The sequence below is a fragment of the Acinetobacter sp. P1(2023) genome (assembly GCF_028367635.1).
GTDB lineage: Bacteria > Pseudomonadota > Gammaproteobacteria > Pseudomonadales > Moraxellaceae > Acinetobacter > Acinetobacter pittii_E.
Genome location: NZ_JAQNDD010000005.1, coordinates 1 through 57,671, shown reverse-complemented (window position 1 = coordinate 57,671; position 57,671 = coordinate 1). Strand labels below are relative to the sequence as shown.

The following is a 57,671-nucleotide window of genomic DNA, read 5'->3' as shown; positions in this document are numbered from 1 at the left end:
ACGGTATGATCGCGATGGCGATTGCAGTTGTAACGACTTTCTTTGTTGCTAATAATCCAGTGATCTGGATGATCGTTGGTGCAATGGTGCTCGGTGCAATCGTAGGTATTGCACGTGCTCGTACCGTACCAATGACGCAAATGCCAGAAACTGTTGCGCTTATGCACTCATTGGTTGGTTTGGCTGCTGTTCTCATTGCAATTGCTGCAATTTTACATAACAACCAACTTACTGAGCTATTCGCTCAAAATGAAGCGGCTTTAACAGCAGCTGGCGTGCAGCATGCACACATGAGCAAGGTTCACTTGTTTGAATTGTTTGTTGGTTGTTTCGTAGGTGCGATTACCTTTACTGCATCTGTATTTGCATACGGTAAATTAGCTGCTAAAAAATGGGCGAAAACAATTTCTGGTGCGTGGGTTAAACCTGTTCAAGCACTCATCTTTATTGCGATGTTGGCTTGTGGTTTCTACTTCTTCACGACTGGTAGCATGAATGCATTCTGGGCAATGACAGCACTTGCACTTGCATTTGGTTGGGTTTGGATTGCGCCTGTAGGCGGTGGTGATATGCCTGTAGTGGTATCACTTCTTAACTCATTCTCTGGTTGGGCTGCGGCAGGTATTGGCTTTACCCTTGAAAACAACATGTTGATCGTTGCAGGTTCGCTTGTAGGTTCATCTGGTGCGATTCTGTCGTACATCATGTGTAAAGCAATGAACCGTTCAATCATCAATGTATTGTTTGGTGGTGCAATGGGCGGTGCGGCAGTTTCTACGGCTGCTAAAGGTGAGCAAGTTCAACGTAACTACCGTTCTGGTTCTGCTGATGATGCTGGCTTCTTGATGTCAAATGCTGACAGCGTTGTGATTGTACCGGGTTATGGTATGGCACAAGGTCGTGCACAAAATGCTGTAAAAGAGTTGTGTGAACTTTTAAAAGAACAAGGTGTCACAGTTCGCTTTGCAATCCATCCGGTTGCAGGTCGTATGCCTGGTCACATGAACGTATTGCTTGCTGAAGCAGACGTAGCATATGAAGACATCTTGGAAATGGACGAGATCAACTCAGACTTCCCTGCAACTGACGTAGTACTTGTAATTGGTGCAAACGACGTTGTAAACCCTGCTGCGAAAGATGATCCAAGCTCACCAATTTATGGTATGCCGATTCTTGAAGCTCATAAAGCGCGTACAATCATGGTGATTAAGCGTTCTATGGCAACAGGTTATGCTGGTCTAGACAATGATTTGTTCTATAACGAAAAAACAATGATGATCTTTGGTGATGCTAAGAAAGTTGTTGAAGATATGACGAAAGCAATTAACGGTACAGGCCACTAAGTTGCTTTGAAATAAAAAACCACCTTCGGGTGGTTTTTTATTTGGCTCTACTTTTAAAGAAATTTTTCTACCAGATCCATAGACTGTTGATACAGGTCACGTGCCAGTTGCTGATTTTTAGCATGTGAGGATTTCCAGTCTGGCATATGTGCACTGACATATTCGCCGTTGCGGTTTTGCCATGCATCTCCAGTTGCCATTTCTGTAATGAGCTTTGCTGGAACTGAGGTTGGAACCAAGCCTAATTTCATCGCTGCATAAACTGGTTTTGGTAATTCACGATAAATATCAGAAGCAACACCGCCAGGGTGCAATGCATTATTGGTAATTGAACTTCCTGCGAGTTGTTCTGCTAATGCATTGCTAAACAGTAAATTTGCAAGTTTTGATTGCCCATAATAGAACAGGGGGTTGTAAAAACCTTCTGCACGAAATTTATTGGGTTTAATTGAGCCAACCCAATGAGCAATAGATGCAAGATGGATAATGCGTGCTTTAGGGGATTGCTGTAAAACTGGAATTAATTTTTGAGTGAGTAAGAAATGACCTAGATAATTAACCCCAAATTGTTGCTCAAAACCCTCTGTGGTTAGTTGTTTTGTTTTAGAAAATAAACCTGCATTATTAATGAGTACGTCAAGGCTGCCATAGCGATCAGCAATTTCATCGGCAGCTTTTCTTGTTAATTCAAGACTATTTAAGTCGAGAGAAACGACATCGACTTGTCCTTGGTCGAGTGAGCTTAGTTTGTTTTGTGCCTCTTGCGCTTTTTGAGGATTTCGACATGCCAAAATCACATGTTGCCCTTGTTTAACAAGTTGTTCTGCTGTGGCAAAACCAATCCCTGTGTTGGCGCCTGTAATTAATATCTTCACTTTCTGTACTCCGGTTATGCTATTTATTGGTGAGAACTTTAAGAATTTGTATAGTGCGGTAAAACTGACAATTTGTCATGTCAAATTTAGTTGTAAGTGATGATTGGTTTTCTTAAGGGTAAAGGTGGGTTTTTTTTAAGGGTCTAAATTGTTATTAGAGAAACAAAAAAGCGGCTCAAAAGAGCCGCTTTTTTAAAAGCAAAATTTTAAGCAACCGACTCTGGAGCGGTACGCCATAAGCTTTCTAAATCATAGAATTTACGAGCTGTTGGTAGCATTACATGTACTACAACAAAGCCGAGATCAATTAAGATCCATTCTGCATCTCGTTCACCTTCAACGCCAATCGGGCGGAAACCGGCTTTTCGAGCTTCTTCTGCAACATTGTCAGCAAGTGCTTTGACATGGCGAGTAGAAGTACCACTTGCAATTACAATAGCATCAGCGACATTGCTAATTGAGCTAACATCTAACTGGAGAATATCTTTTGCTTTTACATCAACTAAAGCGTCGTGGACGACTTTGAGACAAGCTTGTACGTCTTTATTTGAGGTATTCATTGCGAAATCGTGAGAATTAGACACGCTGGGCGATGGTTCTAAATTCATATAGGGTATATTTTCCTGACAATTACTCACTATCTAATATAGTGGTTTTCGCGCTAAATTTCAAACAGAAGTCGTAACAGTTTATATATTTACATCATCAGAAAAGTATTTTTTCTTCCATGTAAACGACTGATTTGAACCATTTTCAGGTTTATATTCTGCTGCAATATAGTTCTGATATGAGCTTTGCTTTAACCAAGAAAAAATTTGTTCATATGGGATTTGAGCTGTATCGGGCTCATGGCGGCCTGGGCAGTCTGCAAATTGGATATGTCCAATTAAGTTAATATTCTCTTGTAAACCTTCAAGTACGTCTTCACCCATCATCGCCATGTGATAGCAGTCATACTGCATTTTGAGAGTAGGTTGGTTGACCGCTTCGAGCATCTCTTGTGCTTGTGCAATGTTTTGCACTAAAAAGCGTGGCATATCAGTGCCGTTAATCATTTCAAAAACAGGCTCTATACCGTGTTCACCGAGTAAATTGCAGGCAAGTTTTAGGTTAGCTGCTAACGTTTTTAAACAAGGCAGTAAGTCAGCATCGAGCGGTTGTTTACCCGCTAAAATATTAACACGAGGAACATTTAAAGCGGTGGCATAACGAATAGCCAATTCTAATGCTTCATGAAAAGCTGCTTCTTGGCCGGGTATGCCTGCTAAACCATTTCCACCTTGCATAAGGTCACCAGCAGGTACATTAATTAAGCAAAGGCTGAGATTGTAGCGTTCGAGTTGAGTTTGAATATCTTCAATCGTCAATTCATAGGGGAATTGAATTTCTACATATTCAAAGCCCTGTGCATGAGCCAGAGCGAAGCGTTCAATTAAAGGAACTTCGGTAAAAATCATGGATAAATTGACTGCAAGACGACTCATACTCAAACTCCGTTTATTTTTGCTCTACTAATTGAATCATAGTAGCTAAATCTTTCTCGGCAAAGCCATTTTTTTGGTGAGTTTGTAGCTGTAATAGAGCTTTTTGTGCAACGGGGATGTCTAAATTAACATTGTTAGCCAATGTTACTGCGTTGTTAAGATCCTTAGATAATGTTTGAACTTTCCACTGAATAGGCTCAAATGTATGAGTTGCCATGCGTGGCGTCAGAATTTGAAAGGGTTTAGAGTCCGCAAATCCACCCGCTAAGGCTGGAGCGAGTAAAGTTGTATCTACACCCGCTCGGTCTGCAAGCGCGACAGCTTCTGCAATAAGCGCACTGTTGGCTGCAACGATGAGTTGGTTACAAATTTTGGTGGCTTGACCAGTTCCTGTGTCTCCCATGCGTGTTACACGTTGAGATAGAACATTATAAATAGGCGTTAATTCTGTAATTGTTTGAGCATCACCGCCTGCAAAAATGACAAGTGTGCCTTGTTCTGCCCCAGCTGTTCCTCCCGACACAGGAGAATCAATCCAAGTAACGTCATGCTTAGCAGCCTCTTGAGCAAGTGTTTTTGTTACAGCAACAGATAAGCTTGAGAAATCAACAATCACCTGTTTAGCTTTTAAGTGAGGTTGAATTTGCTCAAATACACTTTGTACGGCTTTGTCATCTGCGAGACAAGTTAAAATAACAGGATATTCGCCAATATTTATAAGATCTAAAGGCTGTGCGCCGATATCAATCAGTTCTTCACATGCAGAAGAGGTTCGGTTCCAAACAGCAACTTGAAAACCTGCCTGAATAAGGCGGGTTGCCATGCGGCTTCCCATCAACCCTATGCCTAAAAAAGCAATAGGGGTGTTGCGATCAAAATTCATAATCTAAGCTCTTTATTTATATTGGCGTGGTAAAAAATTAACTTCCGGATGTTTGTCTTTTTTACGAGCAAGTTTGCTATTTTTACCAAGTAATAATTTAAGTTGCCAGATTTTTTCTAAACGTAATGATTTTTCTGGTTGGTGCTCCATCGCATCGAGTACACGTTTTGCCGCAGTGAGCGCATCTGGTGAGCGTTGTAACATTTCAGCTGCAATTTCATTTGCTTTCTCTAGTGGAGAGGCACTTAAATGAGTGACAAGACCAATCTCTTTTGCATAATTTCCATCGAAAACACGAGCGGTTAAGGTGAGTTCTTTTGCAAGGTCAACGCCAATTAAACCTTTCAATGAACGAGTAAGTCCCATATCTGGAACTAAGCCCCAACGACTTTCCATAATCGACATTTTAGTGTCAGGGTGAGAAATTCGAATGTCGGCTGCTAAGGCAAGTTGCATGCCTGCGCCAAAACAATATCCTTCTAATGCTGCAATCACAGGTACAGGTAAATTTTGCCAAATAAGAAATGCTTTTTGGAATAGGCTTTGGCCCGGTTTCACAAGCTCCCAAATGGCAAAAGCAGAATTTTTTGGATTGTTTAGGTCGGATAAATCAATTCCGGCGCTAAAAACTTGTGCTTCACCTGTCAAAATCACACAGCGAATATCACGGTCCTTTTTAATGGCTTTTGCTGTTGAAACAAGTTCCTTTAATAAGGCAAAACTCATGGCATTGCGTTTGTCAGGACGGTTTAAATATACCGTTGCAATGCCATTATTCTTTTCAATACGTAAGAGTGCCATGAGATTTCCGCTTCTTTTTTTATAGATAAGCGGAGCATAACATGGCTGTAATTTGGAAACATGACAGCCCAGTCATGCCTGTTTTGTAGATAGATTAGTCAGGAATCACCAAGATTTGATGAGCTGCACTTTCTACTTCTTTTACAACAAGTCCTAACTCGTCGAAGCGTCTCATCACTTCTTCAATGAAGCCTTCATCTGCTATACGGCGTTCTTTACGTAGTGTTGAAATAAATTGCTCAAAGTCACCTGTCACTTGTTGTAGCTTTGGAGTACCTACATAGCGAGTAGCGCCATAAAGACGATGTAAAACATGCTCAAGTTGAGGGAAGTCTTCAAGCTCAATGAGCTGCTGCATTTCATCTAGCTCAGTTGGGAAGCTGTCAACTAACATTTTAAGTAAGTCTTGAGCTAAGTCTTCTTTATTTGCTGCAAGCTGCAAGCTTTGTTGCCAGTTTAAAATTTGCGGATCTAAAGCTTCTGCAACGACATGATGGTCTTTCTCTAGTGCTTTTGCCGCAAAGTTGTTTTTAGTCCATTGCGTTAAAATCTGGATAATTTGTTCCATTTGAATTGGCTTGGTGACATAGTCATTCATGCCGACTTTGAGAAGTTTTTGCTTTTCATCAGCAAGGGCATGGGCTGTTAATGCAATAATTGGAAGCTGCATTTCACCGTCTAAAGTTGACTCTAGCGAACGAATAGCGCGAGTGGTATCAATACCTGACATAACAGGCATTTGAATATCCATGAACACTAAATCAAATGGTTTGAGCTTTTGATCGATTCGCTCTTGGATGAGGTTTAAGGCTTCTTGGCCGCTGAGTGCTTTAGTTGTTCTAACGTTGAGTTCACCTAGCAGAGCTTCTAAGACGATTAAGTTGGGTAAGTGATCGTCGACCGCCAGAATGTGTAAACCCTGCCCATTAAAGTCTTGTTGTTCCTCTTCAAAAATAGGTTGATCATTTAATAATTGAATGAGTCCGCTTCGGCTTAATGGTTGATAGAGAGGGCGAGCACGATATTCATTGAGCATATTTGGCTCAAGCGTCATTTGATAACCATAAACTGCCAAATTACCTTGATAGCGGCTGCGAATTTCTTTTAATAAGGCTTCAGTGTCACCACTGTGGTCAACAATAAGCCATGTATTATCTTTTTGATCAAGATGTTTTAAACGACTAAATAAGTCCAGAATTGATTGTGTCTCGATGTGAGGAACATGATAGTTTTCAAGGTAGTAACGTAAAACACTTGCGGTAGCAGGGTGTGCAAGATAAGACACTACTTGTAAATGTTCAAAGTGTGGATGTTCAATCTCGTAATCTTCATCTACCACAAATTGTGCGGTAAACCAGAACGTAGAGCCTTTTTCTGTTGGAGCACGTTCTTGGTTATCTTCAAAGCCAATTTGTCCATGCATAAGATGAACAAGCTGTTTCGAAATAGCTAGACCTAAACCTGTACCGCCAAATTGACGTGTAACGGATGCATCACCTTGCGAGAATGATTCAAATAGTTTTTTACGGTCTGTACCGCTTAAACCAATACCACTGTCTTGCACACTAAAATGAAGTAAGCATTGTCCAATATCATCATGTTCCATACGAACACGAACAATAATTTCGCCATCTGGAGTGAACTTAATCGCATTCGAAATCAAGTTAGTCAGAATTTGTTTGAAGCGTAAAGCATCACCAATCACTTGTTGTGGAATGTTGTCGGCATAGTAAAAAGCCATAGCAATATGCTTTTGGGCAGCCAGTGGAGACAACATATCCATGACATCAAAGACAGCTTCTTCTAAATCAAACGGTGCAGTTTCTAGCTCTAATTTACCTGCATCAATTTTTGAAAAATCTAATACATCATTAATTAATGCCAATAAATGGGCTGATGACTTGCGAATAGTTTGTAGATAAAGATTTTGTTCGTTATTTAGGTTTTGTTGACGAAGTAATAAATGAATAAAGCCATCAATACTATTTAGAGGGGTTCGAAGCTCATGACTAATATTGGCAAGGAAAACTGATTTAGCTTGGTTCGATGAAATCGCTTGGTCACGTGCTTGACGATAGGTAATATTTTGAACTTCTAAAGTATCTAAAGTTCTACGTAAATCTTCTTCGGTTTGTTCAGTATGTTCTTTTAACTCTAAAAAGCTAAAGTGTAATCGTTTAACGACATTTGCGATATCTCGCTGTAACAAGCGTAATTCACCAGTACTATTAATCACCATGTGCTGGTCTAGTGTGTCAGCATTTAAACGTTGCAACTGCATGCGAATTTCATACATCGGCGCAATCCAGCGACGTGAATAAAAATTCAAACAAAGTAAAAGTAAGAGTAAGGTCATTAACCCAGTAATGACGAGGGCGATCAGAATACGGTAACGAGCCAGTTCTAGTGGCTGATTATCCATTTCAATAACAAGCCAAACAGGGGCTTTTCCAGGCGCGTCGCTAATCCGTTGTCCATAAATATTATTGTGGTTATAAGAGATTGGCCCAAAAAAATTATTGTTTTGTTTGAAGTTCGGCCAGTAGCGATTGTCGCGATAACCGATACTTAAATAGGTCTGACCATTACTGTCAATTAAAGCAGCACGTTTTAGATTTTTCTCACTAAACATGCTTTGCATGATGTGCTGGGCGTGATCATATTCATCGGGCTCTAGTTCAACTAGCTTATATAAATCGATCGCGATCTGATTGTAGCGAGCTAAGATTGCAGAGGCATGATGTAGCTGTTGTTGTTTTACTGAATGTGAGGTTTCAGTTAAAACCAGAAAAGCACCAACGCACGTTAAAATCATAATAGGCACAAAAATCAGAGCAATTAATTGCCCATATGCATGATTCAGACGTAAGCGTTTCGATAAGGTTTTATTGAAATTAGACATGGCTACATCAGATTTATCTCTCTGTACGGCATCTTATCACGCTTTATTTTAAAACAGACGGCATTTTATAAATGACCGAGCTTTAATCGCTTTTATGAAAAAGCATATTGAAATGGGTGCAGTACCAAGCATTTTTTCATACAATAGGCCCACCTCGATATAGGTGTTGATCATGAGTAATACACAACCTGATTTTTTAGCCGACGAATTTTTGTTAGATCACTATGTGGGTAACACACCTCTAGTCCGTTTGCAGCGTTTGGCGTGTCACACGCAGGCAACGGTTTTAGCAAAATTGGAAGGTAATAATCCGGCAGGTTCTGTAAAAGACCGTCCAGCATATAACATGATTATGCAGGCAGAAAAACGTGGTCAAATTAAGCCAGGAGATACCTTAATTGAGGCAACCAGTGGAAACACGGGTATTGCTTTGGCAATGGTTGCTGCAATGCGTGGCTATAAAATGAAATTAATCATGCCAGGGAATTCAAGTCAGGAGCGTAAGGATGCAATGCGTGCTTATGGCGCAGAATTGATTGAAGCACCGAATATGGAAGCTGCACGAGATATGGCTTTGCAAATGCAAGCTGAAAGTCTAGGCCTAGTCCTTAATCAATTTGGCAATCCAGATAATGTCGAAGCTCATTACCTTACCACTGGCCCTGAAATTTGGAAGCAAACAGGTGGGAAGATTACTCATTTTGTGAGTTCAATGGGTACAACCGGTACCATCATGGGAATTTCAAAATATTTAAAAGAACAAAACCCAGATATTCAAATTATTGGTTTACAGCCTTCTGAAGGTTCAAATATTGCTGGTATTCGCCGTTGGCCACAAGAATATTTACCTACGATTTTCGATCCAAAGCGTGTTGATAAAATTATGGATATTCCGCAAATTGAAGCGGAAAAAACGGCTCGCCGTTTAGCACGTCAGGAAGGAATTAGTGCAGGTACATCTTCTGGTGGGGCAGTGTGGGCTTCAGTAAAAATTGCAGAAGAAAATCCGGATGCTGTTATTGTTTGCATTATCTGTGATCGTGGTGACCGCTACTTATCTACAGGACTGTTTTCAGTACAGGACGATAACTCATAATTGAGAGAAATCATGCGTTTCCCTACCTTAGTTTTTGATATTGAAACTTTAACTGATTTAAAAGCGGGAGCGCATTTATATCATCTTGATTTGCCTGAGGCCGATGTAGATCAAGCACTCACAAAAATCCGTCGCCAAGAATCTGGCATGGATTTTCAGCGTTTGCCTTTACATGAAATCGTTTGTATCTCTGGTTTATGGATAGATGAGTCTGGTTTTAGATTATTTTCTTTTAGTCGAGAACAATATTCTGAAGCCGAAATTTTGCAGAAATTTTTATCTATTTTTGATAAGCGCCATCCGACTTTAGTGAGTTGGAATGGCTCACAATTTGATTTACCTGTCATTCTATTTCGCGCGATGTATCATGGGCTTTCTGCACCGGGTCTATTTGATCAAGGTGAAATTGATAGCCAAAAGCGTTTTAATAATTACCAAAACCGTTATCACCATCGCCATATAGATCTAATGGATGTGATGGCAATGTTTAATGGCCGTAATTTTCAAAAGCTTGATGATATTGCCTGTATTTTAGGTTTGCCAGGTAAGCGTGGTGAGTCGGGTTATCATGTGCCTGAATATGTCCGTAATCAACAGTGGTTAAAATTGACTAGCTACTGTGAAGGGGACGTGCTCAATACGTGGTTTATTTATTTACGTTGGTTAGTGCTAAAAGGCCAATTGAATGTAGATGAACATAACCACTGGATCAGTTCGAGTATTGAATATTTACAGACTATCCCTCAGCAGGCCGATTTTCTTGAAGTATGGGAACGTACTTCAAAACATACTGAATTTACTTCTCACTATTTTAATTCTTCAGATTTTTAGGTTCATCCTTTGAAACAACAAGCCAAATCTCGCAACCTCCAACAGCCCGAATATATTTTTCAGGTTGAAACACTTTCTCATGAGGGGCGGGGAATTGCGCATTATGGTTCTCATCCTGATCATCCAGCAGATAAGCATGGCAAAAAAGTTTTTATTCGTTATGCATTGCCCGGAGAAACTGTAAAGGCTCGGATTACCCATCAAGCGAAGCGCCTTGAAGAGGCTGAGATGTTGCAGTTGTTAGGAGAGCCTTCAGCACATCGTATTGAGGCAATTTGTCCTCATTATGGTGTTTGTGGTGGCTGTAGCATGCAGCATATCCATCCTGATGAACAAATTCGTTTAAAGCAAAATGTACTCCAGTCACATTTACGGCATTTTGCAGGTATTCAACCTGAACAATGGCTAGAACCGATTCGATCTTTACAAAGTGATTATCGTCGTCGTGCTCGAATAGGCGTGCGCTATCTGCCAAAACCAGATCGCTTAATCATGGGATTTCGCGAACATCATAGTAATCGTTTAACTTCGATCCATAGCTGTAGTGTTTTGGATAAAAATTTATCAAATAGTCTGCCTGAGTTACGTACTTTACTCCAAAGTCTAAAAGGCAAAGCGCATATAGGTCATGTAGAATTAGCAAAAGGTGATAATGAAGTTTCTTTATTGGTTCGTCATGTAGAAAAATTAAACAATTCTGATGTCAACCAATTAAAGCAATTTGCGTTACACAAAGGCTGGCAGTTGTATTTGCAACCTAAAGGTCCAGAAAGCATTCATCGTGTTGATGATGAGCAAGGTGCTTTACGTTTACATTATGCCTTAGAAAGATTTAATGTAAATTTTGCTTTTTCGCCATTGGATTTTACTCAGGTCAATGCCACAGTAAATGAACAGATGGTTCAATTGGCATGTGAATTGCTTCAATTGCAACCAGGTGAAAAGGTACTTGATCTATTTTGCGGTTTAGGCAATTTCTCACTCCCGTTAGCACGATGTGTTGGTGAGAGTGGTCAGGTTGTCGGTGTGGAAGGGAGTGAAGAAATGGTAGAGCGGGCAACAGCTAATGCAAAATGCAATAGTTTGGTGCAAGCAACCTTCTTTTCACAAGATTTAACAAAAGATTTTTCGCATCATTCTTGGGCAAATCAAGGATTTGATGCATTATTGATTGATCCTCCTCGTGCTGGTGCATATGAAATTATGCAGTATGTATCAAATTTTGGAGCAAAAAGAATCGTTTATGTATCATGTAATCCAGCTACACTGGCAAGGGATGCGGGTGTTTTGGTCCAATATGGTTACCAGTTAAAAAAAGCAGCTGTGATGGACATGTTTACGCACACAGAACATGTTGAATCCATTGCACTATTTGAAAAAATTCAAGAGATAAACGATTAAAAACATGAGTTACATATTGAGGAGAATGGTATGGTCACAGTACGTGAACAGTTACCTGAACAACTAACTGAGTTGTCCGAGGAAACGACTGTAGAGCATGCCGCCGAAACGCAAATCGGTTTAGCCTCATGGTTGGATCGGGTGCGTGAAATATTAGACGGGGCGAAGCTTGAACAGCTTGAGCAGGTTGCTCATTTAACCCTGCAAAAAGAGTTAGATTCAACGGTTAATCATCGTTCAAATACTTTCGCTACAGGCGTTGGAATGGCTGACATTCTGGCGCATCTCCATGTAGATGAAGATACTCTATCGGCAGCAATGCTCTATCGTAGTGTGCGTGAAGACATTACCGATATAGAAGAAGTAAAACAGAAATTCGGAGAGCAAGTTTATAACCTTGTCAAAGGTACTTTGGCGATGGGTAAACTCTCAGAACTCATTGAGAAAAATAAACGGTTAGAAGATCATTTTAATAATAATCAGCGAGAACATTTAAGCGGCATTTATAAAATGCTGATTTCAGTGACCGAAGATGTTCGTGTTGTTTTAATTAAACTTGCTGAACGTACCTATTCTCTACGAGAGTTGGCAAATTCCTCTCGCGAACGCCAAGAACGTGTAGCACGTGAAATTCTTACTATTTATTCACCTTTGGCACATCGACTCGGTATTGCTCAGCTTAAATGGGAACTTGAAGATCTAGCATTTCGTTATTTGGCTCCAGACCGCTATAAAGAAATTGCTTCATTACTCAATGAAAAGCGTTTAGAGCGTGAGCATTATATTCAGTTCGTCATTGATCGTTTGAAAAATGAGTTAGCGTCTTACGGCATCGAAGCTGAAATTACAGGTCGTGCAAAACACATTTATTCGATTTATCGAAAAATGAAGAGCAAAAACCTGAGCTTCGACCAACTTTATGACATTCGTGCTTTGCGTGTATTGGTCAATAGTGTACCAGAGTGTTATCACTCTTTAGGTATCGTACATCAAATCTGGCGCCATATTCCGCATCAGTTTGATGACTATATTACCAACCCGAAAGCAAATGGTTATCGCTCATTACATACTGCTGTAATTGCTGAAAATAAATCTCTTGAAGTACAAATTCGTACTCATGAAATGCATGATGAAGCAGAGTTAGGTGTTTGTTCGCACTTTAACTATAAAGAAGGTTCAAAGAATACTGACCATTCTTTTAACCATCGTTTGCATTCGTTGCGTGCTGTTTTAGAGCACTATCAAGAACGTAATGATACGACAGTACATCAAAACGAAGATGAAACAGAAGGCTTTGAACAGTTACAAGACTTTGAAGGCTTTGAGAAGATTTATGTTTTTAGTCGTGATGGCGATATTAAAGAATTGCCGCGCGGTTCAACAGTTTTAGATTTTGCCTATCACGTGCATACAGAAGTAGGGAACAAGTGTTATGCGGCGCGTGTCAATCAGCGTTACGTACCACTTACCTATACTTTAAAAACGGGTGAACAGGTTGAAATTTTAACTAAAAAAGATCGTGAACCAAACCGTGACTGGTTGGTGAACTCTCTAGGTTATATTAAAACCTCACGTGCACGTGACAAGTTGCGTCATTGGTTTAGACAGCAAGACCGTAGTAAAAACCTTGAAGTAGGCCGAGAACTCCTTAATAAAGAGTTAGCTCGTCTAGCGATTCATCCAAAAAGTATCGACTTAAACGATTATTCGTCACACTTTAATGTGAAAACGGGCGATGACATTTTGGTGAGTCTGGTTAGTGGTGATATTAGCTTACATGCCTTGATTAATCAGGTGAATCGCCAAATGCATCTAGATCAGGATGAGCCTGAGCTAGTACTTAAACCAACATTAAATCCGCGTGCTAGCCATACGCTATCAGCACATGGAATTTTAATTGATGGTTTAGATAATGTAGAGCTTCACATTGCTCAATGTTGTCAACCAGTGCATGGTGAATCAATCGCTGGATATATTACTTTGAATCGTGGTGTTAGCATCCACAAAGTCATTTGTTCAGACTATCAGCGTATGATTAAGCAAGAGCCAGAGCGTGCTGTTGAAGCTGATTGGGAAATGCAGCCAACACGTGGTCAAAGCGTTCAGATTGTGGTGGAGGCTTATGATCGTCGTGGCCTGCTTAAAGACCTAACTCAAGTGATTTTCTCTGACCAGATCAATATTCGTCAGGTTAATACAATTTCAGAGGCAGATGGTATTGCTAATATGAAGTTGCTCATTGAGGTTAAAGGTTTAGCACAGCTTTCTCGCTTATTGGCTCGCTTAGAGCAGCAACCGGGAATTATTAGTGCGCGACGTATGATTCAAGGCGTTTAATAAATTGAGTAAAAAAGGCTATTATTTGATAGCCTTTTTTATTGCAAATTACTTTCTCGATAAATAAATATTGGTAAGTCGGTTTAAAAACTGAGGGCTTAATGTTGAGAGCTGATAAAGCAGTTTGGTTTTTATGCCAACCGGAGTGTGAGTAGGTGTCCAAAAGTGAGCCTTTTTCTCTACAAGCGTAAGCACCTGCTGAGCAATATCTTTTGGGGTTAAATCTATTCCCATATTTTGAATGGTGCCTGCATCCATATTGTTAACCATTGCGGTTTGTACAAATAGCGGCATTACATCTAAAACACGAATACCATATTTTTTCCATTCCACATCCAAACCTTCGGTAATTCCGCGAACTGCAAATTTACTCGCTGAATAAGAGATTAAATCAGCTTGCCCATAAATTGCAGAGGCTGAAGAGAGGTTAATGACGCGTGCAAAAGACGCTTGTTTTAAATAGGGTAGAGCAGCATGACAGCCATTGATGACACCATTTACATTAATATTTATTGTTCTTTGATGAGCTTTAATATCAGTTGTTTCAAATGCTCCAGAATATAAAATACCGGCATTATTGACCAAAATATTAAGTTCGCCAGCCCATTCGGTAAATTCTTTTAATATGTGTTGCCACTGGCTGTAATCACTTACATCTAGGTAGCCGGCACGAGCATTTGGCCCTAAGGTATTTGATAGTTCTTGAGCAAGCGATTCATTAATATCATAAATGCCCACTTTATATCCTTGTTTGTAGAATACCCGTGCAATTTCAGCCCCAATACCTTGAGCAGCGCCACTAATCAGAATACTGTATCCCATATTTTTTCTCTTTCTCAGTACAATAGTGCGACTGATTTAATCGCTTTGATTTTGATCATAGCAAATTAAAATCTTAGTTTTACTGACCGACTTTTTAAACTTGAGGGTTACCATGGATAAATTGCTTAAAATTATGCAAGAGTTACGTGAAAAATGTCCGTGGGATCAACAACAAACCCCAATGTCACTGACTAAATATGCGATTGAAGAGGCATATGAAGTTGAGGCGGCGATTCGTCAAGGCGATATGAATGAAATCCGAAATGAGCTGGGAGATTTGTTATTACAAGTTGTATTTCAATCACAGATGTTTAGTGAGCAAGGTGCTTTTAACTTTCAAGATGTTGTTGAGGCAATCAGTGAAAAGCTAATTCGTCGTCATCCTCATGTTTTTCAGGCAGATCAATTTAATAACTTAACCCCAGAACAAGTCAGTGAGCTTTGGAAACAAATTAAACAGCAAGAAAAACAAGGGAAGCCACAATCAAGGTTGGACGAAATTAAACATGGACCAGCTCTATTACAGGCACAAGAAATACAAGCAAATGTTGCTAAGGTTGGCTTTGATTTTGAAACAGTAGAAGATGCTTATGAAAAACTAGAAGAAGAATTGGATGAGTTTAAGCAGGCATTAAAAAATAAAAATATTGATGAAATTCAAGATGAATTTGGCGATTGCCTGTTTTCATTGGTCAATGTTGGACGTAAACTTGCGATTTCAAGTGAAACATCACTTTTATCAACAATACATAAGTTTAGAAGTCGTTTTGCTTTTATTGAAGACCAAGCGCAAAAACAGCAAAGAACACTAGAAGACATGACTTTGTCTGAAATGGATGAATTGTGGAATCAGGCAAAGCGGCAATTAAAGTTAGGGGAAAAAACACATGCAGCTCAGCATGAATCTTTGGAAGAATAAACACTATATTTTCATTGCTTTATTTTGGAGCCTGATTTCATCAAATTTTGTTCACGCTCAATCTTTTGATCAAAATTTTAAGGAGTGGAAGGTGAAGCAACAAATGTATGATCAGAGGTTGAGCATGCAACACGCCTCTCATTCTAATGCTTCAAAAAGCTCATCTATGACTGATTCGTCAGGACAAATTCGCTTGAATCAAGCCAATATTGATGAGCTTCAAAAGCTAAAAGGTATTGGTGAAAAAAAGGCTCAAGCGATTGTAGAGTACCGTCAAAAGAATGGTGGCTTTAAAAATATTGATGAATTTAAAAATGTAAAAGGTATTGGTCCAGCCATTTTTGAAAAGAATAAAGCGCGTTTGACTTTATAAATTATCTGTCTGTCAATTGTCATTTCATGCGCAAACTACAGAGAATCAAATTGCCCTTTGTGTGCGTTAGAGCTATGATTAGCGACAACTTGTTATTTACGTCCTGACGTAGGAGACAGCGTCTTTTGCAAACCTTGCGAGCGTCAAAATGTGGTTTGTCCACAGCCCAACTTCCTTCTTCGATTTTAGATGTGATCGATAGCCTGACCAAAGCAGGCTATGAGGCTTATATTGTTGGGGGTGGTGTCCGTGATTTAATGCTAGGGCTCAATCCTAAAGATTTCGATGCAGTCACTAATGCAACACCTTCCCAAATTAAAGAAGTTTTTGGTCGACGTTGTCGAATCATTGGCCGTCGATTTGAATTAGCACATGTTTATTCAGGGCGTGAGCTCATTGAAGTTGCAACTTTCCGTGCTCCTCCTAAAAAAGCTGTCACCAGTGCCTCGGGCATGATTTTACGTGACAATAACTGGGGAACCATCGAACAAGACTTTGCTCGCCGTGACTTTTCTATCAATACGCTATATTACCAACCGCGTAAGAGTATTGTGCTCGATTTCTGCAAAGCGATTGATGATGTAAAAAATAAAACTCTACGTTTATTAGGTGATCCAGCACAGCGTTTTGAAGAAGACCCAGTGCGTATGCTGCGAACTTTACGTTTTGCAGCCAAATTAAATTTCAAAATTGATTCAAATATTCTCGATATATTTGATGTAGAGATGACGCAGTTACTGCGTGATGTTTCTCCGCATCGTTTATATGATGAATCGCAGAAGCTTTTTACAATGGGGCATCTGGCACGTGTTTTGCCAATGTTGATTGAGTTTGGAGTCTGGAAACAACTCTTTGCAGATATTCAGCCGAACCTTACACCATTTATTTTAAGAGCAGCAAAGAATACAGATCAACGTATTCAAGTTGGTAAAACAATTAATCCGGCATTTTTCTATGCGGTCTTATTGTGGCAACCATTTTTAGAACGTTGTGAATTTTATTTATCTAAAGGTGTTGTACCCGCTGAAGCACGTGCACAGGCAGGTTTAGATGTATTAAAGCGTCAGGCAACACGCACAGTGATTCCTCGTTTTGCAGAAACTTTTATTCGTGAAGTTTGGGAAATGCAGACTCGTTTGCTTAATCCAAAACCACAGCAAATAGAAGCATTGGCAGGACATGCACGTTTCCGTGCTGGTTTTGACTTCTTGTTACTTCGTGAAAAGTCGGGTGATGACACGACACAAGGAATGGGAAGCTGGTGGGAAGCCTACCAAGAAATGTCGAATGACGAAAAAGAAGCTGCGATTAGCCAGTACAATCGTCAGAAAGCAAAAAGTCGTCGTAAAGCTGCTGCCGAATCTGTTGAAAACAATAAAGTTGAAACGGAAATTGAGCCTTTGGTTGATGTTCCGGAACCACGTAGTCGTCGTGGGAAAAAAGAACGTACTCGACAAGACCAATCGATGGGGCGTTTTATTGAAAAAGCCACTGCTTCAGACGCAGGCGGGACGATGAATGATCATCCGATTTTGAAGCGTAAGCGAGTACAACGCGATTTAAGCCAAGTGATTTTTGGGCCAACGCAATGACAACGAAGACTTATATTGGTTTAGGTAGTAATTTGGGCGATTCGCGTCAAATTTTATCGGAAGCCATTGCTAAGCTTAAAACTTTAGGTGCGGTGAAAGTTTCTAGACTTTATCAAAGCCCACCTATGGGGCCTCAAGATCAACCAAATTATTTAAATGCTGTAGCCGAGTTAAATACAGATCTCACACCTTTAGATTTATTAGATCAGTTGCAGCGATTTGAGCAAGAGGCTGGTCGTGTGCGTCTTCGTCGTTGGGGCGAGCGTACTTTAGATCTGGATTTGCTGATATATGGCAATGAAAAAATTCAAAATGAGCGTTTAACAGTGCCGCACATTGGGATTCTAGAACGAGATTTCGTTGTAATTCCTTTATTAGATTTAGATGCTGATTTACATATTGATGATCAGCCACTTAAAAATTTAGAACTCTTACAGCAGCCAACGCTGACTGTACTTGCTGATGAGTCTTGGGCTTAAAGTCTGACTTATTACGTTCTGCAAACTCCTGTAGAGGATACCATCATGATTAGTCTAAGTGACTTAAGAAAATTTAAAGCCGAAGGACGTAAGTTCTCTTGCCTAACTTGTTACGATGCGAGTATGGCAAAAGCAATGGAACTTGCTGAAATTGATACTATCTTAATTGGTGATTCTCTTGGAATGGCAATTCAAGGTCGTGACTCAACTTTACCTGTAACTGTTGAAGACATGGCTTATCATACGGCAGCAGTTCGTCGTGGTAACCAACATGCCTTGATTATGACTGACTTGCCATTTATGAGTTATGCAACTTTAAATGATGCTTTGCAAAACGCAAGAACAGTCATGCAAGCTGGCGCTCAAATGATCAAAATTGAAGGCGGTGCATGGTTAAGTGAAACTGTACAGGTTTTAACCCGTAATGGCGTACCTGTTTGCGTACATTTAGGCTTAACCCCTCAATCTGTACATGTATTTGGTGGCTATAAATTACAAGCTAAAACACGTGAAGCAGCAGATCAGCTTATTGCCGACTGTACAGCTGTGGTTGAGGCTGGCGCAGCAGTTCTATTGCTTGAATGTGTACCTGCTCAGTTAGGACAAGAAATTGCTGAACTATTCCCGAATACGCCTGTGATTGGTATTGGTGCGGGTAATGAGACTGATGGTCAGGTACTTGTAGTACAAGACATGCTAGGTTTAACTTTTGGTCGAGTTGCGCGTTTTGTTCGTAACTTTATGAAAGAACAATCTGGTGAAACTGCCATTTTAGATGCATTTAAAGCTTTTCACGCTGCTGTGCAGGATCAATCATTCCCTGCCAAAGAACATACTTTCCACGTTGAGCTGTAATTCATGAAAACAGAAACCACCATACAAGGTCTTGCAGCATCTTTAAATCCTGCTAGAGCTGCGCGTAAAATTATTGGTTTTGTCCCAACTATGGGAAATCTACATGAAGGACATCTCACACTTGTTCGTGAAGCGAAAAAGTTATGTGATGTTGTCGTTGTTAGCATCTTTGTAAATCCAACTCAATTTGGGCCGGGTGAAGATTTTGATAACTATCCTCGTACTTTAGAGCAAGATAGTCGTCTATTGGCCGATGTCGGCTGTGACATTATTTTTGCGCCATCGGTTGATCAAATGTACGGTACTCAGCCTCGCTTAACCAACATAAGTGTCAGCCAAATTACGGATGCTTTATGTGGTAGCTCGCGTCCAGGTCATTTTGATGGCGTAGCGTTGGTGGTCACTAAGCTTTTTAATATTGTGCAGCCTAATTATGCTTTCTTTGGTCAAAAAGATTATCAACAGTTAGCAGTGATTCGTCAGTTTGTACAAGACTTAAATATCCCTTTAGAAGTCATTGGCGTGCCAATTGTTCGTGCAGCAGATGGCTTAGCCCTTAGCTCAAGAAATGGTTATTTAAGCCCTGAACAACGTCAAGTCGCTCCGGTTATTTATCAAAGTTTAAAGCAAGCTGAACAGCAGTTACATCAAGGTAAAGATCTACAACAAGTTTTAGAAGATATTAAAACTCAGTTGACAGATAATGGCTTTGTTGTGGATTATGTCGAAGCTCGTCAGTCAAATCTGTTACCTGCTACTCAGTTTGATCGCGATATTGTGTTGTTTGTCGCGGCAAAATTGGGTGCAACTCGTTTGATTGATAATTTAGAAGTTGCCTTTACACCCCAATAACAGATCAAAGGACAGCCATGCCATGAAGCGTATACTTATCGTGACAGGACAGTCTGGTTCAGGAAAATCTTCAGCTCTCCAAGTACTAGAAGATTTGGGCTATTACTGTATTGATAATTTGCCTTTGGCATTGCTGCCTGAAATTGTGGCAAAGCTAGATCATGAAAATAACCTAGAGCAATTGGCATTAGGTGTGGATGTTCGAAGTACTCGTGCAGACATGCAAGAGTTTGATCATGTTTTTGAGCAACTACAAAAACATGGCACGGTTGATGTGATTTATCTCACTACCCAAGATCAGGATTTGATCGCACGTTTTAGTGCATCACGTCGACCACATCCATTGGCCAATCGTTTTAAAAGTCTGTTGCAATGTATCCATGAAGAAAAGCAGTTGCTGCTCCCAATTCAGTTCCGTGCCACGGTTCATATTGATACAACAGATAAAAGTGTTCATGATTTAAAGCATATTTTACTGTCTAAATTAGGGCAGTCAGATAAGCTTATTGTCATATTGCAATCATTTGGATATAAACATGGCATTCCTTTAGATGCTGATTATGTTTTTGATGTACGGCATTTACCAAATCCGCATTGGGATTTAGAATTAAGACGTTTTTCTGGTTTGGATGAGCCAGTAAGGCTATTTTTAGAAGCAAGTCCGCAAGCAAACGAAATGTTTGACGATATTCTTCACTTCTTAAAAAAATGGCTTCCAGCATTTGCTGAAGGACATCGTCACTATATGACGATTTCTATTGGCTGCACTGGGGGGCAACATCGTTCCGTTTATATCGTAGATAGACTAAAACAAGCACTTGAGGCAGAATGGTCTGTTCAGGTCTTACACAGAGAAATGAAGCACTGGTCATGATAGACACAACTGTTGATGTAATTAATAAACTCGGTTTACATGCTCGTGCATCAGGAAAACTGATAGAGGTCACTACAAAATTTCGTTCGTCGATCCAAATTGGAAAAGGCGATCATTTAGTAGATGCAAAAAATATTATGTCTTTGCTGATGTTAGGTGCAGGTAAAGGGACCACTTTGCGATTGGTCATTGATGGTACCGACGAAGAGCAGGCATTAAATGAAGTACAGGCGTTATTCGCCGCAAAATTTTATGAGGCAGATTAATCGTGGCACGTCGTCCCCAACGTTATACTGAAGAAGATTTTGGCTCTTTAGAAGGACGTGCAAGTAAGACAGAACAGAAAAAAGCAGTTCAACGTATGGCTGCTTTAGGCGAGCAGTTAGCACAACTTTCTATTAAACAGATTCAAAAACTCCCAGTAGATGAACGTTTAATTGATGCGTTAATGGAAGTACAGAACATTAGTTCTTTTGAAGCTCGTCGTCGTCAGTTTCAACGTATTGGTAAATTATTGCGCAATGAAGATGAGACCGTTATTTTGTCTTATTTAACTCCGCAGCAAGGCGCAAAAAAGCAGGCTCAATTGATGCGTTGGGTTGATCGTATGATCGAACAAGGCGATCCTGCAATTAATGAATTTAGCAAAATTTATAATGCCTCAGAGCGTCACACATTGCGTCAGCATGTGTTGAGAATCAAGCGTGATAAAAGTCAAGAAGTGAGTGAAGCAGAGCTTGAAGCATCAAAAGGTAAATTTGTTAACTATGTGCAGCAAATTGCCCTATTGTCTGATCAAGGCTAATTGCTCTTCAATAGTAAAAAAGCGACGCCTTGAGCGTCGCTTTTTTATTTATATATTTTCAGCTCGTTCTTTTGCCCATTCGCGCAAAATGAATTTCTGTAATTTACCTGTCGATGTTTTGGGAATTTCAGTAATAACCACATCTTTAGGTACTTTAAAGCGCGCTAACTCTTTTTGGCAATGTGCAATAATTTCTTCAGGTGTTGCCGTAGCACCCATCTTTAACTCAATAAACGCACAGGGTACTTCTTGCCAACGCACATCGGGTTTAGCAACAACTGCAGCGGTTAAAACAGCAGGATGTTTATATAAAACATCTTCTACTTCTAAAGATGAAATATTTTCTCCACCAGAAATAATGATGTCTTTTGAGCGATCAGTAATTTTTGCATAACCATCTGGATGACAAACGGCTAAGTCGCCCGTATGGAACCATCCACCTGCAAATGCTTCTTGAGTTGCTTGAGGATTCTTTAAATAACCTTTCATGACAATATTGCCACGGAACATAATTTCTCCCATGGTTTGTCCATCATTCGGGACAGGCTGCCTTGTTTCGGGATCTAACACACGCATACTATCTTGTAATGGGTAGGGTACGCCTTGGCGCGAATGAAGCTGGGCTTGTTCAGCAATTGATAGCTCATTCCATCCAGATTGCGAAGCACATAAAGCAGAAGGCCCATAAGTTTCTGTTAGACCATATACGTGGTTTACGTTAATCCCCATGTTGCGCATGCCTTCAATAATGGCAACAGGGGGAGCTGCTCCAGCCACCATAACTTCAACATGATGATCAAAGCTAGTTTGTTTTTCTTTAGGTAAATTAAGAATCATTGAAAGAACAATAGGTGCACCACAGAAATAATCAACTTTGTGTTCTGCAATCAATTGCATGGCTAATTCTGGGTCGACTTTGCGTAAACAAATATTAGTTCCACCACTTGCTGCTATGCTCCATGCAAAACACCAGCCATTACAATGAAAGAGCGGCAGTGTCCATAAGTACACAGCACGCGGTTTCATTCCACAAGCGAGAATATTACTTGCAGCATTAAGATAAGCACCACGATGATGATAGACCACACCTTTAGGATTACCTGTAGTTCCTGAGGTGTAATTTAAACTAATCGCATCCCATTCATCTTCTGGTAAATGCCAAGAGAAGTTAATGTCGCCTTGAGCGATCCATTCTTCATATTCAAAAGAACCTAAAAACTGGTTTTCACCTTCGTAGTCCGTATCAGCTACATCAATTACAATAATGTGTTGGTTAGGAATCAGTGAGAGGGCTTCTCTTGCTAAATTTACAAATTCAGGGTCAACCAACAGTACTTTACTTTCTGCATGTTCCAACATGAAAGCGATTGTTTTTGCATCTAAACGTGTATTGAGGGTGTTGAGTACCGCACCAGCCATAGGAACTGCAAAATGCGCTTCAATCATGGCTGGAATATTTGGCAATAAGACAGATACCGTATCATTTTTTTCAATTCCCAATTGCTTGAGCTGAGATGCAAATTGGCAACAACGTTGGTAAGTTTCTTTCCATGAAATTTGACGCTTACCATGAATAATCGAAGCTTGATCTGGATAAATATAAGCTGCACGCTCTAAGTAGCGTAGAGGTGATAACGCAACAAAGTTTGCGGGGGTGCGTGGTAACTCATCATAAGCACTAACCATGTGAAACAACTCCGTGTTCTATTTTTAATTCATTCTTTGAAAATATGATTTAATATTCATCAAAGCATTTATGCTTTAGTCTTAAAGGGCGATACCTTCCAGTCAAAAAAATGAGCAAAAATGCTATTTTCTTCATCTTAAACCACTTGTGCTAAATATATTTAAAAATCGCCCCAATATATTTTTTAAGTCATTTATTGCTGTTTACCTGATAAGCAAAATGTATTTATGATTTTATGGGCTCAAAGGTTTTCACATTGCTTGAACAAGTGTAAAATCTTTCAGGTTTTTTAACTTTGATTTACACCGTTTTTATATTTTGAGGTTCGCCTCGATCATAATCTCGCGGTGAAATGCTCCTTCGTATAGGGCATCACTCCTTAAGGATTTTTTTATGCCAATTATCACATTGCCAAATGGCGATCAAAAGAGTTTTGATCACGCTGTATCTGTTATGGAAGTTGCCCAAAGTATCGGGCCTGGTCTAGCAAAAAATACTGTTGCTGGCCGTGTAAATGATCGCTTAGTTGATGCATGTGACTTAATTACCGAAGATTCGACCTTACAAATTATCACTCCAAAAGATGAGGAAGGTCTTGAAATTATTCGCCATTCTTGTGCACACCTTGTAGGGCATGCTGTTAAACAGCTTTTTCCTGAAGCCAAGATGGTGATTGGTCCAGTCATTGAAGAAGGTTTTTACTACGACATCTGGATGCCACGTCCTTTTACATTAGACGATATGGCAGCTATCGAAGAGCGCATGAAAAAGCTCATCGATCAAGATTATGATGTCGTTAAAAAAATGACACCACGTGATGAAGTTATTGCTGAATTTACTGCGCGTGGCGAAGAATACAAATTACGCTTGATTGCAGACATGCCTGAAGAAACACAAATGGGCTTGTACTACCATCAAGATTATTTGGATATGTGTCGTGGTCCACACGTACCGAATACCAAATTCTTAAAATCATTCAAGCTCACTAAAATCTCTGGTGCATACTGGCGTGGTGATGCGAAGAACGAACAGCTTCAACGTATTTATGGTACAGCTTGGGCAGACAAGAAACAGCTCGCTGCCTATATCAAACGTATCGAAGAAGCTGAAAAGCGTGACCATCGTAAAATTGGTAAAGCTTTAGACTTGTTCCATATGCAAGAAGAAGCACCTGGTATGGTGTTCTGGCATCCAAATGGCTGGACGATTTACCAAGTACTTGAACAATACATGCGTAAAGTTCAGCAAGACAATGGTTACCTTGAGATTAAGACACCACAAATCGTAGACTTTACATTGTGGGAAAAATCAGGTCATGCGGCGAACTACGCAGACAACATGTTTACGACTCATTCTGAAAATCGTAACTATGCGGTTAAGCCAATGAACTGTCCATGTCACGTGCAAGTGTTCAACCAAGGTTTGAAGTCTTACCGTGATTTACCGATTCGTTTGGCTGAGTTCGGTTCTTGTCATCGTAACGAACCATCAGGTTCTTTACACGGTATTATGCGTGTACGTGGCTTTACACAAGATGACGCTCATATCTTCTGTACTAAAGAACAGATCGGTCAGGAAGTTGCAGACTTTATTAAACTGACTTTAGATGTTTATAAAGATTTTGGCTTTGAAGAAGTGCAAATGAAACTTTCTACACGTCCAGAAAAACGTGTGGGTGATGATGCACTTTGGGATATGGCTGAAAAATCTTTAGCAGATGCTTTAGATGCAGCGGGTCTAGAATGGGAATTACAACCAGGCGAAGGTGCGTTCTACGGTCCGAAAATTGAATTCTCATTGAAAGACTGTCTCGGACGTGTATGGCAATGTGGTACTATTCAGTGTGACTTCAACTTACCAGAACGTTTAGATGCGTCTTATGTGACTGAAGACAATGATCGTGATCAGCCTGTAATGTTGCATCGTGCAATTCTTGGCAGTTTTGAGCGTTTTATTGGTATACTAATTGAACACTACGCTGGTTTCATGCCACCTTGGTTGTCGCCGTTACAAGCTTGTGTCATGAATATTACGGATTCTCAAGCTGAAGCTTGTGAGAACGTCGTAGCAAAACTCAAAGAAAATGGCCTTCGTGCTATTTCTGACTTGAGAAATGAAAAAATCGGATTTAAGATTCGTGAGCGTACTCTAGAGCGTATTCCTTACCTGTTAGTTCTTGGTGACCGAGAGGTTGAAGAAGGTACAGTGAATGTGCGTACCCGCTCAGGAAAAAATTTAGGTACTATGTCAGTAGATGCATTCATTGACTTAGTGAAGTCTGCCGTCGCCGAACGTGGCCGGTATATTGTGGAGTAAGAAAGATTAAACAGCCTGACCGTAACCAACAACAAGGTGCAAAAAGCAACCGTCCAGCAATTAACGACGAGATCCGTGCAAAAGAAGTACGCCTCGTTGGTGCTGACGGTGAGCAAAAAGGAATTGTTTCATTAAATGAAGCACTGCGCGCTGCTGAAGAGGCAGATCTTGACCTAGTTGAGATCGTTGCAAACGCCGAGCCGCCTGTTTGTAAAATTATGGATTACAACAAGCACTTGTTTGACCTTAAGCAGAAGCAAAAAGATGCGAAGAAAAAACAGCATCAAGTGCAAGTGAAGGAAATCAAACTGCGCCCTGCAACTGATGTTGGTGATTATCAAGTTAAGCTTCGTGCTATTTTGAAATTCCTTGAAGAAGGAAACAAAGTGAAAATCACTTTACGTTTCCGTGGTCGTGAAATGGCTCACCAACAACTTGGCTTAGCTCAATTACAAAAGATTGAAGCTGATGTTGCTGAGTTTGGGGTTGTGGAACAAGCACCTAAAATGGAAGGCCGTCAAATGGGTATGTTACTTGGACCGAAAAAGAAAAAGTAATACTCAAAAAAAGCACTGCAAAAGCAGTGCTTTTTTATATCCTTATCATAATAAAAAAAGATGATTTAACTTTTATCTATTCAGTTTGATTTAAGACAGTTGCTATATTTTGAAAGAAATTCAATTCTTGAATTTTATGTATTTTTTAGTGTTGGAAATCTCATCGTCCCTCTTAAAACATGCTATAACGCAAGACGCAGTCATGATAACGATGAATAGGAAAATAGAATGATTGATCTATATTATTGGGGAACTCCCAATGGACATAAAATCACAATTGCCTTAGAAGAAATGGGACTGGATTACACTCTTTACCCAATCAATATTTTAGAAAATGATCAATTTCAACCAGATTTTCTGAGAATTTCTCCCAATAATAAAATTCCTGCGATTGTTGACCAAGATGGACCTCGTGGTGAGCCAATTTCAATATTTGAATCAGGCGCTATCTTGCAATATTTAGGTCGGAAAACCGGATTATTTTATCCAACTGATGAGCAAGAGCGAGTTGAAGTTGAACAATGGCTCATGTGGCAAATGGGTGGACTAGGACCTATGCTTGGGCAGAATCATCATTTCAATCGTTTTGCCCCAGAAAAAATCCCATACGCGATCGACCGTTATGTAAATGAGACTAAACGTTTATATGGCGTATTAAACAAACAGCTTATTGGTCAGAAGTTTGTTGCTGGTGAATACTCGATTGCTGACATGGCAATTTTACCTTGGATCTTGCGCTATGAATGGCAGGGTATTCAATTAGAAGATTATCCTTATGTACAAGAATATATTGTACGTTTAACGGCACGTCCTGCGGTACAAAAAGCATTGTCTATTAAAGTAGCCTGATTTTTGTCTGGATTTAATAAATGTTTAAAGCAAAAAATTATTTGGTGTCATGAGTTGTGCTAAGTTATTTTTTGCTTTTCTTGAGTGCTTTTGGCGCGGCGACATTGTTGCCTTTGCAGTCCGAAGCGGTCTTGGCAGCCTTGTTGCTAAAAGATCAACATTCGGCTGTGCTATTAATAAGTGTTGCTACTCTAGGTAATGTGTTAGGTTCTTGCGTAAATTGGTGGCTAGGCCTAAAAATAGAGCAATTTAAACATCGTAAGTGGTTTCCTGTTTCTGAAAAGCGTTTAGAACAAGCTCAACGCTTTTATCATAAGTATGGTTTTTATTCGCTGCTTTTAAGTTGGACACCTGTGATTGGAGACCCAATTACTTTAGTTGCGGGTTTACTCAAAGAAAATTTTTGGCGTTTTTTAATTATCGTTTTGATTGCTAAAGCGGGGCGCTATATCTTTATTTATTGGGTAATTACAGATCTTATTTAAAATAAAAGCATCCGAAGATGCTTAAATTAAAGCGAATTTATTAGTCTTCTGAGCTTTTTGTAATATCGACTTTAAATAAATCATTGGTTTTTAGCCAACAGAAAGTAACGACGACTAAAGTCATACAACCACCAAAAATAGTTGCTGTAATCGTTCCCAAATATTTTGCTGCCAAACCTGACTCAAATGCACCAAGCTCATTACTTGATGAGACAAACATCCCGTTTACAGCAGCAACGCGACCACGCATATTTTCTGGCGGGAAAATTTGCAAAATAGTTTGTCTAACCACAACTGAAATACTGTCACAAGCGCCCGTCATTGCCAGTGCATATAGAGACAACCACATATTTTTCGAAAAGGCGAATAAAATAGTGAATACTCCAAAACCAGCTACGGCAAGTAACATGTTACGCCATGCATGCTGAGTTGGTGGGAAGCGAGTCAAAGCAATCATAGTAACGAGAGCGCCAATAGAGGGTGCAGCACGCAAATATCCAAGTCCTTCTGGACCAACTTTTAAGATATCTTCGGCGAAAATTGGTAGTAATGCGATGACCCCACCAAATAAAACAGAAGCTAAATCAAGAGAAATCGCCCAAAGAACAATTTTAGTTTTCCAGATAAAGCGGAAACCATCCCCTAAACTCTCTAAAACATTTGCAGTTTCAATTTTAGGAAAACTACGCTTATGCAGTAAATTAATTAATATAAAACAAATGCCCAGTAACGTAGCAACACTAAATAGGCTTGTTTCTCGGCCTAAATAGGCCAGCATAAAACCACCAAGCATAGGCCCAATAATTACACCACTTTGCCAACCGATCGTCGTCCATGTTGCTCCGTTTGCATACAGTTCACGGGGAATTAAAAATGGCTTTAAAGACGTTGCAGAAGGATTATAAAAACCACGAATTGTACCCAAACCAAAAATGACTGCATAAATCCCCCAAGAAAGAAAATTTACGCTGATATGTCCTAAGCCATGTAAATGGAAAAGTAACCATAAAATTAAAGGAAGAGGAACCGAGAAAAATAAACAGATTTTCATAATAATCTGTTTATTAAACCTATCTGCAAAATAGCCACCCCAAAGGGAAAGGGCAATAAAAGGAATGGCTTCTGCAAGTCCGATTAAACCTAGAGTCAGTGGGTCTTTGGTGATTTGATATAGTGAATAGGCAACAATAATTTCTTGAATCAGAATTGCTAATGTTAAGCAAAATTGATTAATGGTAACAATTGAGAAATCTCTATAGCGTAAGGCGGCAAATGCATCATGTTTCTGCATTGGGAATATCGTATGTTGATAATTTGATCGTATTATAAATGGAAAAAAGTATAGGTGCTTTATTTATTATTGATATGGCTGCCACAGTTAAAATCGAAAAGTCTTTCTTTGCACCCATAAAAACAGTAACTAATAGTTTTAATTTTAGTCAGCATGCTATAAAATACGCGCTTCCTTACCTGCAGGTCGATTTTGCAATGGTGCAATCGCGCCGAACAGGTGCCTAAAAGAGGTTACTATGGCTAAGTTAAAAACTCGCCGTGGTGCAGCTAAACGCTTCAAAGCGACTGCAAACGGTTTTAAGCGTAAACAAGCGTTCAAGCGCCACATCTTGACCAAAAAATCTGCTAAACGTATCCGTCAATTACGCGGCTGTGTAATGGTTCATGTTTCTGACATGAATTCAGTTCGTCGTATGTGCCCATACATCTAAGGAGATTATAAATGGCTCGTGTAAAACGTGGTGTAGTGGCTCATCGTCGTCACAAAAAAATTCTTGCTCGCGCTAAAGGTTACTATGGTGCTCGTTCACGCGTTTACCGCGTAGCGTTCCAAGCGGTAATCAAAGCTGGTCAATACGCTTACCGTGACCGCCGTCAAAAGAAACGTCAATTCCGTGCTCTATGGATTGCGCGTATCAATGCTGGTGCTCGTCAAAACGGTTTGTCTTACAGCCGTATGATCGATGGCTTGAAAAAAGCTCAAGTGATCATCGACCGTCGCGTATTAGCTGACATCGCTATGCATGATGCAGTAGCATTTGCTGCTTTAGCTGAAAAAGCTAAAGGCGCATTAGCTGCATAAGCTTAGAGATTCAAAGAAAGACCGCTTTTTAGCGGTCTTTTTTATTATCAGGAATATTATATTTTTCAGATAGTGTCGTAGACAGCTCTTGTACTCTAGAATTAGCTTGTGTGCATTGTTGCTTTAAGTCTATATTGATGGCATTTAAAGTGGTATTTGTTAATTCGTTCTGAAAATATTGCATACATATTTGATTACGTTCTAAATAAAGTTTCTTTAAAGATAGGCCTTGTTCTGTTTTAATGTCTAACTGCGCTAGATTTGTATTATCTTCTTTTAATAGACGAATTCTCATTTCATTAAGTTCTTGTTTAAGTTTTTTTGTTTTATCCAATTGCTTTTGTAATAATTCAAAATTTTCTTTTATTAATTGTGTTTTATTATTAAGTGGTGAAAATATAAAATCGTTAATCTTGGAGTTATTTTCAGACCATTGTTGAGCTAAGGCTGAATACTTGGGGTGCTCTTGATTTTCAATGGACTGTAATTGCTTTAATTCTTGTTGAATCTGACTCAGTGTAAATTCTATTATAGGGAAATTAACGGAACTTTTTTCTTGGTTTGAAATACTTTGTTGTGCGTATGTGTTAATGGAACATAATGCAATGAGCGTTAGGAGTAATCTTTTATATATCATTTTCATATATTCCTGTGGTTAAAGCCCAAAATAATAAGCTAAAGCACAAATAATAATGGTTAAAATAATGAGTTTAATAACGCCTGAACCAGTGCCTTTATGGTGGTGAGATTTCAAATGTTGTGGATTTTCATTTGATTGCTCAAATGGAGATGATTTAACTACAGGCACCATCTGTGCAGTCTGATAATGGTTGGCAACTTTTACAATAAGCTTGGCAAATAAATCATCAGTTTTTTGTGTAAAGTTTCTTAAATTGATGAGTTGCTCTTGGTCTAGTTCTTCTCCTAAAGGATCGTTTGCAAGGCGTTTTTTTTGTTCTAAATAATCAGCTAATGCTTGTGTACGGGACAAAAGTTGATGGGCATAATCTGCGGGATAACTCTCAGGAATTAGGGCAAGTTTTGGTTCTAAGTTTGTAATATTTGTACCATCAAAAAGAGCATTTTGAAGTTCTGGTTCCTCAAAGCCTGTCGCATACTTACTACGGAATAATTCACTCTCCATAAAGTCGGCTATTTCTTGCCATGGTGGATTTTTTAGATCAGCCTCAATTTTTTTTGATAATTTCTCATTTAATTCAAAACGCCAGAATGTCTCTAGGCGTAATTCACAGGTTTGTGAAGAAGGAGCTTCGAACTCGTTATCATTGTTATACCATTCGGCAAGTTCATGGCCAAAAATCCATGCAAACTTCTTATCATTTTGATGACTCACAATAAAATGAGTATAGGGTAAGAGTTCGACGTTACTGTTTGGATTTTGCTCTTCATTGAGAAGGCTTGATAAATGTAAGCTAAGCTTGAGGGTGCCTTGTTTTTTTAATGCTTCTAGCCAAACTTGGAAATGTTGAGCCAATAAATGCTGTGAAGTTAAGTCACGAAACTGAAAACTATGATGGTCGAAAATATGATGTTGTCGCCATTGGTTAAAGCTTAAATTCTGACGGAGGTATTCATTACCATATGTCACAAGCGTAAGTTGTTGTTTCCAAATCTGATTAAGCGCCATAATAGTTGATCTCATTGACGATGCTATTATCTTATACGTTTTATCTTTTTGTTGCCTAATACATTTTTCATGATGGATAAACTTCATCAATTCGATGAAAAACTGTTAGAATGCAGTGTTTTATTATATTTTTTAAATTTGTTGCTTTGAGAGTTAATATGTCACTGGAAGCCCTGACCACAGAAGCGCTTGCTGCCATTGCAGCAGCTCAAGACCTTGTTGCACTTGATCAGGTACGTGTGCAATTTACAGGGAAAAAAAGCCAGCTTGCAGAACAATCGAAAGCATTAGGGAAAATGGACCCTGAAGAACGCAAAGTACAAGGTGCTGCGATTCATGCTGTTCGAGAAACAATTAATACTGCATTAACAGAACGTCAAGCGGCATTACAACAGGCAGCACTTGCACAGAAATTAGCAAGTGAAACGATTGATATTACATTGCCGGGCCGTGGTCAACGTATTGGTACAGTCCATCCTGTTACTCAGGTACAAGAGCGAATTTGTCAGTTCTTCACTAAAGCTGGCTTTACTGTTGCGACTGGTCCAGAAGTTGAAGATGACTATCACAATTTTGAAGCATTAAATATCCCTGGTCACCATCCAGCACGTGCGATGCACGATACATTCTACTTTGATGCTACTCATTTACTACGTACGCATACCTCTGGGGTGCAGATTCGTACAATGGAAACAAGTGAGCCACCAATTCGTATCGTATGTCCAGGCCGTGTTTACCGTTGTGATTCAGATCAAACGCATTCGCCAATGTTCCATCAGATTGAAGGTTTATACGTTGCTGAGAACACGAGCTTTGCTGAATTAAAAGGTTTATTGATTAACCTGCTTAATGAATTTTTTGAAAAAGATTTAAAAGTTCGTTTCCGTCCATCTTATTTCCCGTTTACTGAGCCAAGTGCAGAAGTAGATATTATGGATGAACGTGGCCGTTGGTTAGAGGTTTTAGGCTGTGGCATGGTACATCCAAATGTATTACGTGCTGCGGGTATTGATCCTGATAAATACAAAGGCTTTGCTTTTGGTTTAGGGGTAGAGCGTTTTGCAATGTTGCGTTATGGCATTAATGACTTACGTATGTTCTACCAAAATGATGTGCGTTTCTTACGCCAATTTGCCTAACAGTTTTTCAGGATTAAAAAAGGTTTATAAAGATGAAGATTAGCGAAAATTGGCTACGTACGTGGGTTAACCCAGCAATTGATAGCGAGACATTGTCTGATCAGTTGACTATGCTTGGTCTTGAAGTTGATGAACTCGCGCCTGTTGCAAAGCCATTTACTGGTGTCGTGGTTGGTGAAGTTTTAACAGTTGAGCAGCATCCAGATGCAGATCGTTTGCGTGTAACAACAGTGAATATTGGTTCAGGTGAGCCTTTACAAATCGTATGTGGTGCACCGAATGTTCGTGCTGGCATGAAAGCTCCAGTTGCAACGATTGGTGCTGTATTACCCGGCGATTTTAAAATCAAAAAAGGTAAACTTCGCGGAGTTGAGTCACAAGGCATGCTTTGTGGGGCTTCTGAAATTGATCTTGAAGATAAAATTGATGGTTTGCTTGAGTTGCCTGCCGATGCTCCAGTAGGGGTAAACATCCGTGAATATCTAAAACTTGATGATAACGTCATCGATATCAGTATTACACCAAACCGTGGTGATTGCTTCAGTATTCGTGGAATTGCACGTGAAATTGCAGTGATTAACCAACTGCAAATGAATGAGCCTGAAATCAAATCGGTTGATGCGACAATCACTGATGAGAAAAAAGTAGTAATCAGCACAGATGGTGCTCCACGCTACTTAGGACGTGTAGTTAAAAACGTTAATGTAAAAGCTGCAACGCCAGAGTGGATGGAACAGGCTTTAGCACGTTCAGGAATTCGTACTCATAGTATTTTAGTTGATGTAACCAACTACGTCCTCATGGAATTGGGTCAACCAATGCATGCTTTCGATCTAGCTAAAATCGAAGGAACTGTACAAGTTCGTCAAGCTAAGCCGCAGGAAAAACTACAGCTTTTAAATGATCAAGAAGTTGAATTACAAGAAGATATAATGGTTATTGCTGATGACCAGAAAGCTTTGGCAATTGCCGGAATTATGGGTGGTCTAGCATCTAGTGTAACCGATGATACAACTGACATTTTCTTAGAAAGTGCTTTCTTTGCGCCACTTGCTATTGCTGGACGTGCTCGCCGTTTTGGTTTACACACAGATTCTTCGCAGCGTTATGAACGTGGTGTGGATTTTGAATTACCGTTAATTGCAATGAATCGTGCTTCTCAGCTTATTCAAGAATTGGCGGGCGGTGAGTTTGGCCCAATTACTGTAGCTGAAAAAACTGATCTACTTCCTAAACGTGAAGCAATTGACCTTAAACAGGCTCAGGTAGACCAATTATTAGGATATCAAGTCGCGGGTGAGTTCATTGCGGATGCTTTAGCTCGATTAGGCTGTAAAGTAACTGTTAAAGCTGAAGGTGAATGGAGTGTAGTCCCTCCATCACATCGCTATGATATGGCTATTTATCAAGACCTAATTGAAGAAGTAGCGCGTATTGATGGTTATGACAATATCCAAATTAGTTTACCAACTATGGATGTTAAATTAGCTAAATACCAAGACCGCTTTGAAATTGCAGAGTTACGTCAAACTATCGTAAGTTTGGGTTATCAAGAAGCAATTAGCTTTAGCTTTGCCGATGCAAAACTTGAAAAGCAATTAAACCCACAAGTAAATCCATTAATGCTAGCAAATCCAATTTCAAGTGATTTGGCTGCGATGCGTAGTACTTTGCTTTCAAGTTTAATTCCTTGCGTACAATATAATATTAACCGTCAGCAAAGCCGTGTTCGCTTCTTTGAATTAGGGCTACGTTTTGATTATCAAAATGCTAAAAGTATTAAAGATCTAAAGCAGATTCCAACTTTAGCTTTGGTTGCAGTAGGTTCACAACAACCTGAATCTTGGCATGTTAAGCCGCAGCCAATGGATTTCTTCGACTTCAAAGGAGAGATTGAAGAGATTTTAGCTGCTGGTCGTGTCAAAGTTGAATATGTGCGTTCAGAGCGTGCATGGTTGCATCCAGGACAGTCTGCTGAAATTTTAGTTGATGGACAATCAATTGGTTACTTAGGCCGTCTGCATCCATCTTTAGAAAATGAGCTAGATTTGAGCACAACTTGGGTTGCTGAACTTGATCAAACTGCCGTTTTGCAATCTTATGTATCTAATTTTACAGAATTATCACGTTTTCCTTCGATCAGACGTGATATTGCGCTTTTAATCTCTGATAATATAAATGTTAGAGATATTCAGCAGTTAATCGAAAAAACTGGTGGAGAGCTTTTAGACTCTACATGGTTATTCGATGTGTATACGGGGCAGGGTGTCGAAGAAGGTAAACGCTCATTAGCGTTTGCGTTATTATGGCAACATCCTTCACGTACGCTTGAAGATGCTGAAATTAAATCTGGTATGGACAATATAATCCACGTGTTGGAAAACACTTATCAAGCGACATTGAGGGCCTCATGACAGCATTAACTAAAGCAGACATGGCTGATCATTTAAGTGAGTTAACCAGCTTAAATCGCCGTGAAGCAAAACAAATGGTCGAGTTGTTCTTCGACGAAATTAGCCAAGCGCTTATTGCAGGAGAGCAAGTTAAGCTTTCTGGTTTTGGTAATTTCGAATTAAGAGATAAACGCGAACGTCCTGGACGTAATCCTAAAACAGGCGAGGAAATTCCGATTTCTGCGCGCCGTGTAGTTACCTTCAGAGCGGGTCAGAAGTTTAGACAACGCGTTGGAAATGAGCAGATCGATTGATCTGCTTTTTTTATATTTATATTTTAGATAGCTTTATATAATTTTATTTGGCAGCAATATAGGGCCATTTAATATTGGAAAATCAAAAATTAGAAGTAAAAAAAGAGGACAAAATGTCCTCTTTTTTATCTAATCTAGAATATAGATTAGTGTGCAGCAGAAGCTTCAGAAGCAGCAGCAGCAACGTCAGAAGCAGCAGCAGCAACGTCAGAAGCAGCAGCGTCAACAGCTACAGCAGCTTCAGAAGCAGCAGCAGTAGCTTCAGAAGCAGCAGCTACAGCTTCAGAAGCAGCAGCAGGAGCTTCTTCTTTCTTAGAACAACCAACGAAAGCTAAAGTAGCAGCAACAGCAGCAGCAACAGCGAATTTTTTGAATAACATGGCATCACTCTCACAAAAAAGATTTGAGATTAAAAAAACCTAAGTTGGACTGTTTTGCTTTTATTATTCCTAAAACGTAGCTAGGTAACAACGCATGGAGCAGTCTAACTGGTCTGCCGCTATGCTATCACTGCAAATGTCGAAATACTACTGTCGCTTGTCAAAAAAACATATGAAAAAGAGAAAAACAGACTGTTTTTTAACAGAAAAAAACAATTAACAAACTACTATATATTGGAAAAGGTAGAGATAAGTTACTAAAAAGAATCAACTTTTTTATATAAAAATATTTATTATCAAAAGCTTATAAATAATTTTACATAAAAATCAACGAAATGTATTTTTGTGTAAAGCTTGTCAACCAAATAAAAAACCACTCAAAAGAGTGGCTTTTTATTAAGGTTTGATTAATTAAGTTGAAGCTTTACGTTTCATTTGATCAAAGAAATCATCGTTTGTTTTGGTTTCTTTCATACGGTCAAGTAAGAATTCCATTGCTGCCAACTCATCCATAGGGTGGAGGAGCTTACGAAGAATCCATACTTTACGTAATTTATCTTCATCCATTAAACGTTCTTCACGACGGGTGCCTGACTTTTTGATATTCATGGCAGGGAAGACGCGTTTTTCAGCAATACGGCGATCAAGCGTAATCTCTTGGTTACCTGTACCTTTGAATTCTTCATAAATGACGTCATCCATTTTACTGCCTGTTTCAATCAAAGCAGTTGAGATGATCGTGAGTGAACCGCCTTCTTCAATATTACGTGCAGCACCGAAGAAACGCTTAGGACGTTCTAATGCATGAGCATCCACACCACCCGTTAACACTTTACCTGATGACGGGATAACGGTGTTGTAAGCACGTGCAAGACGGGTAATAGAGTCAAGAAGAATCACAACATCTTTTTTATGTTCAACAAGACGTTTAGCTTTTTCAATAACCATTTCTGCAACTTGTACATGGCGAGCTGGAGCTTCATCAAATGTTGAGGCAATAACTTCACCGCGAACAGTACGTTCCATTTCAGTTACTTCTTCTGGACGTTCATCAATGAGTAGAACGATCAGAAATACTTCTGGATTGTTTCTAACAATCGATTGAGCAATATTTTGAAGTAACATTGTTTTACCCGCTTTTGGCGGTGCAACAATAATAGAACGTTGGCCTTTACCAATTGGCGCAACTAAATCAACAACACGAGCAGTTAAATCTTCTGTCGTACCATTACCTAATTCCATAACCAATTGTTCGGTTGGGAAAAGGGGAGTTAAGTTTTCAAATAAAATTTTATTTCGAGAATTTTCTGGCGTGTCGTAGTTAATTTGGTTAACTTTGAGCAACGCAAAATAACGCTCACCTTCTTTTGGAGGGCGAATAGTACCTGTGATGGTATCACCTGTACGCAAGTTAAAGCGTCGGATTTGTGAAGGACTCACATAAATATCATCCGGACCTGCTAAATACGAACCTGCGGCAGAGCGCAAAAAACCAAAACCATCAGAGAGAATTTCAAGAACGCCGTCACCAAAAATTTCTTCGCCATTCATCGCATGGCGTTTCAAAATGGCAAAGATAATATCTTGCTTTCTGTTACGAGCCATACCTTCCAGGCCCATAAATTCAGCAATTTTAATTAGTTCGCCGATTGGTTTTTTCTTGAGTTCAGTTAAATTCATAAGGGTCAGAATTAGGAAAGAGTAGAGTGTGGTTTAAAAAGAAGAAAAATCGCTCGCATACAAAAAAGATTATCGCAATTGTATTTACACAATAACAATTCAGAAGTCTGATTAATTGTTTCGAAGAGAAATGTGAAAAAACAATTTCTGTTGCCGAGTGGCGATCTTTATGTTTGTGTCTTGTAAGAAGCCGGACGAAGATGATTCCCTTCAGTGCCTCTTGAGCATGCAATATAAGCCAGCCTAGCTAATTTGTCAATTTATAGCCGAAAAAAATACGCTATAAAGAAGTATAGCGTATTTTCTTTTTTAGCATTTTGACTTAAACGTTTTCATCAATAAAGCTAACAAGTTTAGAGCGAGGTACAGCACCAATTTGTTGAGCTACAACTTCACCATTTTTGAAAAGTAATAAAGCAGGAATATTGCGGATGTTGTATTTCACCGCAGTATCTTCGCAAGAAGTCACGTCAACTTTAACAATTTTTACTTTACCAGCATATTCGCTTGATAAGTCTTCAAGAACAGGTGCGATCGCTTTACAAGGTGCACACCATCCTGCCCAGAAGTCTACAAGTACAGGTGTTTCAGAATCTAAAACATCCGCTTGGAAGTTATCATCAGTTGTATTTACAATAGTCGCAGACATGGTACGGCTCCAATTTTTAGAAAAAAGTGCTATTACAGGAGAAAATGATCTCTATCAGTATTACATAGCTACTTAGTTCAATGTAAGGGTTTGATGCTATTATTCAAGGCTTATCTAAATTTGTCTAATGGATGCTCACGATATTCATCATCGACTTGTACAATCAACTTATAAATAGAAAAATTTAAATCACAGCTAATTGTTGATGAAAATGGCTTTTCAATTGCATTCTTGTGAATTACTCTAGGCGTGAATTGTTATGGGTTTAGTTCAATAATGTCTGACTTTCTGATTGATGAAGAATTACTTGCCGCCATAGATATGGGGTCGAACAGTTTTCACCTTGCAATTGCACGGGTAGATCATGGTGAAGTTAAAAAAGTTGCTTCGATGTCAGAAAAAGTACAGCTTGCAGCTGGTTTAGATGAGAATAAAAACCTAACGGAAGCCGCTCAGCAACGGGGCCTCGCATGTTTGGCTCGTTTTGTTGGGAGATTAAGTTCTGTTCAACCAAATCGTTTAAGAATTGTGGCGACCAATGCCTTGCGTCAGGCAAAAAATGGTCATGAATTTATTCAAAAAGCGGCAGAAATTTTACCTAAACCTATTGAAATTATTGCGGGACGAGAAGAAGCACGTCTGATTTATCTTGGCGTATCACATACCATGGCAAATGGTGGTCGACGTTTAGTTGTAGATATTGGTGGGGGCTCTACCGAATTTATTATTGGTGAAGAGTTTGAACCTATTTACACTGAGTCATTGCAAATGGGATGCGTGGCTTATACAAAAGCCTACTTTGCTGATGGTGAAATCACACAAAAAGCCTTTGATAAAGCAGTAGTAGCTGCCCGTAAAGAACTTTCAGCTATCGCAACAACTTATAAAATGGAAGGTTGGGATACTGTTGTTGGTTCTAGTGGAACTATTAAAGCTTGCCGCCAAATTATGGTGAATATGGGCTTAAGCGATGAACAAGAAAACGTTACTCGAGAAGGGTTGTATAAACTCAAAGATAAATTACTTAAGTTTAAAAATATTTCTGAAATTGATTTTGAAGGACTTCGAGAAGACCGACGAGCAGTTTTGCCAGCCGGATTGGCAATTTTGTACGCAGTTTTTGAAGTTTTAGAAATTGATCGTTTGGCATATTCTGATGGTGCATTACGTGAAGGCGTCATGTATGACCTATTAGGTCGTTTTAAACATGAAGATATCCGCGATCGCAGTGTACAAGCTTTAATGGGACGTTATAACGCTGATCCAAAACAAGCAGAAAGAGTTGTAAATACAGCACAACAATTATTTGATGGTGTTGCAGAATCACTTAATTTAACGAGTGAAGACAGTGACTTACTGCGTCGAGCTGCCTATTTGCACGAAATTGGTTTAGCGATTAGTCATGGTGGGTATCACCGCCATGGTGCTTATTTATTGCAGCATTCTGATATTCCTGGTTTCTCACAAATTGATCAAAATCATCTTTCACATTTAGTTGCGCACCACCGTCGTAAATTGCGAAATGATGTAAAAAATGAAATTTTGAAGGCTGGTGGCCATAAATTACTTTATCTATGTTTATTGCTTCGCCTAGCAGTTTTACTCAACCATAGTCGAAGTGATCAGATGCTTCCTGCCATTGAACTGACCATCATAAATGATCAACAATGGCAGCTTAGTGTTTCTGGTGATGCCAAACAATGGCCATTGTTAGTTGCCGACTTGCATGATGAGCAAGAGCAGTTTAAGCATTGGGACATTGAATTGAATATTCAGTCGGAAAAATTTATCGATTAAAGGGATAATATTCGACCTATGAAAAAAGCTACTCAGTCCAAAGCGTGGACAACGGTTCAAATTGCACGTCATCCTGATCGTCCGCAATTTCTAGATTATGTCGGTGAAATCTTTACAGAGTTTGATGCCTTGCATGGTGATCGTTTGTTTGGTGACGATGGTGCGATGGTAGGTGGTCTTGCTCGTTTTGATGGTCAGCCTGTGATGGTCATTGGACAACACCGTGGTCGTAGTACCCGTGAAAAATTAAAGCACAACTTCGGTATGGCTAACCCAGAAGGTTACCGTAAATCTCAACGCCTATTAGATATGGCTGAGCGTTTTAATCTTCCGGTTTTCACCTTTATTGATACGATGGGTGCTTACCCAGGTGTAGGTGCTGAAGAGCGTGGACAAGCTGAAGCAATCGCAACGAGTCTTGCTCAACTTTCAAGTTTGAAAGTTCCTGTTGTTGCAACAGTACTTGGTGAAGGCGGTTCTGGTGGTGCTTTAGGTATTGGTGTTGCTGACCGAGTAATTATGTTGTCGCATAGTATTTATTCTGTGATTTCACCAGAAGGCTGTGCATCTATTTTGTGGAAAACTGCTGAAAAAGCGGCTCAAGCAAGTGAAGCTTTAGGTTTGACAGCAGATAAACTACAATCTCTAGGTATTGTTGAATATGTAGTAGATGAAGGTGAAGGGGCTCATTTAGACCCTGAGCAAGTCATGCAAAACCTAAAAGTAGTTTTGAAGCAAGCTTTGGAAGAGTTGCTACCAATGGATGCAAATGAACGATGCGAAGCACGTTATCAACGTTTAATGAAGTTTGGCAGCGAAAATTTAGGCATCACGTCTTAAAACAGGCTCAAGAGTCTTTAGAAAATAATACTTTTCTTATCGGATGTAGTGGTGGCATGGATTCAATGCTGCTGCTACATTTGATGTCTCAAATTTTCCCTCAAAAGATCCGAGTAATTTACATAGATCATCAACTGCAATCAAAAAGTGCAGAGTGGGGAAAACTCGTTGCTAAACAGGCTACGAGTTTAAATATTCCTTATATCATTCAAAAAGTTCAAGTTACTGACGGTAATTTGGAAGCTCAAGCACGTCAGGCACGCTATCAAGCTTATCAGCAACATTTGCAGGCCAATGAAGTTTTAGTGCTTGCTCATCATCAGCAAGACCAAGCTGAAACAGTGATGTTAAGGTTATTATCGGGTGCAGGTGTTGATGGGCTAGCTGCTATGCAGTCTATCGATCATCGCGTGGATATGACAATTTGGCGACCTTTTTTAGATTTAACTCGTGAGCAAATTGTTGAGTGGACTACTCAACTTGAGATTGAACATGTAATTGATCCTACAAATTATGATATCCATTATGATCGGGCATGGTCGCGTGAGGAGCTTTGGCCATTCTTACAAAACCGATTTCCAAAAATGCAGCAAGCCCTTAGTCGTACCAGCTATTTGATGCAAGACGCTTCTGAAATTTTAGAAGAGGTTTTAAAAGTTGATCTGCAAAATTGTGGTACGGACGAATGTTTGGATTTAACTCAGCTATTAAAATTATCCTCTGCCCGTCAGCGCCAATTACTTTCGGTTTGGATGAAAGGTGAGGGGCAATACCGGCCTGCATTTGTAATGGTTGAGCGTTTAAAAAATGAAGTAATTGATTCAAAGTCTGATGCACAGGCGGCATTACACTGGAACCAGTTTTATTATGTTCGTTATCAACATCATCTTTATAGGTTGAGTAAGGAAGTTTTTCTTGCTGAAAAATTAAATCCAGTTGAAACCGAGACGGAGCATTATTTCCAAATGGGGGAAATAGTGCATTGTGCTTCAGGATATTTTCAAATTACCCAAACAAATATGGGTTTATCTTCATCTTTATTAAAGAAAAATTTAAAAATAATTCGACGCCAAGGTGGTGAAAAAGTCCATTTATATGGTCGCGTTGGGCAATGGCCATTAAAAAAAGCAATTCAAGAAGCACATATTTTGCCTTGGCTTCGTCATACAATTCAAATATTAGTCATAGATAATGTTATGCTTGGGGTTTTTACACCGAAAGGATTTTGGTTGGCTCAGTCTCCGTATTGTGAGCAAGGAGGATGGCAACCAGATTTAATTTCTTATTCTTGTAATCTGGTAAATGGCGAATATGGTTATGACAAGTGCAGTAAATAGTAATATCTGTTTTATTGGTGGTGGTAATATGGCCCAAGCTTTGATTGGCGGGCTTATTTCAAGAGGTTTACCGCCAACACGTATTACCGTTTCAGATCCTGTTGAGCAAATCCGCCAATTATTGCAAGAAAAAGAAGTCCATGTGACACAAGATAATGTGGCTGCAATTCAAAATGCTGATGTTGTTGTACTGGCGGTAAAACCACAAGTTTTGGCGACTGTTTTACGTCCTTTAAAAGGTTTGTTATCAGATAAATTGGTCATTTCAATTATTGCTGGTGCTGAAATTCAAACGATATCAAACTTAATTGATAGCAATCGAATTGTTCGAGTAATGCCAAATACGCCGGCTCTAGTTCAAACTGGTGCGCATGGTATCTATGCAAATGAGGTAGTTGGTACTTCTGATCGTGAATTAACAAGTCAGATTTTAGCAGCCACAGGTTTAACAATTTGGGTAAACTCCGAAGCTCAAATTGATGCGGTAACAGCGGTTTCTGGCTCAGGTCCTGCATATTTCTTTTATCTCATGGAAAGTATGATTCGTGCGGGTAAAAACTTAGGACTTGACGAGAAAGTTGCAACTGCGTTGACTCTTCAAACGGCATTAGGTGCAGCTCAAATGGCAATTACCAGTTCAAATACTCCTTCTGAACTACGTAAGAACGTGACGTCACCAAATGGTACAACTCAAGCTGCACTTGAAGTTTTTGACCGTGCACAAATCTCCCAAAATATTCAATCTGCATTGGCTGCTGCACAGAAGCGTAGTCAAGAATTGGCTCAAGAATTGAGTGACAGTGCGAAATAGCTTAAATAGGATAAGACAACTATGGGTGCAAATTCTGCGCTAATTTTTGGAATTTTAATTAATGTCGCGATTTTATTGGTCTTTTTCCGTTTTTTAATGCAATTGGCGGCAGTAAGTCCTTATAATCCTGTGGTTTTATCGACCGTAAAGGCGACTAAAATTGTTGATATTTTTGGCCGAATTTTTCCAACGGTCGCAAAAGGCCGATTTAATTTGGCTGCGTTGGTTCTTTTAATTATTTTATATTTACTGAAAATTTTCGGTGTGATGTATCTTTCTGGTTCTATGCCAAATAGTCCGGTTCATTTAGTGATACTGACTTTTGTGACAATGATTCAGGACTTAATTCGTTTCTGCCGTTATTTAATTTTTGCAACAATCATTTTGAGTTGGGTGGTTATGTTCACTCAATCACGTTCACCTTATATTGAAGTAATTCAAGATTTGGCTGAACCATTACTCGCGCCATTCCGTCGTATATTGCCTAATATGGGAATGATTGACTTATCTCCAATTTTAGCGTTTTTAGCGCTTTATATTGCCGAGATCCTCATGAATGAAGTGGCTAAAGTTCTTTTAACTGGACTTTAAGTTAACGCAAGAAAAAGGGCTGTATTTCACGGCCCTTTTTTATTTTTGCTAATTAATGAGCATCATCCCAATTTAGCCCTTGTCCAACTTCAACAAGCAAAGGCACTGAAATTTCTACAACAGATTCCATGACACTTGCGATTTGCTTGGAGAGTTCTTCGGCAATGTTTTGATCTGCTTCAAATACTAATTCATCGTGCACTTGAAGAAGTAACTTCGCTTGATCTTTTGGCAAGATTTTATCAACTGCAATCATTGCAAGTTTAATAATATCAGCCGCACTACCTTGTAAAGGGGCATTGATCGCAGCACGTTCAGCAGCTTTACGCACCATCACATTTCGTGCATCAATATCAGGCGTATAAAGACGACGACCCAATATAGTTTCAACAAAGCCTTGCTCTGATGCAACTTGACGTGTGCGTTGCATATATTCATAGATGCCAGGATAGCGTTGGAAATATTGCTTAATATAGTTTTGCGATTCTTGACGTGTAAAGCCTAATTGACGAATCAAACCAAACTCAGACATACCATAAAGTAGGCCAAAGTTAACTGCTTTCGCTTGACGGCGTTGGTCATTGGTCACATCTTCGATATCAATACCCAATACTTCGGCAGCAGTACGGCGGTGAACATCTTGCCCATGTTGGAATGCATGCACTAACGCTTCATCTTGAGAAAAATGAGCCATTAAACGTAATTCAATTTGCGAGTAATCGGCAGCCAATAGCACTCGGCCTTCCGGTGCAATGAATGCTTTACGAATTTGACGACCAATTTGTCTACGAATTGGAATGTTTTGTAAGTTAGGATCAGAAGAGGAAAGACGGCCTGTCGCTGTCAGTGCTTGGTGATAGCTCGTATGTACGCGATGCGTATCGTTATGAGATTGCTCAACTAGACGATCGGTATAGGTACTTTTTAGTTTTGCTAAACCACGATGCTCTAAAATAATTTCCGCTAGAGGATGTTCAATTTTTTCTAAAACACTTTCACTAGTGCTGTATTGTCCAGTTGCAGTTTTTTTACCGCCTTTGATTCCTAATTTATCAAATAGTATTTCGCCTACTTGTTTAGGTGAAGCAATATTAAAAGTTTCATCTGCGATTTCCATAGCCTGATTTTCAAGGCCCTCCATGGTTTTTGCAAATTCAACGCTTAATTTATCTAAGAATGCATGGTCTAGACGAATACCATCTTCTTCCATACCCGATAAAATACGGGCAACTGGCATTTCGATGTTACATAAAATATTTTCTAGCTCTGGAAATGGCTTAAGTTTGTTTGAAAGCACTTCATACAAACGATAAGTCACATGTGCATCTTCTGCTGCATAATGAGCAGCAACTTCAATCTCAATTTGATTGAAAGTCTTTTGTTTCGCGCCCTTACCAGCAATTTGTTCAAAGGTGGTGGTTAAGTGACTCAAGTAGACACGAGCTACATCATCCATGCCGTGACGAGTCGCTGCTGCATTTAATACATAAGATGCCAGCATGCTATCGAAATACCAGCCTTTAAGTTCTATGCCATGATTGGCAAAGATATGAGCATCATATTTAAGATGATGACCAATTTTTTTAACTGCTTCATTTTCTAGCACAGGCTTAATTTGAGCCAGAACTTGATCACGATCTAGTTGCTGCGGTGCATTTTCATAATTATGCGCTAAAGGAACATAGTAGGCATCTTGTGCATCAAATGCGATTGAAAAACCAACCATCTCGGCAATACGGTAGTCCAGACTTGTGGTTTCTGTATCAATAGCAAAATGATCGGCATTTTGCATACGTTGCCAAAGTTGATCCCATGCTTCTTGTGTTAGAACCGTATGGTAATTTGCAGTCCCAAGTTGGTCATCTTGACTGGTTAAGCTTGCTTGATCTTCAGTTTCTATAGATTCAGCTGGTTTAACTTCATTTTGAACAATGGTTTGTGACGCTTGTTGTTTATAGCTTGAGCTATTTGGGTTGTTTGGATGATCAAGTGACTGTAACTGATTTCTAAATTCAAGCTCAGTATACAAATTACGTAGAGCCTCTACGTTTGGATCAGTAAGCTTTAACTCATGCCAGTCGAGTTCTAAAGGAAGATCACAAACAATGCTGGCTAACTGGTGATCAAGCTTAATATTGTCTAAATTATCTTTAATATTTTGGCTAATCTTGCCTTTAAGTTGATCTGCATTGGCAATGATATTGTCTAAAGTGCCATATTCAGTCAGTAACTTCGCTGCTGTTTTTGCACCTACGCCAGGCACGCCCATGATGCCGTCAGATGCATCGCCCATGAGGGTTAAGTAATCGATAATTTGATTTGGCCAAACCCCAAATTTTTCAAATACACCGTCCGTGTCGAGTACGCGATCTTTAAAGCTATCTTCAAGTTTTACATGATCATTGACGAGCTGAGCCATGTCTTTATCTCCAGTTGAGATAAGTACATGATGGCCTTCGAGTACAGCACGTTTTGCAAGTGTACCGATAATGTCATCTGCCTCTGCACCCGGAAGACTATATAAAGGGATCCCTTGCGCTTTAATCAATGCATGCAAATATGGAATCTGCTGTGACAATTCTTCCGGCATGGTTGGACGATCACCTTTATAAATAGGTGAAAGTTTATGACGGAAAGTAGGCTCAGGTGTATCAAAAATGACAGCCATATGTGTTGGCTGCATGCGGCGCATTAGTTTTTGAATGGCAGAAATTGCTCCACGTATTGCATTGGTATGTAACCCTGTAGAGGTCGTCAATGGTGGTAATGCATGATATGCACGAAATAAAAAATAGGACCCATCAACCAAGACAAATGGTGGCATTGAACAATTCCTTAATCTGAATTATGGGTATTTTACGTGAAAACGGCTATGAATGCAGGTTTATGATTTTTGCAGTATTTTGTATGTATAAATATACGCTTGTATTGCCTTGAAGTAAGATGACCTGTAATGAAGGTGTCATATTGCTAAGCCCATGTATAAAAAAGACAAACAGGGAATGATCATCGTTTTGATCGCTTTGACTTTGTTTTTAGCCATTTCAATTGGTTTTAAATTTCAGAGTGCCGTTGTTGCTTTATCTATTGCACTTACTGTCATACTAGTTCAATTACTGTCAAATTTGCATCAGCGTTTAACTCATTTAGAACAGCAGTTTTCTCAGCAGAAAACGCCACTTTATTCTATTCATATGCAAAGAACAGTGATTTATGCAGCTGCCTTGGTTGCATTAGTGGCTTATATAAATCATTGGATGTGGATTGCTGGTGGGGCTTTACTGGTTTTATTATTATGTTTAATTCAAACCATCAGCGCATTTCATACTCGACTGTTGTACCTTGAATCAGCAAAACAAACTGTTCATGCAAATGAGACCATACAATCTGAAGTTATAAATCCAGCGCTAGAGCAGGTTGGTCTCAACAATACTGACATGCTATTCCCTGCCGAAACGGTAACTTTCAATCAAACAGAACAACCGATTCCTGTAAAAACCGCATGGTGGCAACCAGCCGTAGATTGGATGATTCATGGCAATCCAATTTTAAGGGTTGCTGTTGCTGTGCTTATGGTTGGGGTAGTGTTGTTATTACGTTTTGCAAGTGAGCACTGGCAATTGAGTTTGGGTGTCAAACTTGGTTTTATTGCCATTGCCGGAAGTGTATTAACAGCATTTGGATATACTTTGCAAAAGAAAAACCAGCTTTTTGCTGTGGCCTTGCAGGGTGTAGGACTTGCTGTGGTATTCCTAACACTTGTGTTCTCACATCATTTTGGTGTAATCACTAGCCTAACTACAGCGAGTATTCTATTTACGATTTTATTAGCAATTACAGTATTCCTGAGTTTAAAACAACAAGCTATCTATTTGGCAATACTCGCACTGGGTATGGCTTATGCGGCTCCTTTAGTTATTCCGCAATATCGTCCTGATGTAGTTTTTTTATTTAGTTACTATCTTGTTATTAATCTTGCAGTCGCTGCGGTTAACTTTATTCAGCCTTGGAAAGTTTTAAACCAAATCGCTTTCTTTGCTACGATGTTTATTGGTGGTAGTGCGATAGGTTTTTATGCAGAACCAACAAAATTTGACACACTAGACTGGATCTTATGGCTCCATATCACACTGTTTATCTGGCTCAGTGTCCGTTATAGCCAAAACATATCTCGAGTTTCAGCATATGAAAAACAAGAGGGCATTCGTTTACCTCCAATGTTAGATGTGGGCCTGATTTTTAGTGTGCCTGTACTGGGCTTTACACTTCATGCCTATTTAGTACATGAGTCTACTCAAGCATTGACGATTGGTGCTGCTGTTTTGGCTGGTACATATGCGCTATTAACTTTTTGGATTAAAAAGACTCATGCTCAGCTTTCTGTGCTTGCAAAAAGCTTTTTCATTCTCGCGGTTGCGTTTTTTGCTTTAATTTTTCCACTTGCGAAAGGAGTGCACTGGACAGCAATTGGTTGGGTAGCTCAAGGTACAGCTTTAATTGTGTGGGGAGTAACTGAACGCTACCGTTTAAGCCGATATATTGGTGTAGTTTTAGTTTTACTCAGTTCTCTTGCACTGTTTTATCAGGTTTGGGCAAATGAAGAGTTCCCAACGCTAAGCACGAGCATCTATGCAATAGCTCAATTTATTTCTGCTTTCTATTTATTGCAATACAACAGTAAAGAGCAACGCTATTTTAGTGCCAGCATGATTAGTGGCATTTTCTTATGTTTAGGTATGTATGCGGGCGCCGTAGCAGGTATAGAAATAATGACATGGCATCATCATGGTTTGAGTCCATATTTGATGTTTGCTGTAGTTCTAATCGCAATATTTAGTCTGGTCGTACACTATAAACTTCATGTGCAATGGCAAAGTTTACAGCTCATTTTAATTAGCCTTTTACTGTTGTTGATTTTGGGGGAAGCCTTTACGAGTCAAGTATTCAGTGTATTTAAATGGCCGAGTATATTGCAACAGGGTACTTTCCTTGTGAGTACCATTCTTCTTAGTGCCTTGTTTATTATGGCTCAACCGCAGTCAGATGAGTCAGGATACTTGAAAATCTGGGGTGGTTTAAGTTGGTTAGCATTAGCGATAGTGGGGTTGGCAATCTTCCCACAAATGCCAATTGTTGCTTTGGCTTGTGTACCCATGGTTTACTCAATCTGGGTGTATAAATCCCATAAGACTATATTATTACATCAAATTCCAGTTTGGTGTTTAAGCCTACTTTGGTTATTGGTCGTGAGTATTGATCGCCATTCTGCCGAATATCTTTATTTTGTTCCGTTATTTAATTTAACTGATTTTCTTTCAATTTCAGTATTTGCTGGCCTACTCTTTATTATTTATCAACATGCTTTTGATCAAGATAAATCACTGGAGTGGACTTTTAAAATCACAACCATTCTAGTGGGGCTATTGGTGTTTAGTAGTGTGGTGGTTAGAGGCCTGCACTATTACTGGGCAACCCCATTGTGGAATGCTTCAATTTGGACAAATGGTGTGGTGCAGTTAAGCTTGACATTACTTTGGGTCATTTTGGCATTTGTATTAACTACATTCTCAAGTCGAAAAATGATTCGTCAACTCTGGTTTGTTGGTGCTGCACTTTTAGGAATTGTTGTATTAAAGCTGATTTTGCTTGATCTATCACAAAGTGCGACATTAACTCGGGTCATCTCATTTATTGGAGCGGGTGGGGTAATGTTGATTATTGCTTATCTTGCGCCATTACCACCGTCTTCTGTACAGAAGAATCAAGAGCCTAAGCTTTAGGCTCTCGTTTTAACTCTTTTTGATTACTGTATTGATCAATATCATCTTCACCGAAAACAGTAGATGGTCGATCGATTAAGCCCATTTTCGGTACAGGAATTTCAATTTGATTATCCAAAAAGCCATTTCGGATACGTTCTTGCATTTCATCTCGAACTTTTAAGGAATTTTCTTGTCGGCACCACATCGTAAATAAAAGTTCGATCGATGATTCCCTGAATGCGGTAACCGTAACCGCAGGTTTTGGGTCATCTAACACGAGTGGATAGTGAGCTGCGACATTAAGTAGAACTTCGCGAACTTTTATAATGTCTTCATGGAAGTTAATTGCGAGTGTAATTGGTATACGCCGTATTGGATATTTAGACAAGTTGTGTACAGGGGCGCGAATAAGCTGTTCGTTTGGTAAACGAATATAGACATTGTCGAGTGTAAGTAATTTGACTGAAAGCAAATCAATTGAGATCACTTCACCTTCAATTGTATTCCCACGAATGAGGGTGATCTGGATGGTATCACCGACTTCAAAAGAACCTTCCCCAATCAAGAATAAACCACTAATTAAGTTACTGGCAGAGGTTTGCGATGCGAAACCGAGTGCTACGGTTAGAATCCCTGCTGCGCCAAGGAATACACTAAGTTTGAACCCAGCTTCTTTTAAACTCGTCATAATGAAGAGTAAGAAAATAAAATAAAAAATACCACGGCGCCATACCAAGCGTTGATGAGCATTAAAACGTGAACCAATGGTTCTAATAAAGGTATTTGAAATAATACGAGCAAGAACAAAACCAATGAAACAAAGCACAACGCCGACTAAAATTTCACTAATACGTTCGGTATTGATATTGGTAAATATGCTTGTGAGGCTATCAGCGATATCCTTAGGAATACTTGTATCAGCCATATAAACCTCTTAAAAGAATGAATCAAACATATTAAATAATGCTCCACCAGGTGAACGTGGTGGATGGACATAAGTTACTTCACCAGCAAGAGGAGGCGTACGGTTTTCAATACGAATGCGTGCGGGGCGGTCAGAGCCTTCATAGTAAACTTTGATTTGAGAAGTCCACAAACGTCTTGTGCTTTCACTATAAAAAAGAGGGAGGGCTGTAACTGGTACATTCATACGATCAAAACGTAATTGATGATTACTGGTGTTGTGAAAGTCGATTGGTGTAACTGCACGAAACGCGCGTGGTGTTAATAGATTCAAATCGGTACGCCCATCTACCGATGTGGCATAACAGATTTCACCTTGTTGGGCATTTGGACCGAACCACGTATCCTTAGGTTGAATGACAGGAATCTCAAATAAAGGCTCATGCTGACTTTCAACTAAACCTGCAATCCATAATGGCGTACTTATATATAAAGTCCCACGTTGACCTGCTGGAATATAGATAGGATCAACGGGTTTAATGACCACAGAACGATCTGCCAGACGTGGCATAAGTAAAAATTCTGGATTGGTCTTTCGAAACATATAACGTTCTACTTGAACATTATGCGGGAAAGCAAAATGTGGATCGGCAAGTGGGTGCCAATCTTGCTCATTATCGTCTTGCAGAGCAGGTCGATAATATTCGATACGCCATTCTTTTATGCCACGTGTTAAACGAAAAAGCATTGAACCGAATTGCCATGCTTTGGACTGATTAATTTCAAAGTTCTGTTCTCCCCACCATTTTAAAGAATTCTGGGGGCGAGGCTGATATTCATTATTTTCAAACAAGACGTAAAATTCCTCTACCGAGTTGTTAAACAGACTTCACGCTGTAATCTGCTTAGAGTACACTCAAAATCATCTTACTCATCATTATAAATTGTGATGCAAATATTGAAACAAATACAAGTTCCATATAGTTTTGCCAAGCGTCATGGTGTTTTATTTCGTTATGACGGTGATCAGGTATTTATTATTAGACGTCAAAATACTGAAAAAATTGCATTGCAGGAAGCAAGACGCATCTTGGGTAAGCCAGCTCATTATCAATTATGTAATGAACAAGAATTTAATGCGCTCTTGAGTACGAGCTATGCAGGTGATACAGGAGAATCACAACAAGTTGCAGCAGGTTTAGAAGATCATCCAGATTTATTAAGTTTGGCCGATCAGGTTCCTGAAACAGAAGACTTAATGGATCAGGAAGATGATGCTCCTATTGTCCGTCTTATTAATGCATTACTTTCAGAGGCAATTCGGGTAGGGGCTTCAGATATTCATATTGAAGCTTTTGAAAAGAAACTATCTGTACGATTACGTGTAGATGGTCAACTACGTGAGATTGTACAACCACGCCGTGAGCTGGCGCCTTTATTGGTCTCGCGTATTAAAGTCATGGCGAAGCTTGATATTGCTGAAAAACGTGTGCCACAAGATGGGCGTATTTCTTTACGCCTTGCTGGCCGTGAAGTAGATGTCCGTGTTTCAACGTTGCCATCGTCACATGGTGAAAGGGTGGTTATGCGTTTGCTTGATAAACAGGCAGGCCGCTTAAACATGACACATTTGGGCTTAATGGCTAATGACTATGAGCGTTTAACTCAATTGGTGCATCGTCCTCATGGCATTATTTTGGTCACTGGGCCTACGGGTTCGGGGAAAACAACGACCTTATACGCAGCTTTATCTGATTTAAATGACAATACTCGAAATATCTTAACTGCTGAAGATCCAATCGAATATCAACTTGAAGGTATTGGTCAAACACAAGTGAACACCAAAGTGGATATGACATTTGCCCGAGCTTTAAAGGCCATGTTACGTCAAGATCCTGATGTGGTGATGGTAGGGGAGATCCGTGATCTGGAAACGGCTGAAATTGCAGTTCAAGCCTCTTTAACAGGTCATTTGGTTTTATCAACGCTCCATACTAATACCGCTATTGGTGCAGTTACCCGACTTAAAGATATGGGGATTGAACCATTCTTATTATCAAGCTCTTTAATTGGGGTGATTGCTCAACGTTTGGTTCGTACTTTATGTCCACATTGTATGACTTGGCGTGAAGCCGATACTTTTGAGAAACAGGTTTTCCAGCATATTCATAATGAACCGTTGTTGCAGTTACCTGAGGCTAAAGGATGTGATCATTGCTCTCATCTAGGTTTCAATGGGCGTACAGCCATTTATGAAATCGTACCTGTTGATGAACCTATGCGCCGTCTGATTCATGGTAACGCAGCTGAATATGAATTAGAAAATCATGCTCGTGTATATTCAGGCTCTATTCGTGATGATGGTTTACGTAAAGTACTTGCAGGTAAAACTACTCTCGAAGAAGTGCTTCGTGTAACTAATGAAGCAAGTGAAGCATAATATGTAAGATGAAAAAATGCCCGATTTGATTCGGGCATTTTTTAATATCAAAACTTATTCAGTCACAATATTAAAGTTCACATCAATATTGTTGCGAGTTGCATTTGAGTATGGGCAAACAATATGAGCAGCTGCAACTAACTTTTCAGCTTCTTCACGGTCCATACCAACTAAGAAAACATTTAAAGTCGCTTCGATGCTAAAACCTGTAGGAATTGGTCCAATACCTACTTCACCTTCTACATAAGCATCTTTACTAATATTAAATTTATCGCGGTTTGCAACAAATTTTAGAGCACCTAAAAAGCATGCTGAATAACCAGCTGCAAATAATTGCTCTGGATTTGTTACAGCACCACCAGCGCCACCCATCTCTTTAGGTACACCAAGCTGTACATCTAATACGCCGTCTGATGAAGTCGCACGGCCATCACGACCACCGGTTGCTTTAGCTTTTGCACGATAAACAACTTTTTCTAATGACATCGTTTTTATTCCTAAAATAAATTGAATACAAATATATCGTACACGACTTAAATATTTTGACAAGTATATTTTTTAAAAAATTGCTGTTTATTTGACTAGATTTGTACGGAGTTTAGTAAGTTGGTCTTTGAGGCCCAATAACGTTGTCATATCACATGAACTTGCTTCTAGTACACCTGACGGGATATCCATTGCTTGATCTTTTAATTTTTTCCCTTCATCACTCAGCGTAATAATAACTTGTCTTTCATCTTGAGATGAACGGGTACGATGAAGTAAATTTTGGGCTTCTAACTTTTTCAAGATAGGGGTGAGGGTAGATGATTCTAAAAAAAGTTTTGCTCCAATTTCCGAAACAGTGACTTCATCTTGCTCCCATAACACCAACATCACTAAATATTGAGGATAGGTAATACCCAAAGGTGCTAGAAGTTTTCTATAGAGCTGATTAAGCGCTAAATTTGTTGAATAAATGAGGAAACATAATTGATTCTCAAGCTTTAAGTTTTGACAGTCTTGGTCCATATATTCCTCAAAGAAAATGATACTACTTTTGTAGTATATCGCTTTCTATTCAGTTTCTTAAATGTTCATCCGAATAGTTTATGAATAAAACAAATGAGGCTACATAAAAAATGGAATAATTAGATCAATTATTCCATAAGAAGAAATATTTTAGATCACTGTATTTACCACAAATCTGCAATCTTTTTCATTAATCGAGCACGATATTTAGCGGTAGGATTATTTGCGTTACGTTGTTGCTCTTGTTCATAAAAGTCTTGCCATGCAGTAATCATTTCGAGAGTGGTTCCTTGTTTTTTAATCATGGAAACATCTGCAGGCTGAATATTTTCTAAACGTTGTCTTGCGCCTTCTGCGCCTGTACCCCATCCAATTATTCTTTGGCCGAATGCAGGTAAAGGAATATTTTTAGGTGTTGCTGGAAGAATATCTGAACTGAGTTGTGCCGTAGGTGAAACGAAATGGTTCGTTGTTCCAAACTCTGCATAACAATGAATATTTGCCCCCAAGCAAAAAAAGCTAAATAAGTATTTCCACATGAATAATTAAACTTTTAATAGTGAATCAATTTACGGTGTGTCATTAGAGGCATTGAAGAGCGGACGAGTTCTTGTGCTGTTAGGTCAAAAGGTACAGTGATTAAACCATTCCCTTCATATCCAACCATACTTAAAATTTGACCACGACTATCTGTTGCCCCAGAGTGTCCCCAAGTTTGTCGTTTTTCACCATGCCAGCCCTGTTGTGCTGCACCTAAAACATAACATTGGCTATCCATTGCCCGAGCCTGTAGCAAAAGCTGCCAGTGCATTTGTCCAGTTGTATAGGTAAACGCAGCAGGAGCAGTAAGAATATGAGCGCCTTGTTGTCTCAGGGTAAGAGCAAGCTCTGGAAAACGTAAGTCATAACATACCATTAAGCCAATATTGCCAAAAGGAGTAGATGTGACTACTACGTCTGTCCCGGGTTCAAAGAAACGAGATTCCTGATAACCACCGACAGCATCACCCACTTGTACATCAAATAAATGGATCTTGTCATAACGTGCTTCTGTACGCTCAGGGCTAATACAAAGACTAACAGTTCGGACTCGACCATCTTGAATGGTGGAACCATCTGGACGAAATGGGCATGGTAAAGTACCGGCTATAATCCAGATTTGATATTGATGTGCTAGTTTCTCAAGCCTTTGCTGAATAGACTCAAATTGCTCAGCTGTTTCACGCTGTTTGCCAGCAGCAAAACATACAAAGTTTTCAGGGAAAACAATTAAGCTGGCATTTTGCGCCTTACTTTGTTGAATCAAAGACTCAATGACTTGAAAATTATTTTCAATATCATCTTGAGAGTTCATTTGAGCAACAGAAACAAGGGTCATATTCTAGTCCGGCTTAATAGAGGAAATCAGGCATTTTGCTTGTCAGATACCTGTTCAAGCGTATCTTGTTCTTTCTGCAACTGCTTCACAAGTGGTTCAAACATGTTCTGATTGTTTGCATTGAGTTTCATCAATGTCTTATGTGCATCCAGAACCGTTCTTAGCATTGCATTATGAGTGATTTGTTCATCAGTTAACGTTAATGTGCAAACGTTAGGATCGCCACAATAATTCAAAATGACAAAAACCTGCCCCAACCCCATACTGTTGGCTAAGGTTGTGATATCTGGATTGGTAGATAGCATCACAGCTTGAATATGATGAGTTTGTTTAAGCTTTAAACCTAGCTTAGCCAGGATGCCTAATACTGTACTATCAATAAATGTTGTTTGGGTTAAATCAACGATTGCACCAACAACATTCTCTTGCTGTTCAATTCTGTTTAAAAGTTTGTCTAGACTTATACAAGAATGGGCTCGCACTTCACCAATAAGTTTGAAAATATGCGTTCCATTTAAACTTGCATATTCAACATGACCTGTTGACATATAAATGCCATTTTCAGAGAAGGATAGAAAAATTATCACATAGTGCCATCTCAGACTCAAGAGTCCTTAAGTCGTATATTATGTAATTAATTGATTCGTAAATTAATTCATTCGACAAAGACTAAAGATGGCAATATCATCAGCCACATGATCAGGTGCTTGAAATGATTGATTTTGCAAATGATGAACCAATTGTTGGAACTGATCATTTAAACCACCGTCAAAAGGTTCAAGTGCTCCATCTGAGCAAACAATGAAGCGGGATTGATGGTTTAATGTACAAACATGCTCTTCAACTTCAAGTTCGTCGGTTAAGCCTAATGGAAAACTACTTGTTGTTAGAATTTTTGGAGCTTGATTCGGTTCAAAAATGATAGGAGGAGGGTAGTGACCTGCACTTGACCAGCGAAGCGTATGTGTTTCTAGGTTTAAAATACCGACCACAATGGTAATGTGCTTTTCAATATTCTCTTGAACCAACATTCCATTTAATTTTTTTATTAATTGTCTTGGGGTTTTCGAGCGACCATGAAAAGCGGCCATCCATGATGTTAATAAACTACTGGTTACACCATGTCCTGAAACATCGGCAAGATAAAATAAAACTTCTTTATCATTTAATTTCCAGTAGTCATACCAATCACCGGAAAGATAAGCTGAAGGCTGAAAGAAAGTTTCGACTTCATAATTTAATAAATCAATTGGATTAGGCAGTAATCGTTTTTGCAGTTCAGCAGCCGAAGGTAAATCACGACTATCTTGGTTACGCTTATATTGAGCATCAATTCTTGATAGGGCTTTATTTAAATCACTAGGTAACTGATTCCACACCCAGCCTGCAAGAGCACCTGCTTCCCATGCTTGAGCTAAAGCGCTCCCTTCATGTTCAAAAGCAATGACAATGGTGGGTAAATTCCATTTATAAGACAGAAAATCTTGTACATCTGCTATTGCAATGATGGTTGGATCATATAAATCTAAATCATCTATGTTAATGACTTGTAAGCCTGGCAGTTTATCCAAAGCTTGCTCTAAATAAGGGATAGAGCGTGTCGGTTTAATAAAATACATAGAAGAGATGGTAGTCCTTTTATATGATCACTTTATTCATCATAGAGTATGTATGATCAAAATCAAGGTATTGCCGAACTCTTAATCCGAGCAATACCTTGATTTCATCTTTTAAGGGTTTTGATCCTCATCTGGTGTATCGTCTGAATCATCATCTATGAAAGATACATCAGCTGAGTCGCCTTTCTTCTCTGCAATTTGGAATGCTTTACGTTGGAGATATAAGTCTCGAATCATGGCATATTGATCACCCTGTAGGGTTTGATCTAAATCTAGATATTGAGCGCGAGTATCAACAGCTTGTAACATATTACTCGACCAATAAAGACCATCTTGATCTTCCATAATGTATTTCTGTGGGCGAGCTTGAGCATCTACTGCTAAACCGAAACCATCACGCAAGGTACTCGGACCGAAAAAAGGTAACATAAGGAATGGGCCAGAAGGGACGCCATAGTAACCGAGGGTTACACCAAAATTCTCTTCTTCAGTCGGTAAACCTAAACGGCTGGCAGGGTCAGCTAAACCAAGAGTCGTTAAAGTATTAATAGTAAATCGGCCTAAAGTTTTCGCTGCACGACCAGGACGACCTTGAATAAGCTGGTTAACCGCATTCCAAGGTTCTCCAAGATTTTTGCGGAACTGACGATAAGAGCCACGAACATCTTCTGGAGTTTTCTCTCTATATTGAACCGCAACTGGACGTAAAAAATTTCGATCCAACATATCGTTAAATGAATAAATTGGACGATTTAGTGATTGTAATGGGTCTTTTACAGGATCTGGTTGTGCTGCGTTCGCATTAATTTTTAAATCTTTAACTTTAATATTTTTTAAATCTTTAATAATTTGTGAGCGCGGATGAGCAGGTGCTGTTTCTTCTAGTGAGCTAGCATCAGAAGATTCACTTATAGTATTTTCTTGAGCATATATAGAGGTACAAACACCTACAGATAATACGCTGAGTAAAATTAAATTAGAATAATTCATATAATTCCTTAACCGCCAGCCAGGCTAATACTTAAATGTGCAGTTGGGTGGAGATATGCTTTAATACAAAACTGATAATCTATTATCAATGTAAAATTGATCAAATAATATAGATAAAATGCTAAAAAGCCTAAAAATTAGCCAAGTGATAATATTAAATTAAAAAAGGGGTTGCAAAGGGGGTGAGATGGTCTATAATGCACATCCATCGGCGGTGATGCGGATAGAAACTTGTTGAAAAACAGTTACTTGTGATTAAGTTGGTTGCTTTGAGTGATGAATTTGATGAGAAGTTGGTTTTGAAGATAAGTTTTAAAAATATCGAAATTACCTGTTGACTTTTAAGAGATTAAGAGTAATATAGCCGACCTAGCTTGCTGGTGACGAACCAGGAAGAAGATCATTAAGAGAATTGAAGAACAACTTGTGTGGATTTTTACTGATTGATTAATCGAAATAATTTTCATTGATTGATT

General features: G+C 39.3%; 56 protein-coding genes (1 of these 56 running past the window's edge). 32 read left to right on the top strand and 24 right to left on the bottom strand.

What is annotated here, in order from left to right; genetic code table 11:
* Positions 1-1,343: the 3' portion of an NAD(P)(+) transhydrogenase (Re/Si-specific) subunit beta gene (locus POD11_RS09275; RefSeq protein WP_262457026.1), read on the top strand. It extends 112 nt beyond the left edge of the window; 1,343 of the gene's 1,455 nt are visible here — the last part of the coding sequence; the start codon falls outside the window, past its left edge; it ends in the stop codon at positions 1,341-1,343.
* Positions 1,344-1,396: 53 nt separating this feature from the next.
* Here POD11_RS09275 and POD11_RS09270 read toward each other — a convergent pair whose 3' ends face one another.
* The 6 genes from POD11_RS09270 to POD11_RS09245 form a co-directional block, all read right to left on the bottom strand.
* Positions 1,397-2,218 carry an SDR family NAD(P)-dependent oxidoreductase gene (locus POD11_RS09270; protein ID WP_151748483.1) on the bottom strand — a complete coding sequence of 274 codons (822 nt, stop codon included), beginning with the start codon at positions 2,216-2,218 and terminating at the stop codon, positions 1,397-1,399.
* A 206-nt stretch (positions 2,219-2,424) separates the two neighbouring features.
* Positions 2,425-2,826 carry a ribosome silencing factor gene (gene rsfS, locus POD11_RS09265; RefSeq protein WP_001047580.1) on the bottom strand — a complete coding sequence of 134 codons (402 nt, stop codon included), beginning with the start codon at positions 2,824-2,826 and terminating at the stop codon, positions 2,425-2,427.
* A gap of 81 nt (positions 2,827-2,907) precedes the next feature.
* The gene (locus POD11_RS09260; RefSeq protein ID WP_262457025.1) at positions 2,908-3,702 is read right to left on the bottom strand and encodes a hydroxypyruvate isomerase family protein; all 795 of its coding nucleotides are present in this window, start codon (positions 3,700-3,702) and stop codon (positions 2,908-2,910) included.
* A 13-nt stretch (positions 3,703-3,715) separates the two neighbouring features.
* Entirely contained in the window at positions 3,716-4,585 is an 870-nt protein-coding gene (locus POD11_RS09255; RefSeq protein WP_224992270.1) for an NAD(P)-dependent oxidoreductase, read from the bottom strand.
* 12 nt (positions 4,586-4,597) lie between these two features.
* Positions 4,598-5,386: a crotonase/enoyl-CoA hydratase family protein gene (locus POD11_RS09250; protein ID WP_262457024.1), complete on the bottom strand. Its 789-nt coding sequence runs from the start codon at positions 5,384-5,386 to the stop codon at positions 4,598-4,600.
* A gap of 94 nt (positions 5,387-5,480) precedes the next feature.
* Positions 5,481-8,288, bottom strand: a complete 2,808-nt coding sequence (locus POD11_RS09245; protein WP_262457023.1) for a GacS-like sensor histidine kinase — start codon at positions 8,286-8,288, stop codon at positions 5,481-5,483.
* Between the two features lie 172 nt (positions 8,289-8,460).
* Here POD11_RS09245 and cysM point away from each other — a divergent pair, with 172 nt between their 5' ends.
* From cysM to POD11_RS09225, 4 genes are read left to right on the top strand one after another with little or no spacing between them, the layout of a single operon-like run.
* A complete protein-coding gene (cysM, locus tag POD11_RS09240; RefSeq protein WP_262457022.1) occupies positions 8,461-9,384 on the top strand; it encodes a cysteine synthase CysM in 924 nt (307 codons plus the stop codon).
* A gap of 12 nt (positions 9,385-9,396) precedes the next feature.
* Complete coding sequence (locus POD11_RS09235; protein WP_262457021.1) at positions 9,397-10,215, top strand: 3'-5' exonuclease; 819 nt, start codon at positions 9,397-9,399, stop codon at positions 10,213-10,215.
* 9 nt (positions 10,216-10,224) lie between these two features.
* Positions 10,225-11,616, top strand: a complete 1,392-nt coding sequence (gene rlmD, locus POD11_RS09230; protein WP_262457020.1) for a 23S rRNA (uracil(1939)-C(5))-methyltransferase RlmD — start codon at positions 10,225-10,227, stop codon at positions 11,614-11,616.
* A gap of 30 nt (positions 11,617-11,646) precedes the next feature.
* A complete protein-coding gene (locus POD11_RS09225) occupies positions 11,647-13,953 on the top strand; it encodes a RelA/SpoT family protein (RefSeq protein WP_016142186.1) in 2,307 nt (768 codons plus the stop codon).
* Positions 13,954-14,001: 48 nt separating this feature from the next.
* Here the strand turns inward: POD11_RS09225 and POD11_RS09220 are convergent, their stop codons facing one another.
* A complete protein-coding gene (locus POD11_RS09220) occupies positions 14,002-14,775 on the bottom strand; it encodes an SDR family oxidoreductase (protein WP_262457019.1) in 774 nt (257 codons plus the stop codon).
* Positions 14,776-14,887: 112 nt separating this feature from the next.
* Between POD11_RS09220 and mazG the strand changes: the two genes are divergently transcribed.
* From mazG to yjgA, 9 genes are all read left to right on the top strand, one after another.
* Positions 14,888-15,694 carry a nucleoside triphosphate pyrophosphohydrolase gene (mazG, locus tag POD11_RS09215; RefSeq protein WP_262457018.1) on the top strand — a complete coding sequence of 269 codons (807 nt, stop codon included), beginning with the start codon at positions 14,888-14,890 and terminating at the stop codon, positions 15,692-15,694.
* A complete protein-coding gene (locus tag POD11_RS09210) occupies positions 15,663-16,067 on the top strand; it encodes a ComEA family DNA-binding protein (RefSeq protein ID WP_262457017.1) in 405 nt (134 codons plus the stop codon). Before mazG ends, POD11_RS09210 begins: the two co-directional genes overlap by 32 nt.
* A 125-nt stretch (positions 16,068-16,192) precedes the next feature.
* Positions 16,193-17,659, top strand: a complete 1,467-nt coding sequence (gene pcnB / locus POD11_RS09205; protein WP_239968407.1) for a polynucleotide adenylyltransferase PcnB — start codon at positions 16,193-16,195, stop codon at positions 17,657-17,659.
* On the top strand, positions 17,656-18,138 hold the full coding sequence (folK, locus tag POD11_RS09200; RefSeq protein ID WP_016142181.1) for a 2-amino-4-hydroxy-6-hydroxymethyldihydropteridine diphosphokinase: 483 nt from the start codon (positions 17,656-17,658) through the stop codon (positions 18,136-18,138). Before pcnB ends, folK begins: the two co-directional genes overlap by 4 nt.
* A gap of 45 nt (positions 18,139-18,183) precedes the next feature.
* The gene (gene panB / locus POD11_RS09195; RefSeq protein WP_239968406.1) at positions 18,184-18,993 is read left to right on the top strand and encodes a 3-methyl-2-oxobutanoate hydroxymethyltransferase; all 810 of its coding nucleotides are present in this window, start codon (positions 18,184-18,186) and stop codon (positions 18,991-18,993) included.
* Positions 18,994-18,996: 3 nt separating this feature from the next.
* Complete coding sequence (gene panC, locus POD11_RS09190; RefSeq protein WP_239974793.1) at positions 18,997-19,845, top strand: pantoate--beta-alanine ligase; 849 nt, start codon at positions 18,997-18,999, stop codon at positions 19,843-19,845.
* Between the two features lie 22 nt (positions 19,846-19,867).
* Positions 19,868-20,719 (top strand): RNase adapter RapZ, encoded by an 852-nt coding sequence (rapZ, locus tag POD11_RS09185; protein WP_002117179.1) that lies wholly within the window; start codon positions 19,868-19,870, stop codon positions 20,717-20,719.
* Positions 20,716-20,985 carry an HPr family phosphocarrier protein gene (locus POD11_RS09180; protein ID WP_000567533.1) on the top strand — a complete coding sequence of 90 codons (270 nt, stop codon included), beginning with the start codon at positions 20,716-20,718 and terminating at the stop codon, positions 20,983-20,985. The genes rapZ and POD11_RS09180 overlap by 4 nt, the downstream gene beginning before the upstream one ends.
* A 2-nt stretch (positions 20,986-20,987) precedes the next feature.
* Positions 20,988-21,524 carry a ribosome biogenesis factor YjgA gene (yjgA, locus tag POD11_RS09175; protein ID WP_016142178.1) on the top strand — a complete coding sequence of 179 codons (537 nt, stop codon included), beginning with the start codon at positions 20,988-20,990 and terminating at the stop codon, positions 21,522-21,524.
* Between the two features lie 48 nt (positions 21,525-21,572).
* Here yjgA and POD11_RS09170 read toward each other — a convergent pair whose 3' ends face one another.
* Positions 21,573-23,210, bottom strand: coding sequence for an acyl-CoA synthetase (locus POD11_RS09170; RefSeq protein WP_262457016.1), 1,638 nt, complete (start codon positions 23,208-23,210; stop codon positions 21,573-21,575).
* Positions 23,211-23,604: 394 nt separating this feature from the next.
* Here POD11_RS09170 and thrS point away from each other — a divergent pair, with 394 nt between their 5' ends.
* From thrS to POD11_RS09150, 4 genes are all read left to right on the top strand, one after another.
* Positions 23,605-25,527: a threonine--tRNA ligase gene (thrS, locus tag POD11_RS09165; protein WP_016144362.1), complete on the top strand. Its 1,923-nt coding sequence runs from the start codon at positions 23,605-23,607 to the stop codon at positions 25,525-25,527.
* 5 nt (positions 25,528-25,532) lie between these two features.
* The gene (gene infC, locus POD11_RS09160; RefSeq protein WP_075383312.1) at positions 25,533-26,084 is read left to right on the top strand and encodes a translation initiation factor IF-3; all 552 of its coding nucleotides are present in this window, start codon (positions 25,533-25,535) and stop codon (positions 26,082-26,084) included.
* A 228-nt stretch (positions 26,085-26,312) separates the two neighbouring features.
* Entirely contained in the window at positions 26,313-26,933 is a 621-nt protein-coding gene (locus tag POD11_RS09155; RefSeq protein WP_262457015.1) for a glutathione S-transferase N-terminal domain-containing protein, read from the top strand.
* Positions 26,934-26,989: 56 nt separating this feature from the next.
* A complete protein-coding gene (locus POD11_RS09150; RefSeq protein WP_262457014.1) occupies positions 26,990-27,418 on the top strand; it encodes a YqaA family protein in 429 nt (142 codons plus the stop codon).
* 40 nt (positions 27,419-27,458) lie between these two features.
* Here the strand turns inward: POD11_RS09150 and nreB are convergent, their stop codons facing one another.
* Complete coding sequence (gene nreB / locus POD11_RS09145; RefSeq protein ID WP_262457013.1) at positions 27,459-28,709, bottom strand: nickel resistance MFS transporter NreB; 1,251 nt, start codon at positions 28,707-28,709, stop codon at positions 27,459-27,461.
* A gap of 38 nt (positions 28,710-28,747) precedes the next feature.
* Here nreB and POD11_RS09140 point away from each other — a divergent pair, with 38 nt between their 5' ends.
* Genes POD11_RS09140 through rplT form a run of 3 tightly spaced genes read left to right on the top strand, consistent with a single transcriptional unit; the run spans position 28,748 to position 29,513 of the window.
* Complete coding sequence (locus POD11_RS09140; RefSeq protein ID WP_262457012.1) at positions 28,748-28,936, top strand: hypothetical protein; 189 nt, start codon at positions 28,748-28,750, stop codon at positions 28,934-28,936.
* A gap of 11 nt (positions 28,937-28,947) precedes the next feature.
* Positions 28,948-29,142, top strand: coding sequence for a 50S ribosomal protein L35 (rpmI, locus tag POD11_RS09135; protein WP_002054552.1), 195 nt, complete (start codon positions 28,948-28,950; stop codon positions 29,140-29,142).
* A gap of 11 nt (positions 29,143-29,153) precedes the next feature.
* Complete coding sequence (gene rplT, locus POD11_RS09130; RefSeq protein WP_000124858.1) at positions 29,154-29,513, top strand: 50S ribosomal protein L20; 360 nt, start codon at positions 29,154-29,156, stop codon at positions 29,511-29,513.
* A gap of 28 nt (positions 29,514-29,541) precedes the next feature.
* On the opposite strand, the gene POD11_RS09125 is transcribed toward rplT, so the two are convergent.
* Both POD11_RS09125 and POD11_RS09120 read right to left on the bottom strand, forming a co-directional pair.
* On the bottom strand, positions 29,542-30,156 hold the full coding sequence (locus tag POD11_RS09125) for a hypothetical protein (RefSeq protein WP_262457011.1): 615 nt from the start codon (positions 30,154-30,156) through the stop codon (positions 29,542-29,544).
* Between the two features lie 12 nt (positions 30,157-30,168).
* Positions 30,169-31,161, bottom strand: a complete 993-nt coding sequence (locus POD11_RS09120) for a hypothetical protein (RefSeq protein WP_262457126.1) — start codon at positions 31,159-31,161, stop codon at positions 30,169-30,171.
* A gap of 158 nt (positions 31,162-31,319) precedes the next feature.
* Here POD11_RS09120 and pheS point away from each other — a divergent pair, with 158 nt between their 5' ends.
* From pheS to POD11_RS09105, 3 genes are read left to right on the top strand one after another with little or no spacing between them, the layout of a single operon-like run.
* Positions 31,320-32,300 carry a phenylalanine--tRNA ligase subunit alpha gene (gene pheS, locus POD11_RS09115; RefSeq protein WP_002117277.1) on the top strand — a complete coding sequence of 327 codons (981 nt, stop codon included), beginning with the start codon at positions 31,320-31,322 and terminating at the stop codon, positions 32,298-32,300.
* Between the two features lie 32 nt (positions 32,301-32,332).
* Positions 32,333-34,714 carry a phenylalanine--tRNA ligase subunit beta gene (pheT, locus tag POD11_RS09110; protein WP_262457010.1) on the top strand — a complete coding sequence of 794 codons (2,382 nt, stop codon included), beginning with the start codon at positions 32,333-32,335 and terminating at the stop codon, positions 34,712-34,714.
* Entirely contained in the window at positions 34,711-35,007 is a 297-nt protein-coding gene (locus tag POD11_RS09105) for an integration host factor subunit alpha (RefSeq protein ID WP_000126166.1), read from the top strand. Before pheT ends, POD11_RS09105 begins: the two co-directional genes overlap by 4 nt.
* Before the next feature lie 146 nt (positions 35,008-35,153).
* Here POD11_RS09105 and POD11_RS09100 read toward each other — a convergent pair whose 3' ends face one another.
* Entirely contained in the window at positions 35,154-35,387 is a 234-nt protein-coding gene (locus POD11_RS09100; RefSeq protein ID WP_262457009.1) for a hypothetical protein, read from the bottom strand.
* Between the two features lie 94 nt (positions 35,388-35,481).
* Between POD11_RS09100 and POD11_RS09095 the strand changes: the two genes are divergently transcribed.
* The gene (locus POD11_RS09095) at positions 35,482-35,607 is read left to right on the top strand and encodes a hypothetical protein (RefSeq protein WP_262457008.1); all 126 of its coding nucleotides are present in this window, start codon (positions 35,482-35,484) and stop codon (positions 35,605-35,607) included.
* A gap of 191 nt (positions 35,608-35,798) precedes the next feature.
* On the opposite strand, the gene rho is transcribed toward POD11_RS09095, so the two are convergent.
* Together rho and trxA are read right to left on the bottom strand one after the other, a co-directional pair.
* Entirely contained in the window at positions 35,799-37,067 is a 1,269-nt protein-coding gene (rho, locus tag POD11_RS09090) for a transcription termination factor Rho (RefSeq protein ID WP_002117304.1), read from the bottom strand.
* Between the two features lie 322 nt (positions 37,068-37,389).
* Positions 37,390-37,716 (bottom strand): thioredoxin, encoded by a 327-nt coding sequence (trxA, locus tag POD11_RS09085; RefSeq protein ID WP_016142169.1) that lies wholly within the window; start codon positions 37,714-37,716, stop codon positions 37,390-37,392.
* A gap of 276 nt (positions 37,717-37,992) precedes the next feature.
* Here trxA and ppx point away from each other — a divergent pair, with 276 nt between their 5' ends.
* From ppx to POD11_RS09060, 5 genes are read left to right on the top strand one after another with little or no spacing between them, the layout of a single operon-like run.
* Positions 37,993-39,513 carry an exopolyphosphatase gene (ppx, locus tag POD11_RS09080; RefSeq protein WP_033849270.1) on the top strand — a complete coding sequence of 507 codons (1,521 nt, stop codon included), beginning with the start codon at positions 37,993-37,995 and terminating at the stop codon, positions 39,511-39,513.
* 18 nt (positions 39,514-39,531) lie between these two features.
* Positions 39,532-40,353 carry an acetyl-CoA carboxylase carboxyltransferase subunit alpha gene (locus tag POD11_RS09075; protein ID WP_016142167.1) on the top strand — a complete coding sequence of 274 codons (822 nt, stop codon included), beginning with the start codon at positions 39,532-39,534 and terminating at the stop codon, positions 40,351-40,353.
* The gene (tilS, locus tag POD11_RS09070) at positions 40,290-41,690 is read left to right on the top strand and encodes a tRNA lysidine(34) synthetase TilS (RefSeq protein ID WP_262457007.1); all 1,401 of its coding nucleotides are present in this window, start codon (positions 40,290-40,292) and stop codon (positions 41,688-41,690) included. Before POD11_RS09075 ends, tilS begins: the two co-directional genes overlap by 64 nt.
* Entirely contained in the window at positions 41,665-42,501 is an 837-nt protein-coding gene (gene proC, locus POD11_RS09065) for a pyrroline-5-carboxylate reductase (RefSeq protein ID WP_080649506.1), read from the top strand. Before tilS ends, proC begins: the two co-directional genes overlap by 26 nt.
* A 21-nt stretch (positions 42,502-42,522) precedes the next feature.
* The gene (locus tag POD11_RS09060; protein WP_016142164.1) at positions 42,523-43,092 is read left to right on the top strand and encodes a YggT family protein; all 570 of its coding nucleotides are present in this window, start codon (positions 42,523-42,525) and stop codon (positions 43,090-43,092) included.
* Positions 43,093-43,144: 52 nt separating this feature from the next.
* Here POD11_RS09060 and polA read toward each other — a convergent pair whose 3' ends face one another.
* Complete coding sequence (polA, locus tag POD11_RS09055) at positions 43,145-45,916, bottom strand: DNA polymerase I (protein ID WP_262457006.1); 2,772 nt, start codon at positions 45,914-45,916, stop codon at positions 43,145-43,147.
* Positions 45,917-46,070: 154 nt separating this feature from the next.
* Between polA and POD11_RS09050 the strand changes: the two genes are divergently transcribed.
* Complete coding sequence (locus tag POD11_RS09050) at positions 46,071-48,872, top strand: DUF2339 domain-containing protein (RefSeq protein WP_262457005.1); 2,802 nt, start codon at positions 46,071-46,073, stop codon at positions 48,870-48,872.
* Here the strand turns inward: POD11_RS09050 and POD11_RS09045 are convergent.
* Entirely contained in the window at positions 48,862-49,779 is a 918-nt protein-coding gene (locus POD11_RS09045; RefSeq protein ID WP_016142161.1) for a mechanosensitive ion channel family protein, read from the bottom strand. The genes POD11_RS09050 and POD11_RS09045 overlap by 11 nt on opposite strands.
* A 9-nt stretch (positions 49,780-49,788) precedes the next feature.
* The gene (locus POD11_RS09040; protein WP_016142160.1) at positions 49,789-50,610 is read right to left on the bottom strand and encodes a hypothetical protein; all 822 of its coding nucleotides are present in this window, start codon (positions 50,608-50,610) and stop codon (positions 49,789-49,791) included.
* A 96-nt stretch (positions 50,611-50,706) separates the two neighbouring features.
* Between POD11_RS09040 and gspE the strand changes: the two genes are divergently transcribed.
* Entirely contained in the window at positions 50,707-52,197 is a 1,491-nt protein-coding gene (gspE, locus tag POD11_RS09035) for a type II secretion system ATPase GspE (protein ID WP_262457004.1), read from the top strand.
* A 54-nt stretch (positions 52,198-52,251) separates the two neighbouring features.
* On the opposite strand, the gene POD11_RS09030 is transcribed toward gspE, so the two are convergent.
* The 7 genes from POD11_RS09030 to POD11_RS09000 all read right to left on the bottom strand — a co-directional run bounded on the left by POD11_RS09030 (position 52,252) and on the right by POD11_RS09000 (position 57,195).
* A complete protein-coding gene (locus tag POD11_RS09030; RefSeq protein ID WP_262457003.1) occupies positions 52,252-52,683 on the bottom strand; it encodes an organic hydroperoxide resistance protein in 432 nt (143 codons plus the stop codon).
* An 87-nt stretch (positions 52,684-52,770) separates the two neighbouring features.
* Complete coding sequence (locus POD11_RS09025) at positions 52,771-53,208, bottom strand: MarR family winged helix-turn-helix transcriptional regulator (RefSeq protein WP_016142157.1); 438 nt, start codon at positions 53,206-53,208, stop codon at positions 52,771-52,773.
* A gap of 164 nt (positions 53,209-53,372) precedes the next feature.
* Positions 53,373-53,747: a DUF4951 domain-containing protein gene (locus POD11_RS09020; RefSeq protein WP_016142156.1), complete on the bottom strand. Its 375-nt coding sequence runs from the start codon at positions 53,745-53,747 to the stop codon at positions 53,373-53,375.
* Between the two features lie 14 nt (positions 53,748-53,761).
* Positions 53,762-54,586 (bottom strand): carbon-nitrogen hydrolase family protein, encoded by an 825-nt coding sequence (locus POD11_RS09015; protein ID WP_239968385.1) that lies wholly within the window; start codon positions 54,584-54,586, stop codon positions 53,762-53,764.
* 26 nt (positions 54,587-54,612) lie between these two features.
* Positions 54,613-55,134 carry an anti-anti-sigma factor GigB gene (gigB, locus tag POD11_RS09010; RefSeq protein ID WP_002117273.1) on the bottom strand — a complete coding sequence of 174 codons (522 nt, stop codon included), beginning with the start codon at positions 55,132-55,134 and terminating at the stop codon, positions 54,613-54,615.
* Between the two features lie 102 nt (positions 55,135-55,236).
* On the bottom strand, positions 55,237-56,205 hold the full coding sequence (gigA, locus tag POD11_RS09005) for an RsbU family protein phosphatase GigA (protein ID WP_262457002.1): 969 nt from the start codon (positions 56,203-56,205) through the stop codon (positions 55,237-55,239).
* 111 nt (positions 56,206-56,316) lie between these two features.
* Complete coding sequence (locus POD11_RS09000; RefSeq protein ID WP_016142153.1) at positions 56,317-57,195, bottom strand: MlaA family lipoprotein; 879 nt, start codon at positions 57,193-57,195, stop codon at positions 56,317-56,319.
* Between the last annotated feature and the right edge of the window lie 476 nt (positions 57,196-57,671).

What these genes read in the sequence shown, in the direction of transcription:
- rsfS (WP_001047580.1), bottom strand. Translation starts at nt 2,826, where the DNA reads ATGAATTTAGAACCATCGCCCAGCGTGTCTAATTCTCACGATTTCGCA.
- POD11_RS09260 (WP_262457025.1), bottom strand. Translation starts at nt 3,702, where the DNA reads ATGAGTCGTCTTGCAGTCAATTTATCCATGATTTTTACCGAAGTTCCT.
- POD11_RS09255 (WP_224992270.1), bottom strand. Translation starts at nt 4,585, where the DNA reads ATGAATTTTGATCGCAACACCCCTATTGCTTTTTTAGGCATAGGGTTG.
- POD11_RS09250 (WP_262457024.1), bottom strand. Translation starts at nt 5,386, where the DNA reads ATGGCACTCTTACGTATTGAAAAGAATAATGGCATTGCAACGGTATAT.
- POD11_RS09245 (WP_262457023.1), bottom strand. Translation starts at nt 8,288, where the DNA reads ATGTCTAATTTCAATAAAACCTTATCGAAACGCTTACGTCTGAATCAT.
- cysM (WP_262457022.1), top strand. Translation starts at nt 8,461, where the DNA reads ATGAGTAATACACAACCTGATTTTTTAGCCGACGAATTTTTGTTAGAT.
- POD11_RS09235 (WP_262457021.1), top strand. Translation starts at nt 9,397, where the DNA reads ATGCGTTTCCCTACCTTAGTTTTTGATATTGAAACTTTAACTGATTTA.
- POD11_RS09225 (WP_016142186.1), top strand. Translation starts at nt 11,647, where the DNA reads ATGGTCACAGTACGTGAACAGTTACCTGAACAACTAACTGAGTTGTCC.
- POD11_RS09220 (WP_262457019.1), bottom strand. Translation starts at nt 14,775, where the DNA reads ATGGGATACAGTATTCTGATTAGTGGCGCTGCTCAAGGTATTGGGGCT.
- mazG (WP_262457018.1), top strand. Translation starts at nt 14,888, where the DNA reads ATGGATAAATTGCTTAAAATTATGCAAGAGTTACGTGAAAAATGTCCG.
- POD11_RS09210 (WP_262457017.1), top strand. Translation starts at nt 15,663, where the DNA reads ATGCAGCTCAGCATGAATCTTTGGAAGAATAAACACTATATTTTCATT.
- folK (WP_016142181.1), top strand. Translation starts at nt 17,656, where the DNA reads ATGACAACGAAGACTTATATTGGTTTAGGTAGTAATTTGGGCGATTCG.
- panB (WP_239968406.1), top strand. Translation starts at nt 18,184, where the DNA reads ATGATTAGTCTAAGTGACTTAAGAAAATTTAAAGCCGAAGGACGTAAG.
- panC (WP_239974793.1), top strand. Translation starts at nt 18,997, where the DNA reads ATGAAAACAGAAACCACCATACAAGGTCTTGCAGCATCTTTAAATCCT.
- rapZ (WP_002117179.1), top strand. Translation starts at nt 19,868, where the DNA reads ATGAAGCGTATACTTATCGTGACAGGACAGTCTGGTTCAGGAAAATCT.
- POD11_RS09180 (WP_000567533.1), top strand. Translation starts at nt 20,716, where the DNA reads ATGATAGACACAACTGTTGATGTAATTAATAAACTCGGTTTACATGCT.
- POD11_RS09170 (WP_262457016.1), bottom strand. Translation starts at nt 23,210, where the DNA reads ATGGTTAGTGCTTATGATGAGTTACCACGCACCCCCGCAAACTTTGTT.
- thrS (WP_016144362.1), top strand. Translation starts at nt 23,605, where the DNA reads ATGCCAATTATCACATTGCCAAATGGCGATCAAAAGAGTTTTGATCAC.
- POD11_RS09155 (WP_262457015.1), top strand. Translation starts at nt 26,313, where the DNA reads ATGATTGATCTATATTATTGGGGAACTCCCAATGGACATAAAATCACA.
- nreB (WP_262457013.1), bottom strand. Translation starts at nt 28,709, where the DNA reads ATGCAGAAACATGATGCATTTGCCGCCTTACGCTATAGAGATTTCTCA.
- POD11_RS09140 (WP_262457012.1), top strand. Translation starts at nt 28,748, where the DNA reads ATGGAAAAAAGTATAGGTGCTTTATTTATTATTGATATGGCTGCCACA.
- rpmI (WP_002054552.1), top strand. Translation starts at nt 28,948, where the DNA reads ATGGCTAAGTTAAAAACTCGCCGTGGTGCAGCTAAACGCTTCAAAGCG.
- rplT (WP_000124858.1), top strand. Translation starts at nt 29,154, where the DNA reads ATGGCTCGTGTAAAACGTGGTGTAGTGGCTCATCGTCGTCACAAAAAA.
- POD11_RS09125 (WP_262457011.1), bottom strand. Translation starts at nt 30,156, where the DNA reads ATGAAAATGATATATAAAAGATTACTCCTAACGCTCATTGCATTATGT.
- POD11_RS09120 (WP_262457126.1), bottom strand. Translation starts at nt 31,161, where the DNA reads ATGGCGCTTAATCAGATTTGGAAACAACAACTTACGCTTGTGACATAT.
- pheS (WP_002117277.1), top strand. Translation starts at nt 31,320, where the DNA reads ATGTCACTGGAAGCCCTGACCACAGAAGCGCTTGCTGCCATTGCAGCA.
- pheT (WP_262457010.1), top strand. Translation starts at nt 32,333, where the DNA reads ATGAAGATTAGCGAAAATTGGCTACGTACGTGGGTTAACCCAGCAATT.
- POD11_RS09105 (WP_000126166.1), top strand. Translation starts at nt 34,711, where the DNA reads ATGACAGCATTAACTAAAGCAGACATGGCTGATCATTTAAGTGAGTTA.
- POD11_RS09100 (WP_262457009.1), bottom strand. Translation starts at nt 35,387, where the DNA reads ATGTTATTCAAAAAATTCGCTGTTGCTGCTGCTGTTGCTGCTACTTTA.
- POD11_RS09095 (WP_262457008.1), top strand. Translation starts at nt 35,482, where the DNA reads ATGGAGCAGTCTAACTGGTCTGCCGCTATGCTATCACTGCAAATGTCG.
- rho (WP_002117304.1), bottom strand. Translation starts at nt 37,067, where the DNA reads ATGAATTTAACTGAACTCAAGAAAAAACCAATCGGCGAACTAATTAAA.
- trxA (WP_016142169.1), bottom strand. Translation starts at nt 37,716, where the DNA reads ATGTCTGCGACTATTGTAAATACAACTGATGATAACTTCCAAGCGGAT.
- ppx (WP_033849270.1), top strand. Translation starts at nt 37,993, where the DNA reads ATGTCTGACTTTCTGATTGATGAAGAATTACTTGCCGCCATAGATATG.
- POD11_RS09075 (WP_016142167.1), top strand. Translation starts at nt 39,532, where the DNA reads ATGAAAAAAGCTACTCAGTCCAAAGCGTGGACAACGGTTCAAATTGCA.
- tilS (WP_262457007.1), top strand. Translation starts at nt 40,290, where the DNA reads ATGCGAAGCACGTTATCAACGTTTAATGAAGTTTGGCAGCGAAAATTT.
- proC (WP_080649506.1), top strand. Translation starts at nt 41,665, where the DNA reads ATGGTTATGACAAGTGCAGTAAATAGTAATATCTGTTTTATTGGTGGT.
- POD11_RS09060 (WP_016142164.1), top strand. Translation starts at nt 42,523, where the DNA reads ATGGGTGCAAATTCTGCGCTAATTTTTGGAATTTTAATTAATGTCGCG.
- polA (WP_262457006.1), bottom strand. Translation starts at nt 45,916, where the DNA reads ATGCCACCATTTGTCTTGGTTGATGGGTCCTATTTTTTATTTCGTGCA.
- POD11_RS09050 (WP_262457005.1), top strand. Translation starts at nt 46,071, where the DNA reads ATGTATAAAAAAGACAAACAGGGAATGATCATCGTTTTGATCGCTTTG.
- POD11_RS09045 (WP_016142161.1), bottom strand. Translation starts at nt 49,779, where the DNA reads ATGGCTGATACAAGTATTCCTAAGGATATCGCTGATAGCCTCACAAGC.
- gspE (WP_262457004.1), top strand. Translation starts at nt 50,707, where the DNA reads ATGCAAATATTGAAACAAATACAAGTTCCATATAGTTTTGCCAAGCGT.
- POD11_RS09030 (WP_262457003.1), bottom strand. Translation starts at nt 52,683, where the DNA reads ATGTCATTAGAAAAAGTTGTTTATCGTGCAAAAGCTAAAGCAACCGGT.
- POD11_RS09025 (WP_016142157.1), bottom strand. Translation starts at nt 53,208, where the DNA reads ATGGACCAAGACTGTCAAAACTTAAAGCTTGAGAATCAATTATGTTTC.
- POD11_RS09020 (WP_016142156.1), bottom strand. Translation starts at nt 53,747, where the DNA reads ATGTGGAAATACTTATTTAGCTTTTTTTGCTTGGGGGCAAATATTCAT.
- POD11_RS09015 (WP_239968385.1), bottom strand. Translation starts at nt 54,586, where the DNA reads ATGACCCTTGTTTCTGTTGCTCAAATGAACTCTCAAGATGATATTGAA.
- gigB (WP_002117273.1), bottom strand. Translation starts at nt 55,134, where the DNA reads ATGTCAACAGGTCATGTTGAATATGCAAGTTTAAATGGAACGCATATT.
- gigA (WP_262457002.1), bottom strand. Translation starts at nt 56,205, where the DNA reads ATGTATTTTATTAAACCGACACGCTCTATCCCTTATTTAGAGCAAGCT.
- POD11_RS09000 (WP_016142153.1), bottom strand. Translation starts at nt 57,195, where the DNA reads ATGAATTATTCTAATTTAATTTTACTCAGCGTATTATCTGTAGGTGTT.